The organism is Paraglaciecola arctica BSs20135 (assembly GCF_000314995.1).
Taxonomy (GTDB): Bacteria; Pseudomonadota; Gammaproteobacteria; order Enterobacterales; family Alteromonadaceae; genus Paraglaciecola; species Paraglaciecola arctica.
The window spans coordinates 1-57,671 of sequence record NZ_BAEO01000052.1 but is presented as its reverse complement, the minus strand read 5'-3'; the positions used below and the strand labels follow the sequence as shown (position 1 = coordinate 57,671).

Annotated in this window: 51 protein-coding genes and 3 tRNA genes (1 of these 54 running past the window's edge); 14 read left to right on the top strand and 40 right to left on the bottom strand. The window is 39.9% G+C overall.

The annotated features are described in order from the left end of the window. The 3 genes from GARC_RS16730 to GARC_RS16720 all read left to right on the top strand — a co-directional run. Window positions 1-260, top strand: the final stretch of a protein-coding gene (locus GARC_RS16730) for an ABC transporter permease (protein ID WP_007622340.1). Its footprint begins 988 nt before the window's first position; the window shows 260 of its 1,248 coding nt (coding positions 989-1,248); its start codon lies off the left edge, out of view; it ends in the stop codon at window positions 258-260. A 242-nt stretch (window positions 261-502) separates the two neighbouring features. Then, window positions 503-754, top strand: a complete 252-nt coding sequence (locus GARC_RS16725; protein WP_007622337.1) for a hypothetical protein — start codon at window positions 503-505, stop codon at window positions 752-754. A gap of 163 nt (window positions 755-917) precedes the next feature. Next, window positions 918-2,753, top strand: coding sequence for a cation:proton antiporter (locus GARC_RS16720; RefSeq protein WP_007622335.1), 1,836 nt, complete (start codon window positions 918-920; stop codon window positions 2,751-2,753). A 181-nt stretch (window positions 2,754-2,934) separates the two neighbouring features. Here GARC_RS16720 and GARC_RS16715 read toward each other — a convergent pair whose 3' ends face one another. The 3 genes from GARC_RS16715 to GARC_RS27385 form a co-directional block, all read right to left on the bottom strand. Then, on the bottom strand, window positions 2,935-3,240 hold the full coding sequence (locus GARC_RS16715) for a hypothetical protein (protein ID WP_007622332.1): 306 nt from the start codon (window positions 3,238-3,240) through the stop codon (window positions 2,935-2,937). A 112-nt stretch (window positions 3,241-3,352) separates the two neighbouring features. Further along, window positions 3,353-4,360: a helix-turn-helix transcriptional regulator gene (locus tag GARC_RS26025; protein WP_007622330.1), complete on the bottom strand. Its 1,008-nt coding sequence runs from the start codon at window positions 4,358-4,360 to the stop codon at window positions 3,353-3,355. Between the two features lie 172 nt (window positions 4,361-4,532). Next, window positions 4,533-4,739, bottom strand: a complete 207-nt coding sequence (locus GARC_RS27385; RefSeq protein WP_226989201.1) for a hypothetical protein — start codon at window positions 4,737-4,739, stop codon at window positions 4,533-4,535. Window positions 4,740-5,034: 295 nt separating this feature from the next. Between GARC_RS27385 and cls the strand changes: the two genes are divergently transcribed. Both cls and GARC_RS16695 read left to right on the top strand, forming a co-directional pair. Beyond that, window positions 5,035-6,489 carry a cardiolipin synthase gene (gene cls / locus GARC_RS16700; RefSeq protein WP_007622327.1) on the top strand — a complete coding sequence of 485 codons (1,455 nt, stop codon included), beginning with the start codon at window positions 5,035-5,037 and terminating at the stop codon, window positions 6,487-6,489. A gap of 48 nt (window positions 6,490-6,537) precedes the next feature. Further along, window positions 6,538-7,311, top strand: a complete 774-nt coding sequence (locus tag GARC_RS16695; RefSeq protein WP_007622324.1) for an endonuclease/exonuclease/phosphatase family protein — start codon at window positions 6,538-6,540, stop codon at window positions 7,309-7,311. Between the two features lie 604 nt (window positions 7,312-7,915). On the opposite strand, the gene GARC_RS16690 is transcribed toward GARC_RS16695, so the two are convergent. Both GARC_RS16690 and topA read right to left on the bottom strand, forming a co-directional pair. Then, window positions 7,916-8,485: a DUF2058 domain-containing protein gene (locus tag GARC_RS16690; protein WP_007622321.1), complete on the bottom strand. Its 570-nt coding sequence runs from the start codon at window positions 8,483-8,485 to the stop codon at window positions 7,916-7,918. Between the two features lie 80 nt (window positions 8,486-8,565). Then, window positions 8,566-11,208, bottom strand: a complete 2,643-nt coding sequence (topA, locus tag GARC_RS16685; RefSeq protein ID WP_007622319.1) for a type I DNA topoisomerase — start codon at window positions 11,206-11,208, stop codon at window positions 8,566-8,568. A gap of 311 nt (window positions 11,209-11,519) precedes the next feature. On the opposite strand from topA, the gene astB reads away from it, so the two are divergent. Then, window positions 11,520-12,860: an N-succinylarginine dihydrolase gene (astB, locus tag GARC_RS16680; RefSeq protein ID WP_007622318.1), complete on the top strand. Its 1,341-nt coding sequence runs from the start codon at window positions 11,520-11,522 to the stop codon at window positions 12,858-12,860. Window positions 12,861-12,916: 56 nt separating this feature from the next. Here astB and GARC_RS16675 read toward each other — a convergent pair whose 3' ends face one another. Continuing rightward, the gene (locus GARC_RS16675; protein WP_007622317.1) at window positions 12,917-15,232 is read right to left on the bottom strand and encodes an Ig-like domain-containing protein; all 2,316 of its coding nucleotides are present in this window, start codon (window positions 15,230-15,232) and stop codon (window positions 12,917-12,919) included. A gap of 160 nt (window positions 15,233-15,392) precedes the next feature. On the opposite strand from GARC_RS16675, the gene GARC_RS16670 reads away from it, so the two are divergent. Beyond that, window positions 15,393-16,766, top strand: a complete 1,374-nt coding sequence (locus GARC_RS16670; protein ID WP_039989922.1) for a dicarboxylate/amino acid:cation symporter — start codon at window positions 15,393-15,395, stop codon at window positions 16,764-16,766. Between the two features lie 241 nt (window positions 16,767-17,007). Here GARC_RS16670 and GARC_RS16665 read toward each other — a convergent pair whose 3' ends face one another. The 12 genes from GARC_RS16665 to GARC_RS16610 form a co-directional block, all read right to left on the bottom strand. Then, window positions 17,008-17,499, bottom strand: a complete 492-nt coding sequence (locus GARC_RS16665) for a YcgN family cysteine cluster protein (RefSeq protein ID WP_007622311.1) — start codon at window positions 17,497-17,499, stop codon at window positions 17,008-17,010. Between the two features lie 21 nt (window positions 17,500-17,520). Further along, window positions 17,521-17,916 carry a hypothetical protein gene (locus GARC_RS27380; RefSeq protein ID WP_007622309.1) on the bottom strand — a complete coding sequence of 132 codons (396 nt, stop codon included), beginning with the start codon at window positions 17,914-17,916 and terminating at the stop codon, window positions 17,521-17,523. A 2-nt stretch (window positions 17,917-17,918) separates the two neighbouring features. Next, on the bottom strand, window positions 17,919-18,584 hold the full coding sequence (locus GARC_RS16655; protein ID WP_007622307.1) for a fumarylacetoacetate hydrolase family protein: 666 nt from the start codon (window positions 18,582-18,584) through the stop codon (window positions 17,919-17,921). Window positions 18,585-18,588: 4 nt separating this feature from the next. Continuing rightward, the gene (locus GARC_RS16650) at window positions 18,589-19,563 is read right to left on the bottom strand and encodes a lytic murein transglycosylase (protein WP_007622304.1); all 975 of its coding nucleotides are present in this window, start codon (window positions 19,561-19,563) and stop codon (window positions 18,589-18,591) included. A 5-nt stretch (window positions 19,564-19,568) separates the two neighbouring features. Beyond that, window positions 19,569-19,844 carry a YcgL domain-containing protein gene (locus GARC_RS16645; protein ID WP_007622302.1) on the bottom strand — a complete coding sequence of 92 codons (276 nt, stop codon included), beginning with the start codon at window positions 19,842-19,844 and terminating at the stop codon, window positions 19,569-19,571. Further along, a complete protein-coding gene (rnd, locus tag GARC_RS16640; RefSeq protein ID WP_007622300.1) occupies window positions 19,844-21,010 on the bottom strand; it encodes a ribonuclease D in 1,167 nt (388 codons plus the stop codon). The genes GARC_RS16645 and rnd overlap by 1 nt, the downstream gene beginning before the upstream one ends. 79 nt (window positions 21,011-21,089) lie before the next feature. Next, the gene (gene fadD, locus GARC_RS16635; RefSeq protein ID WP_007622298.1) at window positions 21,090-22,745 is read right to left on the bottom strand and encodes a long-chain-fatty-acid--CoA ligase FadD; all 1,656 of its coding nucleotides are present in this window, start codon (window positions 22,743-22,745) and stop codon (window positions 21,090-21,092) included. 155 nt (window positions 22,746-22,900) lie between these two features. Further along, on the bottom strand, window positions 22,901-23,740 hold the full coding sequence (locus GARC_RS16630; RefSeq protein ID WP_007622296.1) for an alpha/beta fold hydrolase: 840 nt from the start codon (window positions 23,738-23,740) through the stop codon (window positions 22,901-22,903). A 298-nt stretch (window positions 23,741-24,038) separates the two neighbouring features. Continuing rightward, a complete protein-coding gene (locus tag GARC_RS16625) occupies window positions 24,039-24,665 on the bottom strand; it encodes a Slp family lipoprotein (protein ID WP_007622294.1) in 627 nt (208 codons plus the stop codon). Between the two features lie 113 nt (window positions 24,666-24,778). Further along, window positions 24,779-25,081: a hypothetical protein gene (locus GARC_RS16620; protein WP_007622292.1), complete on the bottom strand. Its 303-nt coding sequence runs from the start codon at window positions 25,079-25,081 to the stop codon at window positions 24,779-24,781. 78 nt (window positions 25,082-25,159) lie between these two features. Next, the gene (gene tsaB / locus GARC_RS16615; protein ID WP_007622290.1) at window positions 25,160-25,846 is read right to left on the bottom strand and encodes a tRNA (adenosine(37)-N6)-threonylcarbamoyltransferase complex dimerization subunit type 1 TsaB; all 687 of its coding nucleotides are present in this window, start codon (window positions 25,844-25,846) and stop codon (window positions 25,160-25,162) included. Beyond that, a complete protein-coding gene (locus GARC_RS16610; RefSeq protein WP_007622288.1) occupies window positions 25,843-27,786 on the bottom strand; it encodes an ATP-dependent DNA helicase in 1,944 nt (647 codons plus the stop codon). Before GARC_RS16610 ends, tsaB begins: the two co-directional genes overlap by 4 nt. A 159-nt stretch (window positions 27,787-27,945) precedes the next feature. Between GARC_RS16610 and efpL the strand changes: the two genes are divergently transcribed. After that, complete coding sequence (gene efpL, locus GARC_RS16605) at window positions 27,946-28,518, top strand: elongation factor P-like protein EfpL (protein WP_007622286.1); 573 nt, start codon at window positions 27,946-27,948, stop codon at window positions 28,516-28,518. A gap of 124 nt (window positions 28,519-28,642) precedes the next feature. Here efpL and GARC_RS16600 read toward each other — a convergent pair whose 3' ends face one another. The 9 genes from GARC_RS16600 to dnaQ form a co-directional block, all read right to left on the bottom strand. Then, complete coding sequence (locus GARC_RS16600) at window positions 28,643-30,934, bottom strand: FdhF/YdeP family oxidoreductase (RefSeq protein ID WP_007622284.1); 2,292 nt, start codon at window positions 30,932-30,934, stop codon at window positions 28,643-28,645. Between the two features lie 17 nt (window positions 30,935-30,951). Then, a complete protein-coding gene (locus GARC_RS16595; RefSeq protein ID WP_007622282.1) occupies window positions 30,952-32,187 on the bottom strand; it encodes a lipoprotein-releasing ABC transporter permease subunit in 1,236 nt (411 codons plus the stop codon). Beyond that, window positions 32,187-32,891, bottom strand: a complete 705-nt coding sequence (gene lolD, locus GARC_RS16590; protein ID WP_007622280.1) for a lipoprotein-releasing ABC transporter ATP-binding protein LolD — start codon at window positions 32,889-32,891, stop codon at window positions 32,187-32,189. Before lolD ends, GARC_RS16595 begins: the two co-directional genes overlap by 1 nt. A 27-nt stretch (window positions 32,892-32,918) precedes the next feature. Further along, window positions 32,919-33,980 carry a CNNM domain-containing protein gene (locus GARC_RS16585; protein WP_007622278.1) on the bottom strand — a complete coding sequence of 354 codons (1,062 nt, stop codon included), beginning with the start codon at window positions 33,978-33,980 and terminating at the stop codon, window positions 32,919-32,921. 156 nt (window positions 33,981-34,136) lie between these two features. Continuing rightward, window positions 34,137-34,213 (bottom strand) — tRNA-Asp (locus tag GARC_RS16580). A gap of 28 nt (window positions 34,214-34,241) precedes the next feature. Beyond that, window positions 34,242-34,318 (bottom strand) — tRNA-Asp (locus tag GARC_RS16575). A 96-nt stretch (window positions 34,319-34,414) separates the two neighbouring features. Further along, window positions 34,415-34,491 (bottom strand) — tRNA-Asp (locus GARC_RS16570). A gap of 175 nt (window positions 34,492-34,666) precedes the next feature. After that, window positions 34,667-36,166, bottom strand: coding sequence for a TIGR03503 family protein (locus GARC_RS16565; protein ID WP_007622276.1), 1,500 nt, complete (start codon window positions 36,164-36,166; stop codon window positions 34,667-34,669). Window positions 36,167-36,201: 35 nt separating this feature from the next. Next, window positions 36,202-36,909, bottom strand: a complete 708-nt coding sequence (gene dnaQ / locus GARC_RS16560) for a DNA polymerase III subunit epsilon (protein WP_007622274.1) — start codon at window positions 36,907-36,909, stop codon at window positions 36,202-36,204. Window positions 36,910-37,049: 140 nt separating this feature from the next. On the opposite strand from dnaQ, the gene rnhA reads away from it, so the two are divergent. Next, window positions 37,050-37,511: a ribonuclease HI gene (rnhA, locus tag GARC_RS16555; RefSeq protein ID WP_007622272.1), complete on the top strand. Its 462-nt coding sequence runs from the start codon at window positions 37,050-37,052 to the stop codon at window positions 37,509-37,511. Between the two features lie 49 nt (window positions 37,512-37,560). Here rnhA and GARC_RS16550 read toward each other — a convergent pair whose 3' ends face one another. Then, a complete protein-coding gene (locus GARC_RS16550) occupies window positions 37,561-37,914 on the bottom strand; it encodes a VOC family protein (RefSeq protein ID WP_007622270.1) in 354 nt (117 codons plus the stop codon). A gap of 85 nt (window positions 37,915-37,999) precedes the next feature. Here GARC_RS16550 and GARC_RS16545 point away from each other — a divergent pair, with 85 nt between their 5' ends. Next, window positions 38,000-38,416 (top strand): DoxX family protein, encoded by a 417-nt coding sequence (locus GARC_RS16545; RefSeq protein ID WP_007622268.1) that lies wholly within the window; start codon window positions 38,000-38,002, stop codon window positions 38,414-38,416. A 113-nt stretch (window positions 38,417-38,529) separates the two neighbouring features. Here the strand turns inward: GARC_RS16545 and GARC_RS16540 are convergent, their stop codons facing one another. From GARC_RS16540 to GARC_RS16495, 10 genes are all read right to left on the bottom strand, one after another. Then, window positions 38,530-39,756 (bottom strand): alginate export family protein, encoded by a 1,227-nt coding sequence (locus GARC_RS16540; RefSeq protein WP_007622266.1) that lies wholly within the window; start codon window positions 39,754-39,756, stop codon window positions 38,530-38,532. Window positions 39,757-39,869: 113 nt separating this feature from the next. Then, the gene (locus tag GARC_RS16535) at window positions 39,870-40,727 is read right to left on the bottom strand and encodes an ABC transporter ATP-binding protein (protein WP_007622265.1); all 858 of its coding nucleotides are present in this window, start codon (window positions 40,725-40,727) and stop codon (window positions 39,870-39,872) included. A 50-nt stretch (window positions 40,728-40,777) separates the two neighbouring features. After that, window positions 40,778-41,719, bottom strand: a complete 942-nt coding sequence (locus GARC_RS16530; protein WP_226989200.1) for an ABC transporter permease — start codon at window positions 41,717-41,719, stop codon at window positions 40,778-40,780. 100 nt (window positions 41,720-41,819) lie between these two features. Next, a complete protein-coding gene (locus GARC_RS16525) occupies window positions 41,820-43,223 on the bottom strand; it encodes a CmpA/NrtA family ABC transporter substrate-binding protein (protein ID WP_039989920.1) in 1,404 nt (467 codons plus the stop codon). A 416-nt stretch (window positions 43,224-43,639) separates the two neighbouring features. Beyond that, window positions 43,640-45,352 (bottom strand): bifunctional protein-serine/threonine kinase/phosphatase, encoded by a 1,713-nt coding sequence (locus GARC_RS16520; RefSeq protein WP_007622262.1) that lies wholly within the window; start codon window positions 45,350-45,352, stop codon window positions 43,640-43,642. 131 nt (window positions 45,353-45,483) lie between these two features. Further along, window positions 45,484-46,950: a NarK family nitrate/nitrite MFS transporter gene (locus tag GARC_RS16515; RefSeq protein WP_007622261.1), complete on the bottom strand. Its 1,467-nt coding sequence runs from the start codon at window positions 46,948-46,950 to the stop codon at window positions 45,484-45,486. 305 nt (window positions 46,951-47,255) lie between these two features. Beyond that, window positions 47,256-48,365 carry a CmpA/NrtA family ABC transporter substrate-binding protein gene (locus GARC_RS16510; RefSeq protein ID WP_007622259.1) on the bottom strand — a complete coding sequence of 370 codons (1,110 nt, stop codon included), beginning with the start codon at window positions 48,363-48,365 and terminating at the stop codon, window positions 47,256-47,258. Between the two features lie 17 nt (window positions 48,366-48,382). Further along, window positions 48,383-49,000 carry an ANTAR domain-containing response regulator gene (locus GARC_RS16505; RefSeq protein WP_226989198.1) on the bottom strand — a complete coding sequence of 206 codons (618 nt, stop codon included), beginning with the start codon at window positions 48,998-49,000 and terminating at the stop codon, window positions 48,383-48,385. Window positions 49,001-49,178: 178 nt separating this feature from the next. After that, window positions 49,179-49,718 carry a DUF6942 family protein gene (locus GARC_RS16500; RefSeq protein WP_039989919.1) on the bottom strand — a complete coding sequence of 180 codons (540 nt, stop codon included), beginning with the start codon at window positions 49,716-49,718 and terminating at the stop codon, window positions 49,179-49,181. Further along, entirely contained in the window at window positions 49,719-50,126 is a 408-nt protein-coding gene (locus GARC_RS16495) for a DUF2750 domain-containing protein (RefSeq protein WP_007622256.1), read from the bottom strand. A gap of 330 nt (window positions 50,127-50,456) precedes the next feature. Between GARC_RS16495 and GARC_RS16490 the strand changes: the two genes are divergently transcribed. Then, window positions 50,457-52,160 (top strand): M1 family metallopeptidase, encoded by a 1,704-nt coding sequence (locus GARC_RS16490; RefSeq protein WP_007622255.1) that lies wholly within the window; start codon window positions 50,457-50,459, stop codon window positions 52,158-52,160. 58 nt (window positions 52,161-52,218) lie between these two features. Here the strand turns inward: GARC_RS16490 and GARC_RS16485 are convergent, their stop codons facing one another. Beyond that, window positions 52,219-52,761 (bottom strand): GNAT family N-acetyltransferase, encoded by a 543-nt coding sequence (locus GARC_RS16485; protein WP_007622254.1) that lies wholly within the window; start codon window positions 52,759-52,761, stop codon window positions 52,219-52,221. 70 nt (window positions 52,762-52,831) lie between these two features. On the opposite strand from GARC_RS16485, the gene GARC_RS16480 reads away from it, so the two are divergent. The 3 genes from GARC_RS16480 to GARC_RS16470 all read left to right on the top strand — a co-directional run bounded on the left by GARC_RS16480 (window position 52,832) and on the right by GARC_RS16470 (window position 55,718). Next, window positions 52,832-53,518 carry a tRNA-uridine aminocarboxypropyltransferase gene (locus GARC_RS16480; protein WP_007622253.1) on the top strand — a complete coding sequence of 229 codons (687 nt, stop codon included), beginning with the start codon at window positions 52,832-52,834 and terminating at the stop codon, window positions 53,516-53,518. 138 nt (window positions 53,519-53,656) lie between these two features. Next, window positions 53,657-54,946, top strand: coding sequence for an O-acetylhomoserine aminocarboxypropyltransferase/cysteine synthase family protein (locus GARC_RS16475; RefSeq protein WP_007622252.1), 1,290 nt, complete (start codon window positions 53,657-53,659; stop codon window positions 54,944-54,946). 76 nt (window positions 54,947-55,022) lie between these two features. After that, window positions 55,023-55,718 carry a DUF6058 family natural product biosynthesis protein gene (locus tag GARC_RS16470; RefSeq protein ID WP_007622251.1) on the top strand — a complete coding sequence of 232 codons (696 nt, stop codon included), beginning with the start codon at window positions 55,023-55,025 and terminating at the stop codon, window positions 55,716-55,718. Between the two features lie 51 nt (window positions 55,719-55,769). On the opposite strand, the gene GARC_RS16465 is transcribed toward GARC_RS16470, so the two are convergent. Continuing rightward, window positions 55,770-57,239 (bottom strand): DUF3336 domain-containing protein, encoded by a 1,470-nt coding sequence (locus GARC_RS16465; RefSeq protein ID WP_007622250.1) that lies wholly within the window; start codon window positions 57,237-57,239, stop codon window positions 55,770-55,772. Between the last annotated feature and the right edge of the window lie 432 nt (window positions 57,240-57,671).

The window sequence follows — 57,671 nt, the reverse complement described above, 5'->3', positions numbered from 1 at the left end:
TAGGCGCTAGTCAGTCGGCTATTGTGCGTTATTTTATGCTAGAAAACTTTTTGATCAGTAGCATAGGTGTGATTTTGGGTGCGGTATTAACAGTAGGTCTAAATATAATTTTAGTGAATACCTTTGGCCTCGACAGAATAGACTGGTTCTACATCCCTATTGGCATGTTGGTTTTATGGTTAGTGGGTCAAGGTGCAGTATTTGGCCCTGCCAGAAAAGCCGCAAATATCCCTCCTGCGTTGGCGACCAGAACAGTTTAAGGTTATCTCTTAATCTCAAAGCATACTGAATGCTGCTAGCCAGCGTTCAGTATCACTTAAAAAATATTAACATGAGTTTATGTTTGTCATTTTGGCTAAAAACTGAGTAAAACCGCTAATATATTATCGCAGCATTATTGTACAAATTTATAACCTATTGTTTATTATGGATTAATAAAACTGGTCTAAACTATGCTTTCAACACTCAGATAAATTCACTTTAAACAATCAAGGAGAAAAAAATGGACGAAGGTATGGTGTTTGTATTGATCATTTTATTTGCGTTTGTATTACCTATTGTCATGGTTGGGACTTGGACATCTCATAAAAAAGAAATGGCAAAAGCCAATACCAATCTCAATAACTCTGAAAAACAAAACATGCAAAATGAGTTAGCCGCGGTAAAAAGTAGATTAGAGGTGTTAGAAGCGATTGTCACAGATAAAAAGTATCAACTTAATCAAGAAATATCTAAACTAAAAGCAGTAGACTAGTTCCAGCAAGACACACAAAACACTTCTCAGGCCAACATATCCCCCTAAATTGACCTGAGGAGTCACAGTTTTTCGGCTGACATGAGTTTAATAATTGATTTTATTCGCTAATATGTGCTGTCATAGGCTACTGTCTGACATCATTAATTAAATTGGATATAAATTGAGCGAACCTATTATTGCCCTAGTAAGTGTGGGGCTTATTTCTATTGCCTGCCAATTTTTAGCATATAAAATTAAACTTCCAGCCATTTTACCTCTGTTAATAGCGGGTATTATTGTCGGTCCGGTAACAGGGATCATTAATGCAGACTTATTATTTGGCGACTTGCTTTTTCCAATAGTATCACTGTCTGTTGCCATCATTCTGTTTGAAGGCTCTCTCACCCTTAAATTCAAAGATTTAAGTGGTCACGGCTCTATGGTGCGAAATTTATGCACTGTTGGCGCATTAATTACTTGGGTGATTGCGGCGCCTGTTGCCCACTATGCTCTGGATATGTCATGGCAGATGGCATTTTTATTTGGCGCGATTGTTACTGTAACAGGACCTACAGTGATTGTGCCTATGTTACGTACAGTAAGACCTAGCACTAAAATAGCCAATATTTTACGTTGGGAAGGCATAGTCATCGATCCAATTGGTGCATTGTTAGCTGTATTAGTATTCGAATATATAGTTTCCACTCAAGATGCCCTAAGCCACACCCTATTTGCATTTGCTAAGACAATTTCTGTAGGTGTTATATTTGGTGCGCTTTCGGGCTACCTTATGGGTATAGTGCTGCGTAATAACTGGATCCCTCATTATTTGGTTAACACTGCAGTATTAACCCTAATGCTAGGTGCATTTGAGGGCTCTAATATGATTGCCCATGAATCTGGTTTATTAACTGTGACAATCATGGGGATGTGGTTGGCGAATATGAAACGGGTTGAAGTCGATGACATTTTGGAGTTTAAAGAAACCTTAAGCGTGTTGTTAATTTCTGGTTTATTTATCCTTCTGGCATCTAGAATAGAACTCAGTGCCATGCTCAATTTAGGCTGGGGCTCGGTTATAATATTATTGGTCATTATGTTTGTAGCTAGACCAATATCTGTTTTTATCTCTTCCTTGGGTACCAATTTAAGTTGGCGAGAATTGGCTCTTTTGAGCTGGATTGCCCCTCGAGGTATTGTTGCAGCCGCCGTATCTGCGCTGTTTGCTTTGAAGTTAGAAGCGTTAAACTACGCGCAAGTTGAATTATTGGTACCTTTAGTGTTTTTGGTGATCATCACCACTGTGGTTATCCAAAGCCTGACTTCGGTTCACGTGGCAAAAATACTTGGTCAACGAGCCCCTGCTCCTTACGGATTTCTGATTTTTGGTGGCGGTCTGTTTTCAAGATTGTTTGCCAAAGAATTAATTGCCCAAGATGTTACGGTCCGCGTTGCAGATACCAACTGGGAATCCATAAGATTGGCGCGCATGGACAATATCCCTACCTATTACGGCAACCCCATGTCTGAACATGCTGAGCGCAGCTTAGATTTATCGCTATATGGCACCGTGTTGGTGATATCGCCTTATAAACAACTCAATCCTTTAGTTACCTATCATTTCGAACACGCCCTCGGTAAAGGAGCTGTGCTGGGTTTAACTGTCAACGAACCTCAGAAGCGCGCAAGTCATCAAGTTTCAGAATCATATGCAGCAAAGTTATGCCTTTTTAATGAAGATGTGACTTATGCAAAACTAGCTGGGTATGCGACTAAGGGAGGCACAATAAAAACCACTAGGTTGTCAGATGAATTCAGCTATGAAGATTATGAAAAGGAGTATCAAAAACGCTCAATTCGTCTTTGTGCGATTGAACCCAATGGCAAAGTGAGAATGTTTACTAGCCTAAAAAACATTCAACCTAAATCAGATTGGCGTATTGTTAGCCTAATTACAGAAGATAAAATAGCAGAGGTTAGCCAGCCTACCTTTGATAAAAACAATTTACCTTCTTAGATGTAGCCCCCCCAATATTGGTGTTGTATTTCGGCTAACATTGACAGATTTGCAGGTAACGATGTTATGCCCTTGTCGATAGCAAAAGATTAGAGCAGCAATTTCGCTCCCCTAGCTATGATGATCTCATGCCCATCTTTACATGGGCATGAGATCACCAATTAAAATTTCAGCTGCATTTTTACACTTTATAAAATTTTACTAACTGGTCTTGCTGTAGGACACATTTGTATTTAGTGACACGTTTACCTTCAGGTTTGACTTTCATTTTAACTAAGGCCCCACCCATGGCTTTCATCCATTTAGTCTTACTACTAATATATTGAACAGAGTCTTCGCCGTAACGTTTTTTTGCCTCGGTTTGACAAGCTTCTATAACCTGTTCTTTCACTTCATCCTTAGTTAATTCAGCTTGCGCTAAAGCGGCTGAAGAGCCTATTACATTTAATACACAGGCTATTAATAATGGCTTTAGAAGTTTAGTCATAGATTTTCCTAATTGATTGATTGAGTCTATAAGTTCATTCAAACGGAAAAACGACAAAAAATCTCACCGATTGCGAAATCCTGTATAGATTTTCGAAATCGGTAATAGAAAACTAGAAATCGGTCAGCTCGTTAGAGCCCCCTAGACCACTTATTTTACGAAACTCGCTTGGGGTCATGGTTTTTAACGTTTTAAATGCTTTGTTAAAGGTAGTCAAAGATGCGTATCCAGATTCTATAGCAATAGTTAGGATAGGAATTCTAATCAATTTTGGATCCGATAAACGTTGTGCTGCATCTCTAACCCTATAGCGATTTAAATAATCATTAAAGTTACGATAACCAAGATGCTGATTAATCAATCGTCTAAGTTGATGCTCTGGAACAATGAGATAATCTGAGAGGCTTTTAATAGTTAAATCAACCTGTCGATAATAAAACTCTTCTTCCATAGCGTAGGTCAACTTATCTAACCACTGGCTATCAGCCAATGAAGGCTTAGAAATTTTATCTTTGACTAATTCGGGCGTTAGCTCATCTATTGATTCGATTAATATGTTTGAGTCTGATACCAAAATATTATAACCAAATGTCATGGCAAAAATGCTAATAACAGTAATATTAATATAATTCAAAAATGCTGGGAACTCACCATGGCCATATATAAATTCATTTACCACAATAAATAACAAAAAAGCACCAGAGGTTACTGACAATCCCAACCGCAAAAAGCGGCGACACTCAACTAAATCAGATTGCCAATTACGGAATATATCAAACAACCCCAAAACCGTGAGAGTTGAGGTCGAAACAAGTGAAATCCCATGTATAAAGGAGCCTTCGATATCTGCCGGAGATTGTATGCATTGATAAATACCTAAAACAATACAAATGGCCAGACCAATATAGTGCCCAATATGTAATTTATGGTTACTTTCTCCCATTTGAAATAACGTTGCGGCAAACATCCAAAATAACGCGGGGTTGGCCATCGCACCTACACCAAGAAACAGTTGCAGGTAAAACAAATCATGCACAAATGGTTGCACTATGTAACAAGCAGCACTTAACAACATCAAACTTAAAATTTTGGCGGTTAACACTTGTCGATACTCAAACATGAGCTTACACACAACTAACGAAATTGCGCCGAGAGCCATACCTGTCAAAATGAGAAAAAAGTTTTGCATAAAAAACAAGAGGGAAAGTTAAGGGAAATTTTGTAAATGATAACGCAAATAGCTAAAAACAGCGGGGATTAATTTGTAATAATTTATTCAATTACCTATAGAATTAATCAAAAATAAAAGGTTCCTTATTGGCTTTAATTCGGATCCAGTTCAGGGTTGACCTTACAGAATTTCGCGAAAGAAGATCACGTTCAATCCGGTGTTTACCTGGAAACGGGATCAAACTCAGACCAATTAACATTGTGATTAAACCCTGACCAGGTAAAACCAACATTACTACCCCACATACCAACAAACATAGCCCAAGCATTATTTTTGCAATTTTAACCAGGTAGATCCCGCTGTGCCCCATAGATGTTAGTAGAGGAATAGGAAGAGTATCATCATCAGAGATTTGATTTCGGACAAAGTATCCTTTGTCCATGTGTGTAATGATGTAACTTATCCCTATAAAATAACCGATAGAAACGACCGTAGTTATCAAAATGGTAAAAAATATAAAATTGGCGCCAAAAGTCTGCGTTAGATAGTTTGAAATGTTGTTGTAATACTCTGTAAGCACTTTTGTGTTCCGTTTTAACTGCGCATTATTTAAGGTGAGTTATATGCAAATATTTGAAGAATTTATTGAATGGATTGCTATCCATTGGGTAACTATCATCATCATTTTGCATATTAGCTTATCTGTTATGACATCGGTACATGTACTTCTGTTCAAAGAAAATGAACGAACATCTTTGGCATGGATTGGTCTTGTTATTTTTTCCCCCGTCATGGGCACCCTTTTTTATTGGTTGTTTGGTATAAACCGTATTAAGCGCTCAGCACAAAAAAAACATCCTAAAGCGCAAAAAAAAGACTTTATCCAGCAAGAAAAACTCATTGAGTTTCACCACCTGCCCAAAAACTGGCATTCAGCAATCATTTCTGGACATACAATTCACCCAGTTAATTACGTTGCAGATAACAGTGTTGAACCACTCATTAATGGTGATACAGCCTACCCAGCTATGATTCATTCCATCAGCATAGCTAAGAGCTATATCGTTTTATCGAGTTATATATTTGACGACGATTATCTTGGACGACAATTTGTTGATGCATTAGCTGCAGCCCATCAAAGAGGTGTCATAGTCAACGTTTTACTGGATGGTATAGGTATAGGTTATAACTGGCACCAATCAGATAACGCGTTAAAAAAACAAGGAGTAAAAACTGCGCGTTTTTTGCCAGCAATTTCTCTTACTAATATTCGTTTTATCAATCTAAGAAATCACCGAAAAATACTATGCGTAGATGGTGAAGTGGCATACATGGGCGGTATGAATCTAAGCAAGAGAAATATAGTTAAATCGGCAGTACACCCAATTGATGATGTACATTTTAAAGTGACAGGCCCGGTGATTGACCAGATTAGTCAGGTATTTATAGAAGATTGGTTTTTTGCTACTGGTGAGTCAATACAATTTCCCAGTTATAGCCCAAAGACGCAGCAGCAAATAAGGGATAAAACTGTCGTTGCCCGCGTCATACAAGATGGTCCAGATGAAGACCATAACAAAATACGCTGGACATTAATTAACGCATTAGTGTGTGCCCAAACAAGTGTGAAAATCATGACTCCGTATTTTATCCCGGACCAAACATTAATGACATCTCTTCATGCTGCAGCATTGCGTGGAGTGTCAATCGAAATCATTGTCCCCCAGTACAGTGACATCCCTTTTGTAGACTGGGTGATGGAAGCCAATTTTTCGAGAATAATTGAGCATGGTATACAGATATATAAAAACAAAAGGCCCTTTGACCATAGTAAAATTGTGATTATTGATGACATCTGGTCATTTATAGGCTCCACCAACTGGGATGCCAGAAGTCTAGAATTTAATTTTGAAATTAACCTAGAATGTTTTGATACTGAGCTCAATGCAAAACTAACAGCAATGTTTACCTTAAAAAAACAAAACGCAGTAGCTGTTATTGATAGTGAAATTAATAACTTGTCCGCCTACAAAAAAATTCGTAATAACTTATTTCGGTTATTTTCTCCCTATCTATAATGCTAACCAGACATTAACTTTATAGTATTAATAAAGGCCACTATTTTCATGTTTAAAAATCGCTATAGCCCAGTTGAATCCTTAAAAATTATGGGCCACGCTTCAAAACAGTTAATGGGGCCAAACATCGAAGTATTGTTGTGGAATGTATTTAAATGTAAGAAAAAGGGATGGCGAGACGATTTTATAAAACTGGGAGACGACAAAGATTTAATTTTGTTGCAGGAAGCTATTGTAAACTCTCCTTTTGACTTTCATTTTAAAAAGTCGTTAAAGTATCAGTGGATGATGGCACGCAGTTTCAGACTAGTAAAAACTAACATTGAAACAGGCGTTAAAACGGGATCAACTGTTGCAGCAAAAAAACATTTTTTTTCTACGTCAAAACATTTCGAACCCTTTTCAAAGACAAAAAAAATGTCCTTAGCAACTTTATATCCTCTGCAAACACTTAGGGAGTCATTGCTCGTTGTAAACTCGCATCTTATCAACTTTGTTTCTTTCGAAAAATTCAGAGCGCATCTGGATCAAGTTTTCCAAACTTTGGAACATCATGATGGGCCCATTTTATTAGCGGGTGATTTTAATACCTGGAATGGCAAAAGATTAAAATATTTTAATCTTTTAGCAAAGTCGTTTTCATTAACGGAAGTAGAAATTACCCGAAAGCCGAGACTAAATCATTTATTTCAACATCTTGACCATGTTTATTGTCGTGGATTAACGGTGGTCGATGCGCAAGTGCACACCGACATTCATTCTTCGGATCACTTCCCAATTAGCTTGTCTTTACGTACATGTCATCCTGCGGTAACAATATGAGTGAATTTAACCCACTAGCATTCGAAGACTGTCCGTCTGATTACTTTTTGCTGCTGTTGGCAAAAAGGAAGTCGCTGTGAGAAGTACATCAAGGATGATGGTGCGAAGCACTAACTTGTATCTATTCGATTCAGAAGTGCCAAAACCGACAGACATGGCTCGCTGGACGACTTAGAGGTTATAGCAGATTGCAGGCGGTGAGGATTTACAAGCTATTACACGTCAATCCCGCGAAGGCGGGATCCTACTAATAGCTACCGTAACCTAAATTGAGATGTTATAAAAAAACCACAACAAAGTTATATTCTCACTAATTTTTTAAGATGATGAAAACAAGGTTTCTATCGATTTCTCAGATGTTGTTGGGGGTTCCCGCCTTCGCGGGAATGACGTGGAGTTCAAGGGGAGATGGTGCGAAGCTTTCTTTGCTTTTGCTTTTAAATCAAAAAATTAAACGACTGCTAACACATTGAACTTGTCATACGATATAACCTAGGAGTATGACCAATTTTTGCTCATACTTGTCACTCAAACCACATAAATAAAGAGCACCAACTCCGCCAAAGGTTTATAAATAAACCTTTGGCATTAAACGAAAGCTCCCCTACCAGTTCAAATCATCTGGAATATCATAGTCTGCATACCAGTCGTCATCTTCACTACTTTTCTGATCCGCATCACTGATATTGTCGGCGCGATAAACCACACTAGCGTCATCTCGCTCTGCAATTTTATTAGCGACTGGCATTGGCACTAACTCATAACCGTCGTTTAACTTAACTATTGCGAGTTTGCCCTGGCTAATTTGTTTTTGAGTAGCGGGACTGACATACATGCGTTTGATCACTGTGCCATCAGTAAAATTACAAACTACTTCATCTTCACGTCTAGAACCTGCAAATTTAGGCTGTTTATTGGCTTCAATTAATTGTTTGATTTGCGCCACAAGAGCCTTTTTTTCGGCTTGTTGTTTATTTTTTTGGTTAAGCTCTCTGTCTTTTGCTTTTTTAGCCTCAACCAATTCCTCAGCAGCTAACTTTGCTTCATTGGTTTGGACTACATTGTGATTTTTTTGCGCTTTTGCTTGCTTATTCTTTTGTTGGCGAACTTGATTCGCCTTTTTTTTATTGGTTAAGCCAGCTTGAAGTAATTGTTCTTGTAATGAGAGGGCCATAATTGAATGCCATTTTTTTAAAGTTTAAAACAATACGGCAGCCAGAAGCTGCCGTAAAATAATAGGATAAACTAACTAAGTTACTTTTTAGGTTTCTTACGTTTATCTTCTACTTTCCATTTTTCGTCAGTATACCAAGCAGACCAACCTGTGGCTTTACCTTCTTCGTTTTCTGACATCACGTATTGTTGTTTAGTTTTTCGACTGTAACGAACAATACTCGGATTTCCATCGGGATCCTTAACCGGCGCATCAGCTAAATAGTAAAATTTAGGTGAAATCCTATCTCTAAATCTAGCTAACTCGGCCACTTGCGGAGCACGAGTTTCTCTTGATTTAGGGAAGTTATGGGCTGCTAGGAAAATACCAGACGCGCCATCTCTGAGCACAAAATGTGCATCAGATTTAACACATTCTAACTCGGGTAAGTCAGTAGGATCTTCTTTAGGAGGCGCAGCTTCGCCACTCCTGAGTAACTTACGAGTATTTTTACACTCTTCGTTAGTACAACCAAAATATTTACCAAAACGACCGCTCTTTAATTCCATATTCGATTGGCATTTATCGCACTCTATAATTGGCCCTTCATATCCCTTAATCTTAAAGGTACCTTCCTCGACATAAATGCCTTCACACGCAGGTGAGTTTCCGCACACGTGTAACTTGCGAGACTCGTCGACTAAATAACTATCCATAGCCGTACCACATTTATCACAACGGCGTTTTGAACGTAATACTTCGGTTTCTAATTCTTCTTCATCTTCAACTTTTATGACTTCATCACCAGAGGTCAAATTCATGGTGCCTGTGCAGCGTTCTTTAGGAGGTAAACTGTATCCTGAACAACCTAAAAACACCCCAGTACTGGCGGTACGGACATTCATTGGACGTCCACATTTAGGACAAGCTATATCAGTAGGAATAGCCTGATTCAAACGCATACCGCCTTCTTCCGGCGATTTTTCAGCAACCTGTAATTTCTTCTCGAAATCCACATAAAAATCGTCTAACACCCCTTTCCATGAGGCTTTGCCTTCAGCAATTGCATCCAGCTGTTGTTCCATATTCGCAGTAAAATCGTAACCAATTAAATCGTCAAAATTTTCCATCAATCGGTCGTTGACAATCTCACCCATTTTTTCAGCGTAGAATCGTTTACTTTCGATTCTTGCGTATCCTCTATCCTGAATGGTAGAGATAATACTGGCGTAAGTAGACGGGCGACCAATCCCACGTTTTTCCAATTCCTTAACTAACGAGGCTTCGTTAAAACGGGCCACAGGTTTGGTAAAGTGTTGCTTAGGATCAAGCGCTTTAAGATCTAAATTTTCGCCTTCTTTCACATCAGGCAACAATAAATCTTCTTCACCCTTTTTACGTTGTGGGTTTTGCACTTTAGTCCAACCATCAAACTTCAATACACGGCCTTTTGCAGTCAGTTCAAAATCACCGGCTTTAACTCTGATGGTACTAGCATCGTATTTAGCTGGCGTCATCTGACATGCAACAAACTGACGCCAAATCAATTCATATAGACGTTGTGCATCACGTTCAACATCACTAATGGCCTCAGATTTAAGCAATACATTAGAGGGACGAATGGCTTCATGAGCCTCTTGAGCACCTTCTTTACTTCCATACTTAATTGGATTTTCTGGCAAATAATCATTACCAAAATTATCGGTAATGTAATCACGACAGCTATCCACCGCTTCCTTGCCCAAATGAGTAGAATCGGTACGCATATAGGTAATATGCCCGGCTTCATACAAACGTTGAGCCATCATCATGGTTTTCTTCACACCAAAGCCTAAACGTGTACTGGCCGATTGTTGTAAAGTAGAGGTGATAAATGGCGCTGAAGGTTTACTTTGGGTGGGCCTAGATTCACGGCTAACGACTTGATAACTTGCGCTTTGCAGAAAACTGACGGCTTTATCAGTTTGGGCTTTATTCACCGGCTTAAATGCCGAGCCACTTTCTTTGACCACTTGCATGCGCAAGTTGGTTTGTTTTTCGGTATTTAAATCTGCATGTAAGTCCCAAAACTCTTCAGGAACAAAGGCTTTAATTTCTCTTTCACGCTCGACTACCAATCGCGCAGCAACTGATTGAACGCGCCCAGCGGATAAGCCTCTTGCAACTTTTTTCCACAATAGTGGCGATACCATAAAACCCACGACCCTGTCTAGAAACCGTCTAGCTTGCTGGGCATTCGCCATCTCAATATTCAATTCACCAGGATTAGCAAAGGCTTCTTGAATGGCGTTTTTCGTAATTTCGTTAAATACCACTCGTTGAAAATTTTTGCCTGGTTCGTCAATTAATTCACGCAAATGCCAAGCAATGGCTTCCCCTTCCCTATCCAAATCCGTTGCGAGATAGACAGTGTCGGCATTTTTTGCCAACTTTTTAAGCTCATTGACAACTTTTTCCTTACCTTCAAGAACATCGTAATGCGCCTGCCAATCATTTTTAGGGTCTATCCCCATGCGGTCAACTAACTTTTTATATTCATAGTCGCGCAAATACTTTTCACGCTTTTTATCAGATAGAAGTTTGAGTTCTTTTGCTGGTTTTTTAGGCGCAACTTTACCCACAGACTTGTGAGGAAGATCTCGAACGTGACCGACACTAGATTTAACAATAAAATCTTTGCCGAGATATTTATTAATAGTTTTTGCCTTTGCTGGTGATTCAACAATGACTAGATGTTTTGCCATAAATTAGTTTTAACCTTTGATTTTTATAGGTTTTTACTGAATAGGCCACCGCAACATAGCGATTACCTCTCAAAAATGCTTTTTAACATATATCGACAAAGTGAATAGAAAACAAGTTCTTCTTCATACTTATCTAATATTCTTTTTTTTACACCGTCTTTCACTGTTTACATTTCGTACAGTACGATTGGCACAACAAACAAAAACAGTATAATGCTCAGCAATACGTTTTTTGAACGTTATTTCAGACAATAAATACTGGGTTTAGATGACCCAATTGCCATCGATTAACAACAGTAAGTGAGGTTTAAATGAAACAGTTTGAAGCCAATTTTGATGGACTAGTAGGTCCAACCCATAATTATGCTGGATTATCATACGGCAACGTAGCATCGTTAAATAATGCCAGTGCTTCAAGCAGTCCTAAACAAGCCGCTAAGCAGGGATTAAAAAAAATGAAGGCCTTAGCTGAGCTTGGTATGGTTCAAGGTGTTCTGGCGCCACAGGAGCGCCCTGACATTGCTTCTCTACGAAGATTAGGCTTTGGTGGAACCGATGCCAACGTTTTAGCCATGGCAGCTAAACAGGCTCCGGCTATTTTTCAAGCATGTTGTTCAGCCTCTAGTATGTGGACAGCCAATGCGGCAACAGTCTCACCTAGCGCCGATACAAGTGATGGCAAGATCCATTTCACCCCAGCAAACTTAACAAATAAGTATCATCGTTCTTTAGAACCCCAAGTCACAGGTAGAATACTGCAAGCTACCTTTGCCAACAAAGATCACTTTGCTCATCATACTCACCTGCCAGATAACGAACACTTTGGTGATGAAGGAGCTGCCAACCACACTCGACTTTGCAGCGAATACGGCAAAACAGGATTAGAAATGTTTGTTTTTGGGCGTTATGCTTTTGATACCAGCAAACCTGCTCCTAAAAAATTCCCTGCCCGTCAAACGCTAGAGGCGAGTCAAGCGGTTGCTAGATTGCACGGTCTTAGCGATGCCAATGTGGTGTATGTACAACAAAACCCCGATCTTATTGATCAAGGTGTATTTCATAATGATGTTATAGCTGTTGGCAACCAAAACGTGTTGTTCTATCACGAACAAGCTTTCTATCAATCAGCACAGGCAATTGCCGAAATTAAACAAAAGTTTGTGGGTGAGGAATTACACTTTATTTGTGTCAAAACAGCAGAAGTCAGTGTGCAAGATGCCATTAAAAGTTATTTGTTTAATACTCAAATTATTACTTTAACGAACGGTGAAATGGCAATTATCGCCCCAACCGACTGTAAAGAAAATCCTGCAGTATCCGCCTATTTAACAAGTTTAATAAAACAAAACACACCGATAAAACATGTGTACTACCATGATGTTAAAGAGAGTATGCGTAACGGTGGAGGCCCGGCTTGCCTACGCTTAAGAGTAGCAATGACCGAAAAAGAATATGCAGCTGTAAATCAAAGCACACTAATCAACGACATACAGTTTGAACGTTTAAATACTTGGGTTGATAAACATTACCGCGATACTTTGCATGTGAATGATTTGTGCGATCCGCAGTTATTGATTGAATCAAGAACGGCTTTGGATGAGTTGACTCAGTTGTTGAGTTTGGGTTCGGTTTATCCGTTTCAGCAAATTTAATTAGCCACTGAGTGAGTATTTGCCAGCCCAAATATTTGGGCTGGCAACCTTATGATCTACAAAGTATTTTCACATGTAAGATTAGCACCATCGTCTATAAATGTACCAGGATTGTTCGGGTCTTCAACAGAATTTAAACCATTTCCAAATGGGTTAGTGTTAGGTGGAGTAGCTTCCTCTCGCAGATCTGTAGAAGATGCCGAAAGTATGAAAAACTGGCTAGCCTGTGATTCACTTCCCGATACTGGAGTGCTGGCGGTAATTTTCACTTCGCCCCAAGCTGCGAATGTTTTAGCATACCTTAATTCAATGATAGCTTGTCCATTATCATCAGTCACAATATCTCCATCAATCGACAGTATATTACCTGGTGTTAACTCATTATCACCATTGATATCTTCATTTGGGTCTTCAATACCGTCATCATCTATATCTTCGTTTGCACAACCATAGGTACGTACAGCGGTCCAAAATTCAAAATTTTCACGATTAGGATATGCAGCCCAGTAGCCTTTATAAAATGCTGGACGAATGACATTATGATTCGTATCTCCAGGAGCCGCATTGGGTTCAAGAAGCTCTGTATACTTAACTGGAGTCCCTGTTACTGTAAGTTGCACACCAGTTACTGGATTAGAATTAGCATCAGTAACAAAAACAGTAAATTTCTTCAAATAACTGGTTTCATCAGGTGATTCAATCACATTGCCTGTACCGATTGAAATAAATTGTGCTCTATTGGAAACAGTGAGATTAACGCTAGCAGCAATTCCTGAACTAGGTTCTGTTGCAGATATAACTATTCCATTTTCTTTTGATACATTTAACGATGTATATACAGTTGAAGCAACGCCATTACTATCTGTGACTGCTGATGCGGGTGAAATCCTACCACCACTCACATCATCCGCATTAAAATTAACGGTCTTTCCCTTAACTAAGTTTCCGGCAGCGTCACGTAATACAGCAGTTATTGTACTTTTTTGTTGCGCTGGACCGATGGAATTAGGACTTGCCGACATTATGATGTTATTAACTTGCGTCGCGATAAATTCAACCTCAGCCGTTGCGTTGACTATATTTCCATCAATATCACTACCTTGAGCAGAAATAACCGCTACTCCAGCGTTATTTGACTGTATTTTAAAGCTCGCCTTACCACTACTATTAGTAGTTACATTATTAGTCGACAAAGTACCTCTGGTAGTTGTGAGAGTAACGGCACCATTAACATAAGGCACCCCCTCTTTTAGCCAAGTCAATTCTACGTCACTTTGTGTACCTAAAGGGATATCCTCTGCCGACACATCTGTAAAGCTAAACGCATCTTGCTGTACAGTGATATTTATAACACCACTTGCGTTTAAAGCTGATGCTGTAATTACATCTAAACCTGAGTTAACGGCTGTATATTTGACAGTGACTTGACCTTCGCCATCTGAAACAAATTCTATTGCGTCGAATTCATTGCCTTTTTGTGAACTAACTTGAATCTTTTGATTAGCAATTCCATTACCGTCAAAATCTGAAAGGAAAAGAGTAAACTCTGCGGTTGTGCCTAAAATAACGGTAGGAGGGCCATTTACGACTATGCTAGTGCCAACAATTTCAATATTTAGTGTTTTTGATTCAGCTAGGCCAGATGCTGTGGCAGTCACTGTAACTGTTCTATTTTCTGGTTTATTTTGTGTGTTTAACAAAGCCTTAGCTATACCATCGACACCAGTTACAGCAACATTACCGCCATTTTCAAATTGAATACTTGCCCCAGAGTTAACCGAGAACGTGACATCAACATCTTTTAAAAGCACATTATTTATATCTTTCACTAAAGCAATCAATTCAATTTCATCTGAGCCACTTGAGGCTAATTGTGTCGAATTAGCGAACAAATCTAAAGAAGCTGGCAATGTATTTAACTGCGTTGTGCCTGCTGATTTAAAAGTAGTCTTATCAGTTTCACCAGAACTAAGTGTGGCAATTATTTCACCATAACCGGATCCTTCACCAACCAGTATAGTAATGATTGCAACGCCATTTATATCAGTAGCAGCAGTACCTGAATCATTACCGAAAACAGCTAACCCTTCAGGTACAAAAGTATAAGTTATTAAGGTATCAGCAACAGGATCACCATTTGAATCATTCGCAGTAGCAGTAAGTGTTAAAGGAGACGATTCACTGAGTGATATTGATGGTTGTCCGCTTGCATCTGTAAACACCAACTTCATGCTTCTAGTGACATTAACCGTACCGCCCCCCGTGCTTCCTCCTGTAGTATCATCACGAGAAAGGCTCCCGCCGCCGCCTCCACATGAGAAAAGGCTAAGTAGAGCCAAAAATCCAAACATCGTTCTAAAACGTAAAATCATAAACCTTTCCTATACACATGAGCCATATTGTGATGGCAAATTCACTTTAACAGTTCAGCTTGAACAACAATCTTGCTAACCTTGGTTAAGGTTATACAAGATAACCAAATTCAATAGCACTAATACGCGACTTTTAACAAAAATAAAGCTTAGGATTTCCATGACAACATCAACACACTCATCATCACCAAAACCCATCCCAAAGAAACTTGGGCTTACCGCTAGGATCTTTATCGGCATGATCGCCGGAATAATTATCGGAGCTTTATTACAATGGTTGTTTGATGATAGCGGAGATTTTTCCTTTAGTGTATTCGGCTTGCATGTTTCAACGTATGCACTTTTAGTCGAAGGTATATTTAATGTAGTGGGAAGTATCTTTATTGCCAGTTTAAAAATGTTGGTTGTACCTTTGGTTTTTGTTTCTTTGGTATGTGGTACATCCAGTTTGTCTGACCCTTCTAAACTTGGTCGTTTGGGCGGTAAATCAATATTGTTATACGTAGCTACTACAGCCATTGCTATCAGTTTAGCTGTATCATTTGCTTTATTGGTGGCACCAGGTGACGGATTAAACCTAACGTCTGAATCAACTTATGTCGCCAAAGAAGCCCCTTCTTTAGGTCAGGTTATTATCAACATGATGCCAACCAATCCCATTAATGCCATGGCCGAAGGCAACATGTTACAAATCATAGTGTTTTCTGTCTTTTTTGGGATTGCTATGTCAATGACTGGAGATGCAGGAAAAAGATTAACGGCGGTATTCGAAGATCTAAGTACTGTTGTTATGAAATTAGTCACTATCCTAATGAACCTCGCGCCTTACGGCGTATTTGTGTTAATGGCAAAACTATTTGCCACTATAGGTTTTGACACTATTGCTAGCCTCCTGAAATACTTTTTATTGGTTGTCTTTGTGTTGTTTGTTCATGCATTTGTTTCCTACCCGATTATTCTAAAAGTATTAAGTGGATTAAGCCCGCTCATCCTAATCAGAAAAATGCGCGATGCGGCCCTATTTGCATTTAGCACCTCTAGTAGTAGTGCGACTTTACCTATCACCTTGGAAACAGCAATCAAAAAACTAGGCGTTAAACGCACCGTGGCTTCCTTTACTGTGCCACTTGGTTCAACTATTAACATGGATGGCACCGCAATTATGCAAGGTGTCGCCACAGTGTTTATTGCGCAAGTGTACTCGGTAGATTTGAGTTTGAGTGATTACATGATGGTCATACTCACTGCAACTCTTGCTTCAATTGGTACCGCTGGAGTCCCAGGTGTGGGCCTGATCATGCTGGCTATGGTGTTACAACAGGTAAATTTACCAGTAGAAGGTATTGCCCTTATTATTGGCGTAGATAGATTGTTAGATATGACCCGCACAGCAGTTAATGTTACAGGTGACTGTATGGTAGCTTGTATAGTAGCTAAAAGTGAAAACGAATTAGATCTAGATATATATAACGATCCAGACGCAGGGAAAAAAGACGAAGAAGTCGATTTTGAACATTTTGATAGAAACAGTTAATACCATTGATTATGGACTGATTGACATTCTAATAAATTGAACGTTTTAATGGATGTAACCTACTGATTTTTTTGGTTACATCCATTTGTATAAATGGTTTATTTAGTGCGCCAATGACAAGATATTGCCGGTATATCAATGCGTCATTTTTAGATGTATGTATCTGCCAATAGATGACCACAATTTACGGCGCAAACTTTAATCCTCGTAGCTCGTAGCTCGCAGCTCGCAGCTAAAAATTCTAATCCAAATCTTCCATCGGCCACAGCGCTATATAATCTTCAAATTGCTCTAAATCGACATCATGATCAGCAACTGTCTTGCCTCTTACGGACATGCCTGCTTTATGCATAATTGATTTTTTGCCATTATTTAGTAGCGGATGCCAACTTGGTAATCCCCTATCCTCGTAAAGTCTACGATAACTGCAACTGTGTGGCATAAAAAAGATGTCTTGCAGATTATCTTTGGTGAGTTTGACACATTCTGGAACCAAGCTGGTTCGCTCGGCATATTGGGTACATGCGCAAGTTTTGGTATTCAATAAACCACATGCAATATTGGTGTAATGAATTTTTTCACCTTGTTGAATATGATCTGTAGGTGCTGCTTTTGTGACTTCTTCATCATCAATAAACTTGTGTAAACAACATTTGGCACAACCATCACAAATAGCTTCCCACTCTTTATCATTCATTTTTTCAAGTGGGGTCGTTTCCCAAAATTTATCCATGGCAGTCCCTATATTTATTAGTCATTTATGCTCTGCTTGTACCTTATCAAACAACAACCAAAGCATAGCTTCACTGCGGTTTTCGAAATTTTTAATAGGCAACGACAAACTTTCTGCCAAGCCTTGGATCACATTATGAATATTGAATTCTGGATTAATGATCTTAGCGATTTTCAAATCGCCAAGCCAATCATTTTCTTGAAAGGTTATCATCAGATTTGCAATTTCTACATTAGTGAAGAGAATTTTAAATGCTGTGACATCCAGCACTATATTTTTGACTTGATTTTTGCCGGCTATCTTGACGATGGTTTTTAACATATGTTCAAGATCAACTACTTCACTTACTTCGCCATAAGCCTCACAAATCAATAATTTATTTGCTTGGTCTACTTCAAACTCAAAAGAAAATTTCATTTTTATACAACACAAGTATTAACTGAAAAGTGCTTATTTAATTCGATATTTAGCTGATCGTCCACCGATAGAGCTGCCACGCCTTTTGGTGTGCCTGTCATTACAATATCACCAGGTAAAAGAGTAAAGGCATTAGACATATTGGTTAGCAAGTTTAATATAGGGAATAACATTTCTTGGCTATTACCTTGCTGCCTTATTTCATTATTCACACGCAAGCTAAAGTCTATATCGGATAATGTATCAAACTGCTCTTTGGCGACAAATTGCGACATAGGGCAGCTACGATCAAAAGATTTGGCACGCTCCCATGGATGGCCTTGCTTTTTTAATGCTGTTTGCACATCCCTTAAAGTTAGATCTAAACCTAAACCTATTCCCCATATTGCTGCTTCTGCGTCTGGTATCGAGGCTTGGCAGAGTGTTGTTTTAATCAGAACTGCCAATTCCAATTCGTTGTGGCAAGGACCCAAATTTTTAGGTATTACGACAGGTTGAATTAGACTAGACAAAGCTGTAGAAGGTTTAATAAACAACAGAGGTTCACTAGGTACTTCGTTTTCTAACTCTTTTATATGTTGTAGATAATTTCGCCCTACGCAGACGACTTTCCCTACAGGCAGATCAATACTCTTACCATCACTATCAATATGTTTATATTCTAACAAGGTTTCATGACCCTTTTTTAATACGATCAGCCAAATAACTCACTGATATCCCAAAATAACTGGAACGATTCCATTTCATTAATGTATGAAAATTTTCGTATACCAAATAAATTCGCCCATTTTCACCATCTGGAGCGATAAGCGATGCTTTGATAGCTAAATCAGGCAGATCACCGCCATCATAACGTCTAACCTCCATTGCCTGCCAATCTGCTAACAAACGCTTTGAGTTAGACTTAAGCCCGGCCAAACTAAAATCAAAATTGTCAGGCACTTTAACTTGTCGTCCCCATGTTATTTGGTTGCTCCAACCTTCAGATTTTAGAAAATTGGCAATAGAGGCAAATACATCGGCTTGATTATTCCAGATATCTTTTCGACCATCGTTATCAAAATCGATAGCATAGTCTAAAAATGAAGTAGGCATAAATTGGCTTTGCCCCATGGCACCTGCCCAAGAACCAACTAAGTGTTGCAATTCAATATGTCTCTGTTGCAGGATTTTTAAGGCAGCAAATAACTGTTTTTTAAACAAGGTTTCTCGGCGCCCATCGTATGCCAAGGTCACAAGTGAGTTAATTACCGAGTGTTTGCCCATAATATTGCCAAAATTACTCTCATTACCCCATAGCGCGACGATAAAACGCTTCTGTACACCAAACTTCTGCTCTACTTGGTCTAATAACACTTTGTGCTGCGCCATTAAATCAACGGCCTTTTTAACTTTCCAATCGGGTACGCGGGTAGCCAAGTATTTGTCTAATGTTAATTTTGTTTCTGGCTGGTTTTTATCAGCAGTGACTGTTTTTTTACGATAACTGACCCCTGCAAACACTTGGTCAACAAATTCAGTGCTGTAACCTTGTTCAATTGCCTGTAATTTTAAATCAGCTAAATACTGCTCAAAACTAGGTTTGGCACTCAAAGCTTGGCTGACCGAGATCAACAAAAACAACAAAGTAAAATGGATAAATTTCATAGTGCTTAGTCTGAGCTCTGTTGTTGCAGGTGAGTTTTAAGTAAATTTTCGGTAGGTGGTGGCAGCTGCAAATAAAAACCATTTGTTTTGAGTTCAGTACGCAACTTATTAATATCCACTCTTGCCAATTCACGGTCTTTTTTAAGTGGCATAATCATTAAAAATATTGGCGCACCAAAGGTTTTTAATAAAGCGTCTGGGACTTTAGAAAAGTCATCCCTACCCGGCACATACAAATAGGTTTCTTGTTTTTTGCTGCTTTTGTAAACCGCACACAACATTATGAGTTTTCCTCAAGCAGATCATGGGACAAATTAAGTGCATCAATCTTAATGAGCTCATTAACAAAAAGTGCACGACGCCAACTACTCAGCAAATCCGGTAGCAATCCCATTTCCCGAGTTTCATCCTGCTTAAACCAGCACCATTTCAGTAATTGATTAATTTGTTTTTTAGATCCTACTAATTCGGGGGGGATTTCATGTTTTTCAGCAATACTTAAGCACAATTTTTTAACGTTTGCGGCGGTATTTTTGTAATCTTCGATATCATTTAAACGTTTCACCCTAGGTGGGTAGGCACCGTCAGATACATTCTGACAATCAGCAACTATAGCCAATAATGCATCACCGTGGATCCGAACTTCGTGAGGGTTCACTCCTTGAATTCCCCGTAATTCATTTTTATTCAATGGTTGCATCATAGCAATAGAGACCAAATTTTCTTCTCGCACCACAAAGTTTAAGGCCATATCACGCTGCCTTGCCGTAGACGTGCGCCAAGCCGCCAACTTTTTTAAGATCAACAAGGCTTTGCTTGATAGTTTCCAGTTATTTTTAATCGTTAAATACATTGAATCTAGAGGTATTGGTGTCTGTTTTTTGGTTGCCAGATGGGCTATTTCGGCATACACCCAGGGTAATTTATTTTGTTCTTCTACACGGGCTTTAAGCTCTGGATAAAGTTGAAACAAATACAACACATCTTTAGCTGCATAGTCACACTGTTCATCACGTAAAGGTCTAGCTAACCAATCAGTACGCGACTCGCCTTTATCAACAGTTATTTCTAGCATGATTTCTACTAACTTGGCATAACCTAAAGCAGTCCCCATACCCACTACGCTGGCAGCAAACTGACTATCAAAAATCGGACTAGGCATAATTTTAAAGGCATGCCAAAAAGTTTCTAAATCCTCAGAGCAAGAGTGTAATACCTTGACCACATTGGGGTTGGTTAACAATTCCTTCAAACTTGAGAAGTCATCAATCACCAAGGGGTCAACCAACACTAGTTGTTTTCCATCATAGATCTGTATTAGCCCCAACTGAGGATATAAAGTGCGTGTACGAACAAATTCGGTATCCACTGCTATGGCTTCTGCCTGGCTGGCTTGCTGACAAAAATCTGCGAGTGCTTGATTACTGGTAATAAAATTGTATTGCATGGATTTCCAAATTAGTGGTCACAAGACCCATAAAAAAACCGGCTAGCGCCGGCTTTTACATAAGTGTAAAACAGTTAGGCTATTTGTCTCTTAATTCTCTACGCAGTATCTTACCAACATTACTTTTAGGAAGCTCGTCTGTAAACTCAACTTTTTTAGGTACTTTATAACCAGTTAAGTGAATACGACAATGATCTATCAAATCTTGCTCCGATAACTCTGGATTTTTACGCACTGCCACTAACTTAACAATTTCACCGGAGACCTCGTGGGGCACACCTACAGCAGCGGCCTCTACGACATCTTCATGCATGGCGGCTACTTCCTCAATTTCATTTGGAAATACATTAAAGCCCGAAACTAAAATCATATCTTTTTTGCGGTCAACAATATAAAAGTAACCATCTTGATCGTATGTTGCTATATCACCTGTGGCTAACCAACCGTCAACAATCATTTCTTCGGTTGCTTCAGGACGATTAAGATACCCTTTCATCACCTGAGGGCCTTTAACCAACATTTCCCCCGCTTCACCCATGGCGACTTCATTACCTTCTTCGTCTACTAATTTTATATCAGTCGAAGGTACAGGCATGCCAATAGAGCCTTTATATGCTTTAAGCTCTGGCGGATTAACTGTCACAACAGGACAACATTCAGTTAATCCATAACCCTCTAGTAACACGTGCCCAGTTGTTTTTTTCCAACGCTCAGCGACGGGGCGCTGCACCGCTGCACCGCCCCCTAACGAAAATTTAATTTTACGGAAATCTACGTCAGAAAAACCTGGAGTGTTAAGTAACCCATTAAATAAGGTATTTACACCAGTAATGACAGTGACTGGATACTTAGCCAACTCAGCAACAAAACTTGGCATATCACGAGGGTTTGTGATCAATAAGTTTGGACAACCAAATTTGATAAACGTCAGGCAATTAGCTTGCAAAGCAAAAATATGGTAAAGCGGTAAAGCGGTGACCACTAACTCTTTACCCGGATCAACTACGGTTTCTAGAATAGTTGACGTTTGTTCCAAATTCGCCACAATATTTCGGTGGGTCAACATCGCCCCTTTAGAAACACCTGTGGTCCCGCCTGTATATTGTAAAAACGCTAAATCTTCTCCCGTCACTTCTGGACGCTGGTAAGACTGACTATGACCTTCTTTAAGAGCCGTTAAAAACATTCCCGCATTAGGTAAATCGAAAGCTGGGACCATTTTCTTAATGTGTTTCACTACAAAATTTGTCAGAATTTTTTTAACGGGCGATAACATGTCCCCAAGTGAAGTTAATAACACAGTCTCTACTGCGGTATCCTTAATCACATCAGCCAAAGTACAGGCAAAGTTTTCAACAATCACAATAGCTTTGGTATTTGAGTCAGATAATTGATGCTGTAACTCTCTGGCGGTATATAAAGGATTAACATTCACCACTGTCATACCAGCGCGAAGTATTCCAAACAATGCCACAGGGTATTGGATTAGGTTAGGCATCATAATGGCCACCGCATCACCTTTCTTTAACCCTGAGTTTTGTAAATAGGCTGCGAAATCACGAGAAAGCCCGTCTAACTCTGCAAAAGTAATACTTTTACCCATATTGATATAACTGACATTAGATGAATATTTTTCTACAGATTGTTCAAAAATGTCCACAATAGATGAATAACGATCAGGATCGATATCAGCAGGAACCTTAGAGTCATAATTTTTTAACCAAATTCTTTCCACTGTGCCTCCAGGCTTTAGACTTCAAGCTTTCACTCTATTAAAGGAGCAAAAGCTAACTTATTATACTAATAGAATGTTAAACAGGGGGCGGATTCTACCTAAACCTTTCGCAAAGATAAATCAACAAATGATTAACAACTAAGACCAGTTTGAACTTAGCTTAAAAAACCTACGATTTCTTTGGCAACTGGTTGAGGATTGTCCATATGTAAATGATGAAACCCCTCACATTCAACCATAATGAGATCTTCAACCCAGTCCAATCTATTCTTTAAAATGGTTCGCATTGAGTCGTATCCCTGCGTTCCCATTATGACTAACGTAGGACATTTAATATTACGTATAAACGCTTCAGCTTGTGGTTCCGTCATTCTAAGGGATGAAAAAGTGCGTAAACGTCTATCTGTGGTAAAAAATAATTGTTCATTTTCTTCACGGATATTACGAGTGATCAACAACCTAGCTGATTCTGATTTTATATCACCTACCATGGTTCTGGCTTCGACAGTTCGTTCAATACTTCTGGGGTGTTTGGCTTCACTTCGCTGAGCTTTTAATCTACTTAGAATAGAATCCCTAAGCTGAGACGGACTACTTTGTGTATCTTTGGTCATGGGACCGAAAGACTCAATTGAAATGAGTTTACTGACATGTTCAGGAAAACAACTCGCATAAATAGTGGCAATGATGCCCCCCATAGAATGCCCCATTAATATAAATGACTGCCAACCTTGTGACTCAACCAATTCATGTAAATCATAAGGAAAGTCAATTAGATGGTAATGAGCACCATTACTTCTATGGGAAGACAATCCATGACCAGTAATATCCAAAGCCACAATATAATAGTCACTAAGATATTCAGCAATAGGTTGAAAGCTTGCGGCGTTGTCTAACCAACCATGCAACGCCAAAATCATTGGCTTAGAAGGATCACCGTAACCGATGCCACGAAGGGTGATATTGGCAAGAGGGAATTCAAGGGATTGTTGCACTTATTTTCCTTTTTCAAACACAAAAAAGCGGCAATTTCTTGCCGCCATTTAGTAAAAACCCTGCCGCTTACGGCAGGAAGTTACCCATTAATTATAATCCATTTATTAGCGATAAAAAAGTTTGGGACTATTTCTCTCGTTTTTTGAACTTGACGCTCCCTTTCTATATCTTGTGCTTTTTGACCTGGCCTCATCACGTTCCTCGCTTTAGAAAGGCCATACCAAACATAAAAATCATCTGTTTGTACTATAGTCAATTGAGTCGTTTAGAGAACAACATAAGGGGCCCGTAGTTGCGCTACTTTTCTACTCTTTGAGTTTTTAAAGCTTTTGGATAAGTGGTTACACCACTTGGCCGGGTTGACTTTACCCCATGACTGCGGTTTTCACCTGAGCTGCGAATAAATGAATTTCTACGGTAGGAGTGCGGATAATGTCCATACCAGTTTTGGTCAGGCCATACATGTACACCTCTAACATTAATACGTTGTACGTTTTTCCACAAATAATAGCCCTTGACTGTTGCTGACGGATACACATATTCATGTTCACCAACCAATCCCTTTTCCAATCCATTTAGTTGTCCGGTGAAAGTCATCAAACGCCCAACTTGATAGACCATAGGATCCATAAAGCCGTTAACACTAATGCGAAAACGCCCCAAACTTTCCTCATTTGATCTTGGACGGCCATAACTTGTCAATGGATAAGAAACTATTTCAAAAACCGTAGAATCAGCTTTGTTTTCAACTTTTGCGATAATGCCACCCCAGCGCAACATCTTGCCTTTAACTTGCTCAGCCTTTGCAGCGGCATCCTCATAATTGACTAACTGCGAGGTATCTTCAAGCCTAAGCTTCTCTGGAAATGTAGAGCAACCAGCCAAAAAGATGGCAACCAACAACGCGCTTATATGAATTTTCATAATTATCCTCAGATAGATCAAACAGGGAATGTTTAACTGCAATTGTATTTATAGTAACTGAACAGCCACTGAATTTTAACGTTATTTTGATATCTATTTATATAACCAATAGATCAAACGAAGGTATCCACCCCCAACAACATTTGAATACCTTGGCGTTGCTGCTCTTTAGCCACACTTTGGTAAGCGGCGATAGCAGATTTTTCATTTAAACTTTTGCTTGAAAGACTGTCAGTTTGTTGATTAAAAGAAGCGGCTTTTTCAAAGGTTTCACTGTCACCACTACGAATAATTGAAACTTGTGCATTCTGCGGATTATCGTCTTGACTCTTTTCAGTCTTAATCCCACGAGGTTTGTCCCGAGAAGAACGGGCAATATCAGATGCTTTTAATAAAGTTAGTGACTCAATACTCAAGTATTTATCCTAATCAGCAGAAACCACGATTAACAAACCTTTAAACCTTTATTAAGATACAAGAATTGTTCCAGATTGTTACTCTCGTCCAGGAAGTTTTTTCCAGGTTACTTTGTCGCGTAAATATACGGGCTGAATTTCTTCCACGTCAACAGCCTGACCATTAGCAATTAAAGACTTGGCAAGAGGTAACATATACAATGCATTGGGATATAAAATGTCAGCTAACACCTCAATTTTGGCTGCAGCATTTAAATCTGGGTATGCTTGCCAACCAGTGCCAACTCCTGTCATTTTAGGACAATTAGTGAGTAACTCTGCCCCTTCCTCTGGAGGCACCACTTGTTCCACACCTATCAGTGTCATAACATTTTGTTCAAGTTTATACTGGCCAAAATACACTTCAGACATACGTGCATCAATTGCAGCAGTCACTTGCTCACTTCGATTTTGCTCATAAGCTTGCTGTGCCATAGCGGCTAAAGTTGAGATACCTACCACTTTATGGCCAGTACCCAAGGCTAACCCCTGCAATACGCCAGTGGCAATACGCACCCCAGTAAAACTGCCTGGACCACGACCAAAAGCGAGATAATCCAAATCTTGCAGTGTCACTTTGGCCTCTTTCAATACTTCATCAATCATTGGTAAGATACGTTGACTGTGTTGTTGTGGACAAACTTCAAAGCGGTGAAACACTTGTTCGTTGACTTCAAGGGCCACTGAACAAGCCTCAGTGGCAGTATCGATTACTAAAATATTCATGATTGAGTCTCTATTTCTTCTTTGTCGCTGTGAATGTCGTGTAAAAAATCCAATGCTTTTTGTAGGTCTCGGGTGCGATGCATATCAGGTAAACTACCCATAAAAATTTTGCCATAATCTTTAGTAACCAATCGGTTATCACAGATAACCAACACGCCTTTATCTGTTTCGTCACGGATCAAGCGCCCTGCCCCTTGTTTTAATGCAATAGCAGCTTGAGGAATTTGCAACTGAGCAAAAGGGTTACCACCACCTTTTCGGCAATCTTCAATTCTGGCTTGCAATAACGGATCGTCTGGTGAGGCAAAAGGTAACTTATCTATTAACACACAAGTCAAATCATCGCCTCGGACATCTACACCTTCCCAAAATGCACCTGTGCCCAACAGCACTGCATCTTTATTCTCTATATATCGTTCTAATAAGGCGCGCTTAGTGGTAGATCCCTGAACCAAAATAGGATTATCGATTTTATCTTCTAACAAACCGGCAATGGCATTCAGTGTGGCATGACTAGTAAATAACAAAAAGCAGCGGCCTCGACTGGCTTTAACCAATTTGATCGATATATCTAACAAGGTGGCGCGCATTTCACGGGCGTTTGGCTCTGGCAAAAAACGTGGCACACATAACATCGCTTGATTAGGGTAATCAAATGGACTGTCTAGGGACAAAGTGGTGGCATTGTCTAAACCCATTTGCTTTTGAAAATGATTAAAAGCACCGTCTACCATTAAGGTAGCAGAGGTAAATACCCAACTACGTTTAGGCTCAGCTATAAAATCTGCAAATTTTTGGGCAATACTTAGCGGAGTCAAATGCAGCACTATATGTCGCATAGTGGTTTCGTACCAAAGACTCACGCCTAATTGTGTAGTATCAGTTAAGCGCGCTAACTTGCCTCTTGCCTCTGACACTCGTTCAAGAATACTATCGAGATCTTTGTCACGACCAACATGTAATTTGAGTACCTCATACAACACGTTCAGACTGTCAGTTAACTTACTGATTTGAGTTTTTACGTCGTCTCGAGTCAACATTTGACGCCAATTCCCTTTGGAGGGGTTTTCGGGGAATAAAATCCGTAAATCCGCGGCAATCATTTTGCATTTCTCACCGGCAGTTTGTAATTGTTTAGCGTCTTTGAGCACAGTGCGATACACCACTTCAACGTCGCGGCTTATATCCTGCATTTGCCTACTTGAAAACGTCTCACCAAAATACTCACTGGCTATATCAGGTATTTGATGAGCTTCGTCAAATACCACTAAATCCGCGTCGGGTATCAGTTCACCAAAGCCGGTATCCTTAAGCGCCATATCCGCAAAAAACAAATGGTGGTTAACCACCACCACATCGGCATCCAATGCTTTACGGCGGGCTTTGACCATGTAGCAATCTTCGTAATCAGGGCAATCTTTACCCAAACAATTATCCGCAGTAGAAGTGACAAAAGGCAACACTTTAGCGTCTTCTGCCAACGACCTCATATCGCCCATATCACCTGTTTTAGTACTAGACGCCCACTCCCTTACTTGCGTGAGTTCAGTCAAGGTTTGTCTATCAATTAATGTGCTATTGCCACCGTGTTGCCTTAACCGATGCAGACACAAATAGTTAGCCCGACCTTTTAACAATGCAGTTTTGCTATTGGAGCCTAACGCTTTTTTAATCAGTGGTAAGTCACGATGAAAAAGTTGTTCCTGCAGGTTTTTAGTGCCCGTCGAGACAATAGTTTTTCTCTCTGATAATAATGCAGGAGCTAAGTATGCAAAGGTTTTACCTGTGCCTGTTCCCGCTTCGACAATAAGCGACGTCTTGTTTTTGATGGTATTTTCAACAGCTACCGCCATATCAGTTTGTGCTTGGCGCGGCACAAACCCGTCGATAGCCTCAGATAACTTGCCATCGGCAGCAAACAAATAGGATGTTTTAGACATAGCGCCTTAATGAATAATGAGGATGTAAAACCGTAGGGCGAGATTATGCCAAAAAGCTTCACAACTAACGAGTGAAAAGTTTGACGTAAGGCACAACTTCCTTTGCCTATTTTTGTTTTCATGGTATTTTTTGCGACAAAATTATAAAGGATCTCTACTATGCCAAAAGCCAGTGAAATTAAAAAAAATGCAGCCGTTGAACATAATGGCAAAACTTATATTGTTAAAGACATTAATAAAATGACACCCAGCGGTCGTGCTGGTGCTAGTTTATATAGAATGCGTTTGTATGAAGTGGGCACAGGCGCTAAAGCTGATGAAAGTTTTAAAGCCGATGAAGTGCTCAATTTAGTTGATTTCAACCGTAATAAAGTCACTTTTTCCTATGTTGATGGCGACGAATATGTCTTTATGGATGATGAAGACTATTCTTCTTACCCTTTAAACACAGAAACCATAAGTGATGAACTACCATTTATCACCGAAGATACTAAAGGCCTGCAAATTTTATTAGTCGAAGGAAAACCAGTAGGCGTGGAACTGCCCGCTTCTGTAGAGTTGTTGATAACAGAAACCGACCCTTCTATTAAAGGTGCGTCGGCCAGTGCTCGCACTAAACCCGCTACATTATCTACGGGGCTAGTAGTGCAAGTACCTGAGTACATTGCCACAGGCGAAAAGATCAAAGTTAATACAGCAGAAAGCAAATTTATGGGTCGCGCAGATTCTTAAAGCTGAAAAACTAAAAGCGATTAACCACAGAGAGCACAGAGGAAAAGAAATCATGACCTTAATTATCTGTTTCTCTGTGTAGCGAAGCGCTCTGTGATCTCTGTGGTTCAAAATTGTTTAGCTTTTAAATTTTACTATCTGAAACATGCAAACTGATCACCACAGATTTATACGCGGGTGTATTACTTTTATCGGCGACACTGCTAAGGGGGATCAAATCATTGGTTTCTGGGTAATAAGCGGCAGCGCATCCTCGCGGAATATCAAATTGAACTAGAGTAAAATCTTCTACGGTTCTGGTTTTTATCTTTTCATTCGGCCAATGACTGTGAATATCCACTTGTTGACCTGTTTGTAAGCCTAAATCCTCTAGATCATCAATATTCACAAAAACAATTCGGCGGCTGCCATGAATACCACGATATCTGTCATTGTTGGAATACACTGTGGTATTAAACTGATCATGACTGCGAATAGTCATCATTATTAAACAGCCTTCTGGTACATGAATAGACTCGATATCATGGACAACAAAATTGGCTTTGCCAGTGGCAGTGACAAACTTACGTTGGTCTCTTACATCATTAGGCAATTCAAATTCGCCAAGTTCCTCAATACGTTGATTAAAATTCTCAAAACCAGGGATAACTTGGGCGATACCATCTCGAATTAAACGATAATCATTTTTCATTTGTTGCCAATTGATATGGCTTTCGGGTAGAGCCATAGTGGCTAAATCGGCTACAATGGCTACCTCACTCTTTAAGAGGTCAGAGGCTGGGGGTATTTTACCGTGAGAAGTTTGTACCACTCCCATAGAATTTTCGACGGTAACAATTTGAATTCCCGATAATTGCCGATCAATTTCAGTACGCCCTAAGGCTGGGAGGATCAATGCGCTTTTGCCCGTGTACAGATGTGATTGATTTAACTTAGTTGAAACTTGAACCGTTAATTCACACTTGGCTAAGGCTTGTTTTGTTGCCCCATGATCAGGCATAGCACGATAAAAGTTACCGCCTAAAGCAAACAACAATTTTACTTTCCCTTGTGCCATCGCCTCGACACTTTCTACTGCGTCATAACCATGTTCTCTAGGCACAGCAAAATTATAAGTCTGCTGCAAAGCATCTAAGAAAGAGTCAGAGGGTTTCTCCCAAATTCCCATAGTGCGATCACCTTGCACATTACTGTGACCACGCACCGGACAAACACCCGCTCTAGGTTTGCCCAAGTTACCTTGTAACATTAAAAAGTTGGTCATCAGCTGGATATTAGCCACAGCATTTTTGTGTTGGGTCATTCCCATAGCCCAGCAACAGATAGTTTTTTTCGAGGCACAAGCAATATCAGCAGCTTGATTAATTTGAATTTGAGTTAATCCACTATGCTGCTCAATATCAACCCAAGAAGTGGCTAAGATGTTCTGTTTAAAGGCCTCAAAACCGTAGCAATATTTTGCAATAAACTCTTTATCCAAAACGGCTTGCCCTGCGTCATCTCTTTCAATTAAGGCTTTGCATAAACCTTTTAATAAAGGCACATCACCGTTAATTTTCACCGGTAAATACAAGTCCCGCAATGCTGTACCAGCGCCAATGACACCTTCAATTTCTTGTGGATTTTTGAAACGTTTTAAACCTGTTTCATCCAACGGATTAATTGCAACAATCTTAGCACCTTGACGTTTGGCTGCTTGCAACGAACTTAGCATTCGTGGGTGGTTTGAACCTGGATTTTGCCCAAAGATAAAAATGGCTTCGCTATTTTCTAAATCATCTAGAGAAACGCTACCTTTGCCTATACCTATGGTTTCGGTTAACCCCACGCCACTAGATTCATGACACATATTTGAACAATCGGGTAGATTATTAGTACCAAATTGACGAACCAATAATTGGTATAAAAAAGCGGCCTCGTTGCTGGTGCGGCCGGAAGTATAAAATGCCGCTTGGTTTGGCGAATCCAGTTTATTTAGCCCTTTGGCGATCATGCTCAAAGCGTCCGACCAGCTAATGGGTTGGTAATGATCACTTCCTTCAGCCAAAAACAAAGGCTCGACTAAACGTCCTTGATCATTTAACCAACGGTCAGACTTTTGTTTTAAATCATCGATACTATATTTAGCAAAAAATTTAAAGGTTGCCCGCTTTAATGTGGCTTCATCGGCGACAGCTTTTGCGCCGTTTTCACAAAATTCAAAGGTTGAACGTTTTAATAATGGATCAGGCCATGCGCAACCGGGGCAATCAAAACCTTCAATTTGGTTAAGTTGCGTAAGTAATTTAGTCCCTTTAAATGGCCCTACTTTAGTGCTTATATTTTTATATGCCGAGATGACAGCAGGCACACCTGCAGCCCAGTCTTTTTGATCTGTCACCTGCAAGTTTGTTACGTTAATTGTATTTTTCTTCATATCAGCCTCCCCTATGTTCAGTGTCCCAGCACTTTAGCAGGATTAATTTTTGCTGCTTTTATTGCTGGATAAAGCGTGGCCAAAACACTCAGTATTATAGCGATCAGTGCAGTGATGTAGACTTCATTCCAGTTTAATTCTGAGGGTAAAAAATCAATAAAATAAACATCGCCTGATAAAAATTGCACACCCAATAAATCTTCAATAAAACGCGCTACAGCAGCTAAGTTAGTTGCCATCAAAATACCTAATGTCACCCCGACTATTGTACCAATCAGACCATTAAAGCTACCTTGCAACATAAAAACTAAAATAATCAGGCTATTCTTTGCGCCCATACTTTTAAGCATGGCAATTTCGCTTTGTTTTTCGTTTACTGCCATCACCAATGTAGACACGATATTGAAACATGCCACGGCGATCACCAAACTTAATGCAATATAAACCACTGCCCTTACCAGCTGAATATCTTGATATAAATTACCATCCTTAATAGTCCAATCCGACATATACACTTCAGGTGTCAATTTATATCCAATTTCACGGGTTAATTTAGGGGCGGCAAAAGCATCCCGATACCTTAAACGTATTCCCTGTGCACCATGGTGGATATTTTGTGTCTGCGCGGCTAATGACATATGCATAAAGCCAATATGATTACTCAATTCTCCGCCCATATCTAAACTAGCAATAATATTGAGACGTAATGTTTTTGGCGCACTTAAACTCAAATCTTCTGATAACTGCGGCAATAAAATCTGCACTTTATCACCCACTACCAAGTCCAATTTTTGCATAAGTCCTATGCCTAACATTGTAGCGTTTTCGTCAGTTTGAAATTGTAGCCACTGTTGGCTAGTTACTAAACTGGGGATGACTCCATCAGCGGCGTAAAGAGGTTCTAAAGCGGTCATTTCAACCGCCTTCATTTTATTGCCTTTTTGCAACATACCGGTCGCGTTTACGTAGGGTTCGACGAAAGTGACTTCGGGGTGGAGTTTTAATGCCTCAACTTCTGCGGGCCAGTTTTCAATGCCGCTTGCATACACTGATTTAAACTCAGCATGTGGAATAACAGACAATAAACGGTCTTTTAACTCTTTCTCAAAACCATTCATTACTGATAACAACAAAATCAGCACAAAACAACCTAAGCCAATACCAAATGTCGATGAAGCGGAAATAAACGATATAAAGCCATTTTGGCGTTTGTTGGTGCGAAAACGCCACGCCAATATCCAAGCTAAATGCACTATATTGTACTCGCCAAAGATTGAGGTGTTGCATCAGTTAAACAGCCGTCGACTAAATTCAAAGAGCGATCTAATCTTTTTGCCAATTGAGTATCATGGGTTACAACCACAAAACTGGTATGCATTTGTTCACGTAGATCACTGAGTAACTGATAAATACTTTCACCAGTTTTTTGATCTAAGTTGCCTGTAGGTTCGTCTGCTAATATTAATTTGGGTTGAGTTACCAAGGCTCTGGCAATAGCTACACGTTGTCGCTCACCACCAGATAATTCAGCAGGTTTATGATGGGATCTATGGGACAAACCAACCTTATCTAACATGGCCATGGCCATCTCATTAGCTTGTTTGACTGGCTTTTTTGCAATCAATAACGGCATAGCTACATTTTCTAAAGCACTAAATTCTGGCAATAAATGATGAAATTGATAAACAAACCCAAGGGATTGATTGCGAAATTTTGCTTGTTGGTTACTGTTAAATGCAAATATATCTTGTTGTTCAAAGGATACTTGCCCTGATGTAGGTTTATCTAAAGCCCCTAATAAATGTAATAAGGTACTTTTCCCAGAGCCTGAACTCCCCACAATAGCAACTTGTTCAGCCTTATTAATAGAAAAATTGACGCTTTTGAGCACCTTAACTGTATTTTCTCCATCACTGTATTCTTTAGTTAGATTGGTACATCTAAGTAACTCACTCATAATCCGCTCATTTCCCTAATATGCATGTTAACGGTTTGGTTTTTCATACTTGCGTAAACGTTTCTTTTCCCGTCTTTTAGCCATTATTCGTGCTAGTTTTCGCATGCTGACTACTTGGTCACTTTCATCAATGATATCAATACCAAATAAACTCTCAACTAGATCCTCAACGGTTAACACTCCCTCTAATCCACCATATTCATCTACAATTAGTAACATGTTTCCTCGTTGTGAATGCAAAGGGGCAAATGCCTTGGCTAACGACATACTACTTAAAATGGTCACCATATCCTTTTGGTAAGTCTTCAGCGCTCTGGCAGTATTGCCACGAGCATAGGCCAACAATAAATCTGACTTTAATACATAGCCGCTAATTTTTTCTGGATCGCCATCTTCATAGATAGGGATCCGTGAAAATGACACTTCAGCGTGTTTATCGAGAAATTCCGCAACTGTCATGGTATCAGGTAACGAAAACACCACTGTTCTGTGGGTCATAGCTTGACGTACTTTAAGATGTTTTAAACTGAGTAAGTTCTGCATCACAGTTGCCTCGCGAGCGGCAATTTGGCCTTCCTCAAAAGACAATGCAGTCATCGCGGATAGTTCATCTCTATTTAAACCAATAAGGGGCGATTCGTCATGCATTCTAGATGTCATCTTTTGCGCCATTTGAACTAAGGGCCACAATATAATGATTAAATATTTTAAAAAATAGGCTGTCGCTGGAGCGAGCTTACGCCAATAGGTTGCCCCAAGGGTTTTAGGAATAATTTCTGAGAAAACCAAAATCAATAAAGTTAACACAGCTGAAGCAATACCTAGATAGGCATCACCAAAGACCACAGCGGCCTGAGCCCCAGCACCGGCAGCTCCCATAGTATGGGCAATGGTATTTAAGCTTAAAATAGCGGCAAGGGGGCGGTTAATATCACTGACTTGTTTTTTCAATAACGCCCCAGAAGGATGACCACTTTTCACCAACACAGAAATATACGCCGAGGAAATGCTGAGGATTACCGCTTCTGCTATAGAACAAATAAACGAAAAACCTAAGGCAATAAAAATATAAAGGAACAACAAAAACATAGGAATTAAATCTCAGAGGATGGCGACATGGGTATAGGCATCATATAAATAAGGAACATAGCTATAACACAAGCTTATCAAACCATAAGCAGATAACGTAGTGTTAATAGAATTTAAAAGAGAATTTACCTAAGAAGAGACTAACTAACAATTTAATGGCGGAGTGGACGAGACTCGAACTCGCGACCCCCGGCGTGACAGGCCGGTATTCTAACCAACTGAACTACCACTCCGCATATAAATTGTATTTTGTTTTGATGTTGGCGGAGTGGACGAGACTCGAACTCGCGACCCCCGGCGTGACAGGCCGGTATTCTAACCAACTGAACTACCACTCCAGCCGTAATCAAAACATTTACTTTCAATTTAAGTGAAATAAATCTTGAAGGATTTACGACACACTAAACATTCAGTAAATTAGACAAAATCAAAGTTGGCGGAGTGGACGAGACTCGAACTCGCGACCCCCGGCGTGACAGGCCGGTATTCTAACCAACTGAACTACCACTCCACAATCTTTAATATTATCAAGCAGTTAGATAAGGAATAAAGGATATCCCTCCTCAACCGCGGCGCAGATAATACGGGTTCACCACATACTAGTCAATAGCTTTTTAACACGAAATTCAGTTAAAAGTATCGATTGCTGCAGTATTGAACAATTTGTTGAATATGCAAGCAAAAATTCATTCCTTAGGGATGGTCAAGTCCATAAATTCAGAGTCAGAGTCAGATTCTTTCTTAGGTTTCTTATCCGTGGCCAGTTCTTTAGATTTACGTTTAAAGATTTTTGCAAAAAATCCAACTTTTTCGATATCTTTTTCAGTACCTTTTGCAGCAATTGGCGTTTTAGTTTTTTTCTTTAATTTAAAGTCAGGCTTTTTGTCCAAGGTTAGCCACCAAATCGCGGCACCTCCTACTAGCAAGATAAACAGGTTAATACCCACAATTAATGAAACTAAGGTTGAGGTTGACATTTTTTCTTCTGCCATGGGTATTGTTTGCACAGGCATTGCACTTTTTTCAGTTGTATTATCTATTAGAGTTGCATCGCCCCCAATATCTGCAGGCACAACAACAGGTTCAGGTTCTTCAGTTAGAAAACTGAACTCCGGCACGTCCAAAATAAACTCTCTACCTTCAATAGTGTTTCCATAAGCAGTTAATTTAACGCGATATACACCATATTCGTAATTAACAATTAAGTATTCGCGGACATCTGCTGACATCTCTGTAATAGAGAAATTTTGAATATCGCCATTTGGAAAACGTACTTTTCCATCAATCAATAATGTGGACATATCCACATATTCACGCTGCGCATCGATTGTGAGTTTGTGGTAACCATCACCTCCCCCATCAAGATCGATGTCCACTTTAATGGGATTAGCCAAAAGCATTATATTTGGGTCAACTTGCTCACGGGTAAACATAGGCGTTGAGACTGTAAAGGTAGGGATCCATTCGCCATCGGCTATAGCAAGGTTAAATTGCCCAGTAAATATTCCATCTAAGGGCCTCTCGTCCATACCTTTGCCGTTGTCTTCAAAAAACGCCACAATTTCGGTGTTAGCACCAAAGTTATTAAAATTAGGATTGTTGGTACTAGACAATGAGATGGCCAATTCAACTACATCCCTGAATGCAGTGTAATCAATCGGAATACCATTATTGGTTAGGTAGGCAGTTTGTTTAAGGATTTCACCAGAAAATATAATTTTGGGTAAAGGGTCAGCATGTAATGCTAAATCACTTATCACCATAACTCGGCTTTCAGGTGTAATCTGCCCTACTGCTTGCCAAGGCCCTGGCTTTGGATTTTTAATACTGATCATGTCGTATGTGGCGCTATCAAACCAAAAAACGTTTTCACCATCGGCGCTGGATTGAAATATTTTAGTACCATCAGGGCGCACTAAAACTATCGGAGCAGAACCGAATTTACGGAAAAAAATCATAGTTATCTCGTCTACTTCGTAATCGATTCTAAATCGATTTTGCAGTAACTCGATACCATTTTGATATTCAGTCCCTAATTGTGTAAGGGGCGAGCCTTCACCTTCACTGATATCTTGGTCATTTGAAGACGGTGCGCTGTCTTGCGTACTTTGGGGAATTGCTTGTACTGACAAGCTTATGTATGCAAACAGCCATAAAATAAGAGCTGATACGACCTGTTTTGACATGTTTACTCAACTCACTATTTTATCACTATTTGTCACTATTCACGCCATATACAGGCGCCACCTTTTTCAGCCACTATATCTAAGCGACTTTCATGCTGTTCTAACTCATCGGCCGTTGCCATAACAACCTTTAACGGTTTTCTGTCTGTAGACAGTCGGCGGATAGCTTCTATTTGCACGCCACCTTCGCTGCTAGCCTTACCACTTAAATTCAGGTCAGTTTGGCCACCTGTCATCATTAGATACACATCGGCCAATATCTCGGCATCTAACAACGCGCCGTGTTTCTCTCGATGGGAGTTATCAATGCCATAACGCCTGCACAAAGCATCAAGGTTATTCTTTTGTCCGGGGTGGATCTGTCTTGCCAAATCTAAAGTGTCGAGCACAGTACACATCTTGGCAGACTCTTTAACCGCCAAACCTGACAACCTATTAAACTCATGATCCATAAAACCGATATCAAATGGTGCGTTGTGGATCACCAACTGAGCACCATAAATAAAATCAATGAATTCTTTAGCGATAGTGCTAAATACTGGCTTGTCTGCCAAATATTCATTGGTGATACCATGAACTCCTATCGCTTCTTGTTCGACTAGGCGCTGTGGATTAATGTAAACATGGAAGGTATTCCCCGTAAGTCGACGGTTGATCATTTCCACACACCCTATCTCAATGATGCGGTGTCCCTGTTTAGGATCTAATCCAGTGGTTTCGGTATCTAATATAATTTGGCGCATTTCACACTCTTCATTTCACACTCTTTATATAAGCTATTTTTTATAACTTACTTTTTAGAATTTTGTGGCATTAACAATCTTGGTCATTATACTGCGCTAAATTAAAAATTCCTGACATTTATCCACTAAATTAGGTTCATATGAAACAAGTAGAAATTTATACCGATGGTTCTTGCCTTGGCAACCCTGGTCCAGGTGGTTATGGTGCTGTGATGATTTTTGATAAACATCGCAAAGAACTAAGCCAAGGGTTTAAACATACCACTAACAATAGAATGGAGTTGTTGGCCACTATCGAGGCACTCGCAACTTTAAATGAAGAATGTTCTGTAAATTTAACCACAGATAGCCAGTACGTTAAAAATGGGATCAATCAATGGATTAAAAATTGGCGTAAAAATGGCTGGCGTACTGCAGATAAAAAACCAGTAAAAAATGTCGATTTATGGAAACGTTTAGATGAACAAGTCGCGAAACATAAGGTCAGTTGGTTCTGGGTTAAAGGCCACTCTGGACACCCTGAAAATGAAGCTTGCGATCAGCTTGCTCGACAAGCTGCTGAAGGTAAAAACATGCCAGAAGATAGTGGTTTTTCTGGCTAAGACTTAGCTGTCTCGTGTTTGCTTTAATTAGGTGATAAGTACCTTGCGGCTACTTATCACTCCAGATTGCATATTCGTTTTCGTTTCCGTCACAAAAATGAAACCTATGGCCACCGGGGAATTCAAAAGTGGGAATTTTTATTGTGCCACCTGCCGACTCAATGGCAGCTTGGCTTTTAACTAAATCATCACTGTACAACACTACTAGTACACTGCCTTTATCCACTGACACGCTGTTCTGAGAAACGTACAGCCCACCGTCAATTCCAGCCCCAGTGATTGCGGCATAATCGTCACCGTAGTCGACAAATTCCCAACCAAATACTTTTTTAAAAAAAGCTTTGCTCGAAGCCAAGGCTTTAACTGGGATCTCAATATAGTTAATTTTGTGATGTTGGCTCATAGTATTTTTCTCTTGTTTAAAGCATGATGTTAACAATATATAGATGTAATTTTTTACTAAAATGACTTAAATTTGAGGATAACCAATGCGCATAATTGAAAATACCTGTTTGTTATTAGGCCGACTGTTGATGGGCAGCTACTTTATACTGCCGGGATTACAGAAAATAACCAACTATCAAACAATGACGGGCTATATGCTAGATCATAGTGTACCCGCTACTGCATTTTTATTGCCAATTACTATTATTATCCAAATTGTTGCTGGCCTAGCTATTATTATTGGTTTCAAAGGTAAGTTAGCTGCCTTTATCTTAGCTGGATTGACTTTAGTTATCAGTATTTACATGCATGATTTTTGGAGTTTAGTTGAAGGTATACAACGCACTCACGAAACACAAAACTTTTTTAAAAACATGGGAATTATGGCCGGTCTGCTTGTTGTTTCTAGTTTAGGAACGGGTTGCTTCAGTTTAGATAATCGCAAGCCTAAAACCCCCTAAGACGCTGTTTCTTGTCAATCTAATGAAATATTTTAACAAAGGTCAATTTGCCTAAGTCAAAAAGGGGGCAACATTTTTAATAGTGTTGCCCTTTTTATCATTATTTAATGTACTTAAAACTTAGCACTTACCCAAACCCAAAGTTTATCGGTATCTACATTAATATCACCCGCAGAATAGGCCGCATACTTAATACCAGCGGTATAATGCTTTGCGAATTTTTTCACATAAGATAAGTTAAGTTCACTGCCTAAATCGTCAACTGTGTCATTTGCATCATCAGCATCAAATTTATGATAAACCGCTGTCCATCCGCCGCCCAATGCTTTGCCTGCTAGTGTGACGCTAGTATCAACTAAGCCCTGTGAAGGTGTGCCTAAAAACTGATCTGTCCAACCGTTAAACTTATGGAGTGTGGCCAAAGGTGTAGAAAACCCAAACAAACCATGATCAGAACCCAAGACTTCATAGCCCACCTTGGCCGTGATACCACTTAACACAGCTCCTGCCTCAAGGTTTAAATAATCAGCATCAAAATCCGTCGTGGCTGACTCACTGCTCTGACTAGCATACTCGGCACGATATAAAATTGTAGTTTCGGCTGCTTTTGTACTACCAGCAAAACTAACACCAAAGGTATCTAAGGCATTATCGGTATCATTATCCACTTCAAGTAAATAACCATAACCTGTCACTGTGCCATAAGTAGTTTTATAGGCAGCATTAATAAGATGATCCTTAGCATCTAAATCAGCGTCTTGTGCAAATATACGGTTACGTTGAGTGATATAGGCGTATTGCAATGTTAAATCCTTTACAGGAGCATACTTTGCAGATAACCCATCAAAGGTTTGTCTATCTTGACGCCAACCAACATGACCCACAAACCTATGCCCATCCATAGTGATCACTTGGCGACCTAACTTTGCACTAAAAACATCATTTTTATACTGAATATAACCTTGATCTAATTCAGTGTGTTCAGGATCTGCGATAACCGAATACTCACCAACATTATAACCGCTTGGCCCAACGGTATAGTCACCTTGACCTAATACAATACGAGTGTCTTCCATTTCTATTTTGGCTGAAAACCCTTTGTAGCTAGCTGTGTCATAAGCTAACAAGGTACGCAATGTCAGAGCACTAGCATCTTCTACGGCATTATCTTGTTCAACACTTTCATAACGCAAGTTTAGATTGACGCTTGCCTTGCCTGAAGTTAGGGCTTCACTAAATCCTTCTGCGAATGCCATCTGACTAGTTGCACTACCAATAAGTGCCGTTGCTAGAGCAACACTGATAGCATGTTTGTTCATTTTGGTTTTGATTGTTTTCATGGTTCTCTCTCTAGTTTTAAGCACAGACCCCCCTTATCACAGAATAAATTCTGCAAACAAGTATCTAATTTTATTAAATTTTGGTTTATCAGTTATTGGGAATGATTTTGTGGCTAGGCCACATTTATTTGTGTCGCTCCCGACTTTTGTTCAGATTGCTTTTTACGGTGTTCTTCAACAGATTCAACTTTGCGTTGTTTTTCGTATAAGAACTTCAGCACTTCATGACGATAGTGATTGTATTGAGGGTTATCGGCCAATTCGATACGATTTCTTGGTCTAGCTAACTCTATTGGCAAAATCTCGCCAATAGTCGCCGCAGGGCCGTTGGTCATCATCACAATTCGATCTGAAAGTAGTACAGCTTCATCCACATCATGAGTAATCATAATCACGGTATTACCTAACTTTGCATGGATCTCCATAACAGAGTCCTGCAGATGGGCCCGTGTTAATGCATCCAGCGCCCCAAAAGGTTCATCCATCAGCAAAACTTTTGGTTCCATTGCTAATGCTCTGGCTATACCCACCCGTTGTTTCATACCACCTGAAATTTCTGCGGGTAATTTGTCAGCAGCGTGACTCATATGCACCAATTCAAGATTATGCTCTACCCACTCTTTCATCTCTTTTTTTGAGCGACCGTTTTGAGTTTGTTTAACCGCCAACTCAACGTTTTTATAGGCGCTTAACCAAGGCAATAACGAGTGATTTTGAAATACAACGGCTCGCTCTGGCCCGGGCTCATTGACTTCTTGGTTATCTAAAATCACCCCACCTTTAGTCGCTTTATATAAACCAGCGACAATATTCAAAACCGTCGATTTTCCGCAACCAGAGTGACCGATCAATGAAATAAATTCACCTTTATTGATACGCAAGTTAACGTCTTGCAAAGCGTTAAAAGGGCCCTTAGGTGTGGGGAAATCCATCCCTACTTGTGTCAACTCTAAATGATGTTTGTTACTCATAATCCTATCCTCAAATATACCTTTGGTTACGACCTGCTTAAACAAGTTACTTAACGCAATACCGCACTCTTGTCCCAACTAAACTTTCTCTGTAGCGCTAACATTAACCTGTCTAACGCAAAGCCAATAACACCAATAGTTAAGACTGCCACCATGATACGGGCTAAAGATTCGGAACTGCCGTTTTGAAATTCATCCCAAACAAATTTGCCTAGACCAGGATTCTGCGCGAGCATTTCCGCAGCAATCAGCACCATCCAGCCAATCCCCAGTGACAAACGAAGACCTGTAAATATTGCCGGTATAGAAGAAGGCAATACAATCTTCATCACATGGGACCAGGCATTAAGACGCAGTACTTTACTTACGTTAAGTAAGTCTTTATCGATACTAGACACACCAACAGCAGTATTAATTAAAGTTGGCCACAAACAACACAATGAAACAGTTACGGCTGAGGTAATAAATGATTTAGAAAACATGGGATCGGTGCTCACATACACCGCACTAACCACCATAGTCACTAAAGGCAACCAAGCTAAAGGTGATACTGGCTTGAATAGCTGAATCAAAGGATTAATAGCGGTATAAGCATTTTTACTTAACCCACATAAAATCCCTATTGGAATGGCTAACAATGAAGCCACAATAAATCCCACCATCACGGTGTATAAACTGGTCCAAATTTGCTCAAAGAAAGTCGGCGCACCAGTAAAATTTCTGATTTTAGGCTCGTAACTGGGGTCTTTGGCAACCCGAACAGCATTGCGCTCATCTTGACGTTCATAAAACTTATCAGCTTTATCCATCTGCGCATTGTGTTCCCCTACTAAGACATTCGCTTGCTGCCATACAGCGGCAGGCCCTGGGAAACTGCCTAAAGAAGTATCAATATTCTTTGCCATTAAGCTCCATAACCCAAGGAACACCACTATTCCTACAATAGGTAGGGCTGTAGCACTCAAAAATTGATTAAGAGTTGGCCAGTTCATCTGTCTAACTTGGTTAAAAATCATAGGAACCGCTTGTTGTTTGCTCATTTGAAACACTCCACGCTAGATGGGGTATAACCCCATCTGCTCACATAGGTAATTAGATTTTGCTGTCATTCTTAAGACCAATAGCAAACTTTTCTAAATAGGCATTAGGTTGGCTACCGTCATACACAATATTGTCTATAAAGTGTGTCTGACTAGGTTTGAAACCGGTTTCTGTTGCAAACTCAGGGAAATCAACCGCCTTAGCTTTGCCCTCTGCGATTAAAGCCCTAGCAGCTTCAGCATAAATATCAGGACGGTAAACTTGTTTAGCTATATCTTTATACCAAGAATCGGCTTTAGGCTCCGAGATCTGCCCCCAACGGCGCATTTGAGTCAAGTACCAAATAGCATCGCTATAAAAGGGATAAGTCGCGTTGTAACGAAAAAACACATTGAAGTCAGGCACAGCACGTTTGTCACCTTTCTCGTACTCAAAGGTCCCCGTCATACTGTTAGCGATCACATCGTAATCCGCACCAACATATTGACTTTTAGCTAGGATTTTCACTGCTTCTGGACGGTTAGCATTATTGTTTTCATCTAACCACATAGCAGCTCTGATCATCGCTTTCACCACACGAATATGTGTATTAGGATTTTGTTCAGCCCACCCCTTGCTTACACCAAACACTTTTTCAGGGTTATCTTTCCAAATTTCGTAATCTGTTACGACTGGCACACCAATACCTTTAAATACAGCTTGCTGGTTCCAAGGCTCACCTACGCAATAACCGTTAATCGTGCCTGCTTCCATAGTGGATGGCATTTGTGGTGGAGGTGTAACAGATAACAAGGCATCTGCGTCAATTTGGCCACTAGTATCACCTTTATGCGGCGCATAAAAGCCCGGATGAATACCACCGGCAGCTAACCAATAACGTAATTCATAGTTGTGGGTAGACACAGGGAATACCATACCCATTTTGAAAGCCTTCCCTTTACTTTTGAAATCGTCTACTACGGGCTTAAGTGAATCTGCTGAGATTGGGTGAACAGGCTTTCCTCCTTCGTGAGGAACATGCTTTTTCATTTCTTTCCAAATGTCATTGGAAACAGTGATCGCATTGCCGTTTAAGTCCATGCTAAAGGCTGTAATGATATCTGCTTTAGTACCGTAACCTATGGTTGCACCTAAAGGTTGACCAGCCAACATATGAGCGCCATCTAGCTGCCCATCAATTACCCTATCGAGCAATACTTTCCAGTTAGCTTGTGCTTCAAGGGTCACATAAAGGCCCTCATCTTCGAAATAGCCTTTTTCATAAGCGACTGCAAGTGGTGCCATATCAGTTAATTTAATAAAACCAAATTTCAATTCTTCTTTTTCGGCATAACCTAACTCTTTGGCTGATACGCCTGAAGTTATTACAGCCCCCGTCACCACTGTTGATATCACGCCCATACGGAGTGATTTAACAGCAAGCTTCAACGAACTTAGTAACTTTATATTAATCATTTCCTACTCCGATTTTTTCCAAAAAAAAACCCGCAAAGATTCCAGGACACGGAAAATCTTTGCGGGCTGCATTGCCTCACTGCCATCTCACAACACTGTGAAAATACCAGTTCGAAATAAATTTTAGAGCGCTTAACGCTTTCTAGTTATAAAACAACGATCATTCTTTAAATTAGTATGAAACATGTTCAAATATTACTTTGCATCTATAGTGCCAACTTTTATATTCAACAATATCAGTAACTTAAGTTTAAATTGTTTTTTGATTGGTTATTGGGATTTATCAAAATGGTGCATAATGCACAATGCTTGTGCTGATATGTACTATTACTACTATGGTGAGCAAGGCTATTAACTGCACGTGTTATTAATAATATGCCGGAAGCCATTCGATTACAGTTCATATATATCAAGCCTTAAACTATAAACAATAAACTTACTATCACTAACATCTGAATCACACATACTCCTTTATAAAACAACAAAGGATCACGTTCTAGCAAGGGTTGATTTTCTATAGCCTTGAGCATACTTTTGTTAGGTTTAGACATATCAACCAACAACTCAGAAAAGGCTTGGTATCTTTGCTTTGGATTGGGTTGTAAGGCTTTACGTAACGTCAGATCAACCCATTGCGGTAAGTCCGTACGATATTTACTGATGGCCTGATATTCCCACTCGGTATAAGATGCAGGTATGTAGTCTTGATATTTAAAAGCTTTAAAAGGCAACTTGCCACATAACATTTCGTAAATAACTACAGCCAATGAAAACATATCACTTTGGTGATCACTTTTTTGCGTGAGCAGATATTCAGGGGCAATGTAATCTACCGAGCCAACGGCGATTTGTTCTTCAGGTAATGAGTTTGTTTCGGCCAATGCATTGACCAATACCGTACCAAAATCGATGAGTTTCACTTCACCTTGGTGGGTGATCATCACATTTTCTGGTTTAACATCCCTATGAACCATATCTTTACGTTGCAACACCCGTAAAGCAGTAATGAGTTGGCTAATAATGTTACGTACTTGTTCAAGATTCGGCTGTGGATTATCCAGCATCCATTGGCGCAATGTTTGCCCCTCGATATACTCACAAATGTGGTACATAAACTTAGCATCTTCACTACGTTTAAATATGCCCATCACATTGTGATGTTTAATGTGCTGGCCTACCCACTCTTCCCGTAAAAAACCACTTAGATATACAGGATCATCGGCAAAATACTGAGACGGCGTTTTCAAACCGTATACTTTGTTATCTTTCTCGTTTATGACCTTGTATAAACTGCTGCGCGTGCCATTAAACACTGTCTGCAGCACCCTATAGCCTTCTAATTTCATGCCCACTTCTAAAGCCGGTGGCATAGCCAATCGGTTAATCTGTCGATAATGTTCGTCTAAACTAGCATCGGCCAATGCTTTCACTCTGACTAACAAACAGGTTAAGTTATCGTCACTGCCCGCTTTTAGTGCTGCATCGACAATATTCTTAGAAATGCTCTCTAAGCTACCTACCTCAATACTCAGTAGTTTTTGCAATACTTTAGTGGATAAAAATTCATGTACACCGTCAGAGGTAAAAATATACAAGTCACCCACTTGTAGCTCAACAGTGCCGAAGTCCACATCTAGATGTGACTCTATGCCGATAGCGCGAGTTAGCACATTTCTGCCGCCTTGACGGGAAACATGCTCAGTCGTCAGTTGTTCGAACTCGCCATTTTGCAAGCGACTAATACGGCTATCACCGCAGTGTAAAATAAAGCCTGTTGTTGACTTAAACACCATACCACTAAAAGTGGTCACCATTTGGCTATGCCCACCTTGTTCATAGTCATGTTGACCGTGGCACCATCGATTTAAACCACGTAACACTTGACCGGTTGCACGTTTGACTGTCCAGGTTGCTGGAGTTTGATAATAGTCCTGAATAAAGTTCGTAACACAGGTGATAGCTGCTTCTCGAGCACGGGTACAAACACTCACACCATCGGCAATGGCGGCAGCACCACCTTGCGACACTGAGCGGTTGTCAGAAGGTAAATAAGCGGCAAATGCATCTTGATTCTCAGACTTAAGACCCTGACTAGAAAAACCACCAAATGTTAGTTCTAACTTTTCCACTTTGACTCACTTTGTTGCAGCAAACTAAAAATGATTATCCAATAAAAAAGGATAACAGGTTGATTGTTATCCTTTTCATCCTGTAGATTTATTGTCAAATACGGCGTTGGTAACGCACTCTAGATAACCCGCTAGGTTACCTCTATTAATTCAACACTACCGTCCTCACGCACTTCAGTCATAGTGCCTTTAGGCTCTTGCATAAAGAGCAAAGTGACAAAGCCTAATACAGCGGTGCAAGCTATGACTAAAAAGAAAGTAGAGGTATCAACCAATGAATACACAGTCAAATACACCACTGCCCCAACGTTGCCATAAGCACCTGTCATACCAGCGATTTGACCGGTTAATCGACGCTTAATTAAGGGGACTGCAGCAAATACTGCGCCTTCACCAGACTGCACAAAGAACGAACAAGCCATCACTGCCACAACGGCTAACCAAATCGGCCAAGCTGCATCAATTAGACTCAAACACCAATACCCTAAGGCAAGTCCTGCTGTCAAAATGAGCAAAGTTTTTTTACGGCCAAATTTGTCTGATAACCAGCCGCCACCAGGGCGAGACATTAAATTCATAAAGGCATACATGCCAGCCAACATACCTGCAGTGGCCATACTAAGTTCAAATGTTTCAGCGAAAAATGCGGGTAACATAGACACTACGGCTAATTCAGAGCCAAAAGTAGCAAAATACAATATATTCAATACTGCCACTTGCTTAAACTCATAACGGTGTGCTTCAGGTACAGGGTTCACAAAAATATCTTTATTTACTTTATAAGTCGCATAGCAGTCATAGACATATAACAACGCCAACCCTAAATACATCACTAAAGCCACAGTTTCACTTAACAATGACACACCTTGTGGCGATAACTTCCAATTAAGTAAAGCGAGAGCCAAATACATAGGCGTTTTCATTATCAACAAAAAGTAAAAATCTTTAACACTGGTGACTTCTAAGCCACCTAAATTTTTAGGACGAAAATAAGTCGAACCTTTAGGGGTGTCATTAGTGTTTTTATAATATACAACCGAAAACAACAAACTCATAAGACCGGTAATCGCCACAGCATACCGCCACCCATCTTCACCACCAAATAACAAGGCTAACGTAGGCAAAGTAAAGGCGGCAGCGGCCGATCCGAAGTTACCCCAACCACCATATACGCCTTCGGCTGTGCCGAGTTCTTTTGGTGGAAACCATTCGCTAACCATTCGAATACCGACAACAAAACCCGCACCGATACAACCTAATGCAAACCGGGCAATCACTAACTGAGTAAAACTATCCGCTAAAGCAAAGGCAAAACAAGGAATAGAACAAATAGCTAACAAACTTGAATACACTAAACGAGGACCAAACTTATCAGTCAGCGCACCAATAATGACCCTAGCTGGAATAGTCAATGCCACATTGATGATCAATAACGTTTTCCATTCGCTTAATGTAAGACCTACACCATCGACTATTGCACCTTTAAGTGGCGCCATGTTAAACCACACCATAAAAGTGATAAAAAATGCCATCCATGACAAATGTAGGGTTTTCATTTTGCCGGTGAAGGACAACAAGTTAAATTTATCAACACTCATTTGTAATACTCAGTAAAGGAAAAATTGTTAAAAAAAAACCCATAATGACTGAGGACACTCAGTCATTATGGGCTACATTGCCGCGCTGCTATAATTAATCGCAGCAATAGTTTTTAAACTTTTTATTTAGGTTAACCCAAAATATGCGTTTGGATTAGGTTTCACTATTTGATAGAAAGCAGAAACAATGCCAAAAATAATAATGCTATAATTCAACAAGTTAAAAAAGAAAGATACTAAAAACATCTCACTCACACACCAACAAAGTGCGTGTCGCACCAGACTGGTGCCGCCTCAGAACTTTATCAACCCGAGCGACGAAAGAATTGCACAGCTTGGTCTTCGAGCTTAAGGCGCATTTGTTGATAGATATCTGGCCTGAATACTTCTCTGACTATATCTGCAGGCACATCAATATTTTTTAGCTGTCCTGCTTTGGCCATTTGGCTGATTAACCATTCTCCTCGAATATACTCAGGCACATTAATTGAGCCATTATTAGATTTGGAAAACTGATTATATGAAGGAATAGCACGAGGTGGCAACGAGATATGAGTTAAACAACTGCCAATTAGTGATGGTGCAATCACATCAACAGAAGCGTCCAAATACTGATCTGAACTTAAGAGACGTGCAGCCTCAAATCGATTAGGAATATTTTCCAACCAGATACAAGCTTGTTTTAATGCAGCCGTTAATGCTAATACAGTGTTCGGATTAGCCTGCTGAAAACTAGCTAGCAGTCCCAATACTTTTTCAGGACTATCTTGCCATATATCAAATGATGTTAATGCGGTTAATCCAATACCCGCTCTGACCGCTTTGGCGTTCCAAGGTCCACCGACACAACAACCATCAATTTCACCACTTTGTAAGAAGGCCACCATATTTACAGGAGGCACAACCACAATGTCCAAGTCTTCTTCAGAAATATTAGCCGAAGCCAACCAATCTCTAACCTGATAATAATGACAGCTATATGGAAACACAGTGGCAAATTTCAATTTCGGGCGGTTTTGCATCTTTCGTACACTAATAACTTTTTGCAATAAATAGGCAGCCAGAGGCAAAGTCACATGAGCAATGTTATTTTCTTGCAAGATTTCTTGATGTAACTTTTCTGACAAAGTGATGGCGTTACCATTTAGGCTAAGCACCAAAGGAGTAATAACTTTAACTTTGGGACAGCCTAAACCTAATGTGCTGGCTATCGGCATAGGAGCTAACATTTGTGTAGCGTCTAACAATCCAGCGTGTAATTTATCCCTTAAGGTTGCCCATGAGTTCTGTTTCTGTAAGCTAACATTTAGTCCCCACTGGCTAAAAAAACCTAATTCTTTGGCCACAATTAATGGTGCCGAATCAGTTAGTGGTATAAACCCTAGGGTTAAATCTGTTTGTTCAGGCTCAATCATACTTTTGACCTAATACCTTAAATAGTGTTGAGTAAAGAGATAAGTGTTTTTGCTACATCGTCTAACTTTTGCCCTGTATTCATGGCGGTATTACGCATAGCCTTAAAAGCATCGTCTTCCGATAGGTTCTTTTTTTTCATTAACAGTCGTTTAGCTTGATCAATCAGATTACGGGAAACTAATTGCTGCTTAGTATCACTTAACTCTTCTTTTAGTTTTTGAAATTCGCGGAAACGTGCAACGGCAGCATCCAATATTGGTTTAACTCGCTCGGTTTGCAAATCACCCACTACATAGGCACTGACCCCAGACTCAATATACTGATTGATAGTGTCGGTATCCCCTTCACCAGAAAACATCACCACTGGTTTAGGATTGTAGTGAGAAATGGTACCTAAACTTTCTAACATGTCTCGACTCGGAGATTCAATATCAATCACAATAATATCTGGCTGAATTTGATCAACTTGCTTTAGCAATGACATGTCAGGATTAGCTAAGTGACTTATTTTGTATCGAGAGTTATTTAAAGCTGAGGTTAAAGACTCCGCTCTTTGGCGATTTTCATCAATCAACAAAATACGCAATTCTGGTGTCGCGTTTATTTGTTTTGTAGATAAAGCGGTATGTTGCAAACTTTCTTTCCAAACCATAATCAAGAACTGTTATGACAAAGCTTTAGCAAGCCACAAGCCAAATTTAATACCCATATATATCAACTAGTTAAATATATTCATAAAATTTGGATGTGTTTAACTAAGCCAAACAAGTGCAAACGCACTAAGTTGGTGCTTTTTTAATATTGATATTTTCTTAGCGGATTTGTTTTATCAATTCTACAAGGCGTATTATTTTAATATTCGATAACTGGCGATAGTCAAAATAAGGGCAGACCAATATCTTGTTTTCCATATCTAAAGCAAACTCATGATCTAGCCATTTTAATGAATGACTTAAATTGAGTGATTTAGCATAGGTTCTTCCCATGACAATGTGAACAACATGGCGGTCTTTATCTTTAACCTTAGAAATTGCTGGGGGCGAAAATAGTAAACTGGTGTTGGAAGAATGTTGCAATAAAACATGGTCACGAAACTTTTGCCAACTTAGTGTTTCTTGCAAAGGCACTATGGATTCAGCATTTAGAGCAAATACTAGTTTGGCATAGACGTTAAACACCTTGCGCCAACCGTTTCCACAAGCTTGACCTATTGCATGTATTTCCCCTGATGACAGAGGGTTAACCGAGGAGTCTAGACTAGAATAGTTAGAAAAATCAGGCCTATTGGCGATATACACCTTGAATTGGGCGAGAGGATCACCCAATCCAAATTCATTAATACTGAGCGGCATCTAATTAGGATCGTTTGCCGCAAGCTTTTTTAAATCATCTTCAATACAATCGATCATTTCTTGGGCCTCAAGCATGATCCCTTCTTCGTCATCACCTAATGGGAAAACTAATACTAGAGTATTGTTGTTTTTCATTCCCGGAAGCCATGTGTCTAACCATTCCACAAAATCAATTTGTTTTGGTTCGCAATTAGGAAATTCATCCTTTACCCAAGCCTCGGCAAATTCTTTATGAGGCCAAATGGGGATACAAGCATCTTCATCCGCCTTAAGCATCACCCAACCATTTTCACCATACAATCCCCATAAGTTTTGTTTTTCTATCATTTGAGTTAATGCATATTCGAAGCGAAGTTCGGGTAACATTTTACTCAACTCAAGAAAATCCTTCGAAGAAATTTCACTCATATCAGTATCCTAATTTTCTTTTTTCTGTACTTTTACAATTCTACAAGCAATTCTAATGCCCTAAGTTTAATTAATCGGCATTTGCCAAGCTTATTTACATTCAAATAAACCTAAAAAATCAAGGCTAGCCAAAAATAGCGGCACAGGGTACATCAAGTCGCGCCCAAGCACCAAAGGGTAAAAGTAGATTTATCAGCTAGCACTCACATAAATAATGGTATTGACTAGAAATATAACCAAACTTTAATTAGGTAAGTTTTATTAGTTATGGTGCTTGTGATTAAGTCGTGTAAAAATATCCATAATTAGAAAATAAGTAGAACAATTTATATGTCATTCAAACTAAAGCTAGTAAAAAAAATATCAACCATTGGCGGTTTAGTAGCATTAACAGCCTGTACAAGCATTGCTCCGCTGGACCCTATTATTGGTGATACAGGAAAACCTTTTTCAGAAATTGCCAATAGCACAGACGTCATCAGTTATGGTCTAGATTTAGAAATATTCCCAAAAAGCAAAAGCATTGCGGGAGTCGGATATAGTCAGTTTTTAATCACCCAGAACACATCCCAAGTAGAGTTAAAACTAGATAGTCGTTTTGATGTAACTAAGATTTTGGTCGATGAAAAGCCCACTACTTATCAACGAGTTGGCGGTATTATCACTATTGATTTAGGTGAAACTAAAACAATAGGTGCCGCAGTCAAGGTTGCGGTGCATTATTCAGGAAAACCACATATTGCCCTAAACGCTCCTTGGTCTGGCGGTTTTGTTTGGAGCGAAACAGAAAATGGCACACCTTGGATTGCCACAGCGGTGCAAGGTGAGGGATGTGATCTTTTTTGGCCATGTAAAGACCATTTTGCGGATAAAGCAGACAGCATGCAGATATCCTTAACTGTGCCTAAAACCGTTAGCGCGGTGACCAATGGAATATTAGAATCGGTAAACGATATTGGAGACGATAAACACCAATTTAATTGGAAATTATCAGTCCCCGCCAGTGATTACAACATTGCCCTTAATATTGGGCCATTTACGCGAATTCAGCAGTCCTATACCAGCGTAAACGGTGCATCGGTGCCTATTGAGTTCTGGGCACTTAATAAAAACACTGATAAAGCACAAGCTTTAATAAATGACGATTTATTACAACAAATTAGTTTTTTTGAAGAGTTTCTTGGCCCTTACCCTTGGGGTGGTCAAAAGTTGGGTTTTGTCGAAACGCCTCATCTAGGTATGGAACATCAAACTATCAACGCTTATGGTAAAAAGTACCTGAGGGACAAAAATGGCTTTGATTGGTTATTACACCATGAACTTACTCACGAATGGTTTGGCAATCTAATTACCCACGAAAAACTTAACGATGCATGGTTACACGAAGGTTTTGGCCTTTATATGCAGCCAATTTACAGCCTATACAAATTTGGTGAAGCGGCTTATACCCACACTATGTATGAGTCCTACTTAGGGTTGGTTAATTGCCATCCTGTGGTAATGGAAGGAGTTATAACCTCAGACCAAGCCTTTAATTCTGATATTTACGGTAAAGGAGGCTGGACTTTACATACACTCAGATGGCTAATAGGAGACGAGCTTTTTTGGCAAGCTACCCGGGAACTGTTGTATGCCACAGTTGATACGCAAAACCTACCCTACCCTATTGCTCCCAGATATAGGAATACTCAAGATTTTATCGATATTGTTAATAAACTTACAGGCGAAGATTACACTTGGCTATTTGATGTCTATTTAAAACAAGCCGCTTTACCAGAATTGCAGCAGATACGAACAGACAACAAGTTAGTACTTAAATGGCAAACACCTGCCAATCTAGTTTTCCCGATGCCAATACCTATCTCGATAAATGGCAAAACAGCCATCTACACCACTATAGATGACCAAATAACCTTGGATGTGGATCAACAAGACCACGTCATTATTGACCCACAGATGAAGGTATTGCGTTATTTGCCTATCATAGGTTTATGTGAAGAAAATCAAGCTAAGCGCGATAAAAAACGTAAATAAGTTAGCCTTAACCTGAGGTGGCTACAGACTATCTGCATCAAGGTAACCCGAATTCGGGTTACCTTTTTTTATATTCACTTGCTAACATTGAGTAAACCGCATGATCAACATACTGATCATATAACCACTCACATTGACGTAAGGTGGCTTCATAGGTGAAACCCAAACGTTCTGGTATAGCTCTGCTCAAATGATTTTCTTTAGCGCAGCGTATTTCGATTTTGTTGAGGCGGTTTTCAACAAAGCCATATTCCAGCAATTTTTGTACAACTTTAGTCATCAAACCTTTACCAGTACAAGAAGCACAAAGCCAATAACCAATCGCCCCCCATTTATGTTGATAATCATAATGATTAAACCCCGCTATACCCACTAAATCGCCGCGATACAAAATGGCAAAAGTGGTGGCCTCATTATTATTGTGTTGATGAACCGCCGTGTCGATAAATGTTTGTGTATCTTCAAAAGTTTCCACTAAATCTAACCAGGCTAACCATTTTTTTAAATGGGATCTGTTGTTATTAGTTAAATTAAATAAACGCGCGGCGAATATGGGTACTAGGAGCTCAATGTGAATGTCGTTATCAACCTGAATTTTCATACTTTGACTATTTTAAATCTCTAAAAAAAGCGATGATATTACAAGAATAGCTATTTACTCACGGATTATTTTGCCTCATATCAATTCAGTACAAATTTTGCGCAAGCAGCAGCTAGCGCTATCGACAAAAGAATTTAGGGCTAGAGGTTATAAAGTTAAGCGTTGCGAGCATTGTTTAATACCAGAAAAAAAATGTATTTGTGCTCAGCGTCCAACCATTACCAGCCACAGCGCTTTTTGTTTGGTGATGTATAAAAATGAATATTACAAACCCACCAATACCGGCAAACTTATAGCAGATGTTATAGCAGACAATTATGCATTTAGATGGGACAGAGTCGCCCCAGATCCGGCATTACTCGCGTTATTAAAAAATCCAAAATACGCGCCTATTTTAGTATTTCCACAGCAATATGCCGAGGCAGACAGATGTATCAACTCTCCTAAAGATTTAGTCGCTATCGAACAAGGTAAAACACCACTATTTGTGATGTTAGATGGCACATGGCGTGAAGCCAGCAAAATGTTTAAAAGTCCCTGCTTTGTTACTTTACCTGTATTGGGTATTCAGCCTGAAAAAGCCTCTACTTACCAGCTTCGTGAAGCAGCACACATCCATCAACTGTGTACCGCAGAAGTCGCTATTGAGGTGTTAAAAATGGCAGAGGATAAACATGCAGCCGACGCTCTAGGAGAATACTTTCATCAATTCAAAAAGGCCTATATTGCAGGTAAGGCACACTTGACCCTTATTTAAGCTTAATTATATTATTAGACATATACCTTATTCCAAATAAGACCAATAAATTTAAACACTTATGTTTGAACTCACCAGAGACAAAGGGCTATGGTTGATGTATTAAAAAAAATCCAATCAACAAGGAACAGACTCGACATGAAACTAGAATCCTTAGCTTTACACCATGGTTACACTTCAGAAGAAACCACCAAAGCCGCGGCGGTACCGATTTACCAAACTACGTCTTATACCTTTGACAACACTCAACATGGTGCAGATCTATTCGATCTAAAAGTACCCGGGAATATCTACACGCGGATCATGAACCCAACCACAGCCGTGCTTGAAGAACGCATTGCCGCTATGGAAGGTGGGATAGCTGCGTTAGCCGTTGCATCGGGTATGGCGGCGATCACTTACGCGATTCAGTGTATTTGTTCCGTAGGAGACAATATTGTCAGCACCAGTCAGCTATATGGTGGGACTTACAATTTATTCGCTCATGCGCTACCGAATCAAGGTATAGAAGCACGCATGATTGCCGGTGACGACTATGCCGCCTTTGAAGCCGCCATTGATAAAAATACCAAAGCTATTTTCTGTGAGTCTATTGGTAACCCTGCTGGCAATGTTGTGGATTTACAAAAACTTGCTGAAATCGGCGCCAAGCACGGTGTACCTCTGATTGTTGATAACACAGTTGCCACCCCATTTTTATGTCGTCCATTCGAACATGGCGCAGCCATCGTTATTCATTCATTAACCAAATACATTGGCGGTCATGGCACCTCTATTGGCGGCATAATTGTAGACTCAGGTAAATTTGATTGGGTGGCTAACAAAGAACGTTTCCCGGTTTTAAACCAACCTGATCCGTCGTATCACGGCGTGGTCTACACTGAGGCACTTGGTGCTGCAGCTTATATAGGTCGTTGTCGCGTGGCACCGCTACGTAACACTGGCGCAGCTATTTCGCCAACTAACTCATTCAATATTTTGATGGGCCTTGAGACATTGGGCTTACGTATGGAACGCCATTGTGAAAATGCTGAAAAACTAGCGGCGTATTTAACGGCTCACCCTAAAGTAAGTTGGGTTAATTATGCAGCCCTACCAGACAGCCCCTACCAAGCCACTTGCCAAAAGATCACTGCTGGCAAAGCATCGGGTATTTTAAGTTTTGGTATAAAAACTAGCGCCGAATCGTCAAGTAAAGTGGCTGGCGGTCAGTTTATCGATGCCTTACAAATGATCTTAAGACTGGTCAACATAGGCGACGCTAAATCCCTAGCCTGTCATCCTGCATCAACTACCCACAGGCAACTCAACCCAGAAGAACTAGCCAAAGCGGGTGTCAGCGAAGACCTAGTTAGAATATCAGTGGGTATCGAAAATATTGACGATATCATTGCCGATGTCAGTCAGGCGCTTGATGCGGTAAAATAACAATCAAAACGTTGATATAAAAACTGGGGCATATTGCCCCAGTTATCAATGAAATAATTAGATAACAATTTTCTCTATGAACGACCTACAAAATTACCTAGATCATCATTATCAGACCTCAGAACTATTTGCTAACACCTGCGCTATTTCACCAGAAGAATTAGATATTCTGTTAAGCCAGCAGCTGATACCTGCGCCTTCTTACAATGTCATAAGCGATAAAAAGTGTATTTCACAAGCCTTCGGTGAATTAAACTCAACTGGGCTTAGAATTGAAAAGTACTTCCATCCCGGCAATAAATTCTGGGTAACTCTTGCAGTAGAAACCAAAACTAAAGTTGGTTCGGTACAAGCACATGCTGATCTTAAAGAACGATTTAAGCAAAATTTTGCTGCGGAGCTGAAGATCCTCAATTGCAAAATATTTCCTTTGCAAGACAGCTTTACAGAAAATGGCAGTATCATTTCAGATTGCTTAGGAGCGCGAACCGACGTAGCTTGGGATTACTTTCTCAAAGGTGTATTTAGTTTATGTGTTGCAGACCCATCATCAGTGCAATCAATAGCCACCAAAGAAGTGCTACAGGAGGCATTGATTACGCTAACTCAAAACGGGGTAAAAACGGACTTCAACATGGAAGAAAAAAATCATATTTTAAATCTCATTGACCAATACGAACAGGCTGCCATGCCCTTCTCACCCGTAGAATATCCAACTAGTAGTCGAAAGCGGTTAGTTGAGGATTTGCGAGCTAAATTAATTACCGATTAACCTCTGCCTAATATAAAAGCCTAATATCTGACGGCAAATTCTAATCCGAAATCAACGGCGTTTCTTATACAAGCGTTTAATATTGTGGTCACTATGGTGATCCAATATTTCATCTAATTTAAGGCCAATTTTGGAGCAAATTTTAATCTGTTCCAATTGCGGCCAAGTGGACCGTTCGCCTTCAATAACCAATTCCTGTATTTCAGTAGAGGTGAGTTGTCCCAACAGTTTTTGAGGATCAACAAAATTGAAATTGGGTGCAATATTCACATCACCTTTGTAATCTTGCGCCATAACCGAATAGAACATATTCATGGCTTTACCCACTTCTGGTATTTTACGTAAATAACGGCGGCTAAATTTTTCTCCACTTTTTAAGATTTCATGAGTGGATAATCGGAACACTTTTTTTGCCCCTTCAGACACAGGCATATACTGTTCGCCCTTCATAATGGCCAGCGCTAAGGGATTGGCTTGACTGACAATATAATGATTAACCCCATAAAGTCTGGCAAGTCTTTTAGCGGGTAAATCGTCGGTAACAGCACCGTCAACCCAGCGACGGTCGGGTAAATGCGGTTGCGCCTCACCATATACATTTTTCGCCATCAACATAACAGGCGGGTAAACACCAGGCACAGCACAAGACGCCATAACTGCCGTTCGTATATAAACATTAGGCGAAGTGATGGCATTCATTAACCTAGAAGACTGGTGCTCTTCAAAAGGTGCAATAGTGATACTAATCATTCGTCCTGTTTTTTCGTAAGCCTCCTGAAAAGTCATATCAGGTAGAATGGCTTCCAACATTGCTTTTAATGATGTTGAGTCTGATTGTTTGCGAATAAGGCTTTTAGGACGGTTATCAATTTGTGACTGCTGCGGATCTAGCTCTTTATCGCCATATAAAACCGAGGGTAATTCATCTTCAGTATAGGTACCAAGAATGGCAGCAGAAACCGCCCCCGCACTTGAACCGGAAATAACAGTAGGTAACACTTTATGTTCAAATAAAGTTTTGATGACACCTCGATGAAAATGTCCAAGAGATCCAGCGCCACTCAACATCAAAGCCGAACGCCCAAAACAGTGGCTGGCACGTTCAAAAAAATCAAGCTTATCTTCTTTGGTGATTTCACTCGAATCAGGAATACTAGATATATGTTCCAGTGCACTCACTATTTCATCAACGTATTCTTCAATTAACAGTTTGGTTCCAAATTTTGCCTTGTTATAAAGGATAGATTTACCCATGCCTCCTTGATTACCATGGATCCCCTCATTGAGCGCAAACAAAAGTCCAATGTCGTCTTGCTGACGTCTGAACTCTTTAAGTGCGTCTATTCGGGTACGAATATTCACATAATCGTAACTCTTCGACTCTTCTTTGCTCTTCCACGCTTCGAAACCAGATTTCGTATCATGCTCAAGAGCAGCATTTTTCCAATCAGCATAACAGTCGGCTCGGCGCATTTCACGCTCCAAACGGGTAAGAGAAAAACCAGAAGTGATGGACAACATAGAGGCAAATTTCCATAATAATAGAAAGGTTATTGCGCCATTATAATCAAAAAAACAAGGTAAACCATCAAGATGGCTGATATAAGCCTAATAGCTAAAATGAGTGGGGATAGTAGTTTGCTTGAAATAGCAGAATTACAACTATTATAGAGGAAAAATTCAATTAATTAACGACTTACAAAGTTCTCTTGGAAATTAAGATATGACATAAGCAATCTACTATTTATTTTTGCCGTTTGAATATATAAAACGAGTAAAAATCGGTGACAAGTAAATAGACACTAGCGAAACATCAAAGACCAAAGCTACTCACCACAGAACTCCACGTCATTACGCGAAGGCGGGAATGACGTGTAATAGCTTGTAAATCCTCACAGTCTGCAATCTGCTATAGCCGCTAAGTCGGCGAGCGAACCATGTATGATCGCTATT

Coding starts and splice junctions, on each gene's coding strand:
- GARC_RS16725 (WP_007622337.1), top strand. CDS start 503: ATGGACGAAGGTATGGTGTTTGTATTGATCATTTTATTTGCGTTTGTA.
- GARC_RS16715 (WP_007622332.1), bottom strand. CDS start 3,240: ATGACTAAACTTCTAAAGCCATTATTAATAGCCTGTGTATTAAATGTA.
- GARC_RS26025 (WP_007622330.1), bottom strand. CDS start 4,360: ATGTTTGAGTATCGACAAGTGTTAACCGCCAAAATTTTAAGTTTGATG.
- GARC_RS27385 (WP_226989201.1), bottom strand. CDS start 4,739: ATGCTTGGGCTATGTTTGTTGGTATGTGGGGTAGTAATGTTGGTTTTA.
- cls (WP_007622327.1), top strand. CDS start 5,035: ATGCAAATATTTGAAGAATTTATTGAATGGATTGCTATCCATTGGGTA.
- GARC_RS16695 (WP_007622324.1), top strand. CDS start 6,538: ATGTTTAAAAATCGCTATAGCCCAGTTGAATCCTTAAAAATTATGGGC.
- GARC_RS16690 (WP_007622321.1), bottom strand. CDS start 8,485: ATGGCCCTCTCATTACAAGAACAATTACTTCAAGCTGGCTTAACCAAT.
- topA (WP_007622319.1), bottom strand. CDS start 11,208: ATGGCAAAACATCTAGTCATTGTTGAATCACCAGCAAAGGCAAAAACT.
- astB (WP_007622318.1), top strand. CDS start 11,520: ATGAAACAGTTTGAAGCCAATTTTGATGGACTAGTAGGTCCAACCCAT.
- GARC_RS16675 (WP_007622317.1), bottom strand. CDS start 15,232: ATGATTTTACGTTTTAGAACGATGTTTGGATTTTTGGCTCTACTTAGC.
- GARC_RS16670 (WP_039989922.1), top strand. CDS start 15,393: ATGACAACATCAACACACTCATCATCACCAAAACCCATCCCAAAGAAA.
- GARC_RS16665 (WP_007622311.1), bottom strand. CDS start 17,499: ATGGATAAATTTTGGGAAACGACCCCACTTGAAAAAATGAATGATAAA.
- GARC_RS27380 (WP_007622309.1), bottom strand. CDS start 17,916: ATGAAATTTTCTTTTGAGTTTGAAGTAGACCAAGCAAATAAATTATTG.
- GARC_RS16650 (WP_007622304.1), bottom strand. CDS start 19,563: ATGAAATTTATCCATTTTACTTTGTTGTTTTTGTTGATCTCGGTCAGC.
- GARC_RS16645 (WP_007622302.1), bottom strand. CDS start 19,844: ATGTTGTGTGCGGTTTACAAAAGCAGCAAAAAACAAGAAACCTATTTG.
- rnd (WP_007622300.1), bottom strand. CDS start 21,010: ATGCAATACAATTTTATTACCAGTAATCAAGCACTCGCAGATTTTTGT.
- GARC_RS16625 (WP_007622294.1), bottom strand. CDS start 24,665: ATGAAAATTCATATAAGCGCGTTGTTGGTTGCCATCTTTTTGGCTGGT.
- tsaB (WP_007622290.1), bottom strand. CDS start 25,846: ATGAATATTTTAGTAATCGATACTGCCACTGAGGCTTGTTCAGTGGCC.
- GARC_RS16610 (WP_007622288.1), bottom strand. CDS start 27,786: ATGTCTAAAACATCCTATTTGTTTGCTGCCGATGGCAAGTTATCTGAG.
- efpL (WP_007622286.1), top strand. CDS start 27,946: ATGCCAAAAGCCAGTGAAATTAAAAAAAATGCAGCCGTTGAACATAAT.
- GARC_RS16600 (WP_007622284.1), bottom strand. CDS start 30,934: ATGAAGAAAAATACAATTAACGTAACAAACTTGCAGGTGACAGATCAA.
- lolD (WP_007622280.1), bottom strand. CDS start 32,891: ATGAGTGAGTTACTTAGATGTACCAATCTAACTAAAGAATACAGTGAT.
- GARC_RS16585 (WP_007622278.1), bottom strand. CDS start 33,980: ATGTTTTTGTTGTTCCTTTATATTTTTATTGCCTTAGGTTTTTCGTTT.
- GARC_RS16565 (WP_007622276.1), bottom strand. CDS start 36,166: ATGTCAAAACAGGTCGTATCAGCTCTTATTTTATGGCTGTTTGCATAC.
- dnaQ (WP_007622274.1), bottom strand. CDS start 36,909: ATGCGCCAAATTATATTAGATACCGAAACCACTGGATTAGATCCTAAA.
- rnhA (WP_007622272.1), top strand. CDS start 37,050: ATGAAACAAGTAGAAATTTATACCGATGGTTCTTGCCTTGGCAACCCT.
- GARC_RS16550 (WP_007622270.1), bottom strand. CDS start 37,914: ATGAGCCAACATCACAAAATTAACTATATTGAGATCCCAGTTAAAGCC.
- GARC_RS16545 (WP_007622268.1), top strand. CDS start 38,000: ATGCGCATAATTGAAAATACCTGTTTGTTATTAGGCCGACTGTTGATG.
- GARC_RS16540 (WP_007622266.1), bottom strand. CDS start 39,756: ATGAAAACAATCAAAACCAAAATGAACAAACATGCTATCAGTGTTGCT.
- GARC_RS16535 (WP_007622265.1), bottom strand. CDS start 40,727: ATGAGTAACAAACATCATTTAGAGTTGACACAAGTAGGGATGGATTTC.
- GARC_RS16530 (WP_226989200.1), bottom strand. CDS start 41,719: ATGAACTGGCCAACTCTTAATCAATTTTTGAGTGCTACAGCCCTACCT.
- GARC_RS16525 (WP_039989920.1), bottom strand. CDS start 43,223: ATGATTAATATAAAGTTACTAAGTTCGTTGAAGCTTGCTGTTAAATCA.
- GARC_RS16515 (WP_007622261.1), bottom strand. CDS start 46,950: ATGAGTGTTGATAAATTTAACTTGTTGTCCTTCACCGGCAAAATGAAA.
- GARC_RS16510 (WP_007622259.1), bottom strand. CDS start 48,365: ATGATTGAGCCTGAACAAACAGATTTAACCCTAGGGTTTATACCACTA.
- GARC_RS16500 (WP_039989919.1), bottom strand. CDS start 49,718: ATGCCGCTCAGTATTAATGAATTTGGATTGGGTGATCCTCTCGCCCAA.
- GARC_RS16495 (WP_007622256.1), bottom strand. CDS start 50,126: ATGAGTGAAATTTCTTCGAAGGATTTTCTTGAGTTGAGTAAAATGTTA.
- GARC_RS16490 (WP_007622255.1), top strand. CDS start 50,457: ATGTCATTCAAACTAAAGCTAGTAAAAAAAATATCAACCATTGGCGGT.
- GARC_RS16485 (WP_007622254.1), bottom strand. CDS start 52,761: ATGAAAATTCAGGTTGATAACGACATTCACATTGAGCTCCTAGTACCC.
- GARC_RS16475 (WP_007622252.1), top strand. CDS start 53,657: ATGAAACTAGAATCCTTAGCTTTACACCATGGTTACACTTCAGAAGAA.
- GARC_RS16470 (WP_007622251.1), top strand. CDS start 55,023: ATGAACGACCTACAAAATTACCTAGATCATCATTATCAGACCTCAGAA.
- GARC_RS16465 (WP_007622250.1), bottom strand. CDS start 57,239: ATGTTGTCCATCACTTCTGGTTTTTCTCTTACCCGTTTGGAGCGTGAA.